This is a genomic window from Mesorhizobium sp. M0243, assembly GCF_040321775.1.
Lineage (GTDB): Bacteria > Pseudomonadota > Alphaproteobacteria > Rhizobiales > Rhizobiaceae > Mesorhizobium.
The window spans coordinates 1-55592 of sequence record NZ_JAMYSF010000026.1 but is presented as its reverse complement, the minus strand read 5'-3'; the positions used below and the strand labels follow the sequence as shown (position 1 = coordinate 55592).

The 55592-nt window shown below is 63.2% G+C and carries 55 protein-coding genes, 1 tRNA gene, 1 other RNA gene and 4 pseudogenes (1 of these 61 running past the window's edge); 19 read left to right on the top strand and 42 right to left on the bottom strand.

From position 1 onward, the window contains the following. Nucleotides 1-972: the 3' portion of a nicotinate-nucleotide--dimethylbenzimidazole phosphoribosyltransferase gene (gene cobT, locus NKJ11_RS26655; protein WP_352794681.1), read on the top strand. The gene continues 39 nt to the left of window position 1, outside the view; 972 of the gene's 1011 nt are visible here — the last part of the coding sequence; its start codon lies off the left edge, out of view; it ends in the stop codon at nt 970-972. Between the two features lie 253 nt (nt 973-1225). Here the strand turns inward: cobT and NKJ11_RS26650 are convergent. Both NKJ11_RS26650 and NKJ11_RS26645 read right to left on the bottom strand, forming a co-directional pair. After that, nucleotides 1226-1301: transfer RNA gene (locus tag NKJ11_RS26650), tRNA-Lys, on the bottom strand. Between the two features lie 106 nt (nt 1302-1407). Beyond that, nucleotides 1408-2316 carry a PhzF family phenazine biosynthesis protein gene (locus NKJ11_RS26645; protein ID WP_292141642.1) on the bottom strand — a complete coding sequence of 303 codons (909 nt, stop codon included), beginning with the start codon at nt 2314-2316 and terminating at the stop codon, nt 1408-1410. A gap of 101 nt (nt 2317-2417) precedes the next feature. Here NKJ11_RS26645 and NKJ11_RS26640 point away from each other — a divergent pair, with 101 nt between their 5' ends. The 4 genes from NKJ11_RS26640 to NKJ11_RS26625 all read left to right on the top strand — a co-directional run bounded on the left by NKJ11_RS26640 (nt 2418) and on the right by NKJ11_RS26625 (nt 6018). Then, on the top strand, nt 2418-3710 hold the full coding sequence (locus NKJ11_RS26640) for an efflux RND transporter periplasmic adaptor subunit (RefSeq protein ID WP_352794680.1): 1293 nt from the start codon (nt 2418-2420) through the stop codon (nt 3708-3710). 4 nt (nt 3711-3714) lie between these two features. Then, complete coding sequence (locus NKJ11_RS26635; protein ID WP_128304438.1) at nt 3715-4428, top strand: ABC transporter ATP-binding protein; 714 nt, start codon at nt 3715-3717, stop codon at nt 4426-4428. Then, entirely contained in the window at nt 4425-5642 is a 1218-nt protein-coding gene (locus NKJ11_RS26630) for an ABC transporter permease (RefSeq protein WP_352723173.1), read from the top strand. The genes NKJ11_RS26635 and NKJ11_RS26630 overlap by 4 nt, the downstream gene beginning before the upstream one ends. Nucleotides 5643-5775: 133 nt before the next feature. Further along, nucleotides 5776-6018: a hypothetical protein gene (locus NKJ11_RS26625; protein WP_352794679.1), complete on the top strand. Its 243-nt coding sequence runs from the start codon at nt 5776-5778 to the stop codon at nt 6016-6018. Here the strand turns inward: NKJ11_RS26625 and NKJ11_RS26620 are convergent. Both NKJ11_RS26620 and NKJ11_RS26615 read right to left on the bottom strand, forming a co-directional pair. Next, on the bottom strand, nt 6015-6731 hold the full coding sequence (locus tag NKJ11_RS26620) for a hypothetical protein (protein WP_352612401.1): 717 nt from the start codon (nt 6729-6731) through the stop codon (nt 6015-6017). The two genes, NKJ11_RS26625 and NKJ11_RS26620, sit on opposite strands and share 4 nt — an antisense overlap. Before the next feature lie 5 nt (nt 6732-6736). Beyond that, nucleotides 6737-7864 (bottom strand): endonuclease/exonuclease/phosphatase family protein, encoded by a 1128-nt coding sequence (locus NKJ11_RS26615; protein WP_352794678.1) that lies wholly within the window; start codon nt 7862-7864, stop codon nt 6737-6739. A gap of 188 nt (nt 7865-8052) precedes the next feature. On the opposite strand from NKJ11_RS26615, the gene NKJ11_RS26610 reads away from it, so the two are divergent. Then, entirely contained in the window at nt 8053-8616 is a 564-nt protein-coding gene (locus NKJ11_RS26610) for a BA14K family protein (RefSeq protein ID WP_023812414.1), read from the top strand. Between the two features lie 116 nt (nt 8617-8732). Here the strand turns inward: NKJ11_RS26610 and ilvC are convergent, their stop codons facing one another. From ilvC to NKJ11_RS26595, 3 genes are all read right to left on the bottom strand, one after another. Continuing rightward, nucleotides 8733-9752, bottom strand: coding sequence for a ketol-acid reductoisomerase (gene ilvC, locus NKJ11_RS26605; protein WP_013531065.1), 1020 nt, complete (start codon nt 9750-9752; stop codon nt 8733-8735). Nucleotides 9753-9778: 26 nt separating this feature from the next. Next, nucleotides 9779-10432, bottom strand: coding sequence for a TetR/AcrR family transcriptional regulator (locus NKJ11_RS26600; RefSeq protein ID WP_352632489.1), 654 nt, complete (start codon nt 10430-10432; stop codon nt 9779-9781). 151 nt (nt 10433-10583) lie between these two features. Next, a complete protein-coding gene (locus NKJ11_RS26595; protein ID WP_352794677.1) occupies nt 10584-11042 on the bottom strand; it encodes a MarR family winged helix-turn-helix transcriptional regulator in 459 nt (152 codons plus the stop codon). 100 nt (nt 11043-11142) lie between these two features. On the opposite strand from NKJ11_RS26595, the gene NKJ11_RS26590 reads away from it, so the two are divergent. Next, on the top strand, nt 11143-11889 hold the full coding sequence (locus NKJ11_RS26590; RefSeq protein WP_352439805.1) for a glutathione S-transferase family protein: 747 nt from the start codon (nt 11143-11145) through the stop codon (nt 11887-11889). Here NKJ11_RS26590 and NKJ11_RS26585 read toward each other — a convergent pair. Continuing rightward, nucleotides 11837-13099: an FAD-dependent oxidoreductase gene (locus NKJ11_RS26585; RefSeq protein ID WP_352439804.1), complete on the bottom strand. Its 1263-nt coding sequence runs from the start codon at nt 13097-13099 to the stop codon at nt 11837-11839. The two genes, NKJ11_RS26590 and NKJ11_RS26585, sit on opposite strands and share 53 nt — an antisense overlap. 46 nt (nt 13100-13145) lie before the next feature. Continuing rightward, nucleotides 13146-13556 carry a winged helix-turn-helix transcriptional regulator gene (locus tag NKJ11_RS26580; protein ID WP_127293162.1) on the bottom strand — a complete coding sequence of 137 codons (411 nt, stop codon included), beginning with the start codon at nt 13554-13556 and terminating at the stop codon, nt 13146-13148. A 135-nt stretch (nt 13557-13691) separates the two neighbouring features. Between NKJ11_RS26580 and NKJ11_RS26575 the strand changes: the two genes are divergently transcribed. Then, nucleotides 13692-14585, top strand: a complete 894-nt coding sequence (locus NKJ11_RS26575) for an SDR family oxidoreductase (RefSeq protein ID WP_128304440.1) — start codon at nt 13692-13694, stop codon at nt 14583-14585. A gap of 62 nt (nt 14586-14647) precedes the next feature. On the opposite strand, the gene NKJ11_RS26570 is transcribed toward NKJ11_RS26575, so the two are convergent. Both NKJ11_RS26570 and NKJ11_RS26565 read right to left on the bottom strand, forming a co-directional pair. Next, nucleotides 14648-16567, bottom strand: a complete 1920-nt coding sequence (locus NKJ11_RS26570) for a potassium transporter Kup (RefSeq protein WP_127293158.1) — start codon at nt 16565-16567, stop codon at nt 14648-14650. A 103-nt stretch (nt 16568-16670) separates the two neighbouring features. Continuing rightward, a complete protein-coding gene (locus NKJ11_RS26565) occupies nt 16671-17411 on the bottom strand; it encodes a pyridoxine 5'-phosphate synthase (RefSeq protein ID WP_023813048.1) in 741 nt (246 codons plus the stop codon). A 135-nt stretch (nt 17412-17546) separates the two neighbouring features. Here NKJ11_RS26565 and NKJ11_RS26560 point away from each other — a divergent pair, with 135 nt between their 5' ends. After that, entirely contained in the window at nt 17547-17969 is a 423-nt protein-coding gene (locus NKJ11_RS26560) for a SpoIIAA family protein (protein ID WP_352442857.1), read from the top strand. On the opposite strand, the gene NKJ11_RS26555 is transcribed toward NKJ11_RS26560, so the two are convergent. The 10 genes from NKJ11_RS26555 to NKJ11_RS26510 form a co-directional block, all read right to left on the bottom strand. Then, nucleotides 17962-19089 carry an ATP-dependent DNA helicase gene (locus NKJ11_RS26555; protein ID WP_027034850.1) on the bottom strand — a complete coding sequence of 376 codons (1128 nt, stop codon included), beginning with the start codon at nt 19087-19089 and terminating at the stop codon, nt 17962-17964. The genes NKJ11_RS26560 and NKJ11_RS26555 overlap by 8 nt on opposite strands. A 144-nt stretch (nt 19090-19233) precedes the next feature. Then, nucleotides 19234-19572 carry a nitrile hydratase accessory protein gene (locus tag NKJ11_RS26550; protein WP_502905819.1) on the bottom strand — a complete coding sequence of 113 codons (339 nt, stop codon included), beginning with the start codon at nt 19570-19572 and terminating at the stop codon, nt 19234-19236. A gap of 7 nt (nt 19573-19579) precedes the next feature. Further along, nucleotides 19580-20239: a nitrile hydratase subunit beta gene (nthB, locus tag NKJ11_RS26545; RefSeq protein WP_352794675.1), complete on the bottom strand. Its 660-nt coding sequence runs from the start codon at nt 20237-20239 to the stop codon at nt 19580-19582. Continuing rightward, nucleotides 20236-20859 carry a nitrile hydratase subunit alpha gene (gene nthA, locus NKJ11_RS26540; RefSeq protein WP_352551888.1) on the bottom strand — a complete coding sequence of 208 codons (624 nt, stop codon included), beginning with the start codon at nt 20857-20859 and terminating at the stop codon, nt 20236-20238. The genes nthB and nthA overlap by 4 nt, the downstream gene beginning before the upstream one ends. 80 nt (nt 20860-20939) lie before the next feature. After that, the gene (locus tag NKJ11_RS26535; protein ID WP_352612391.1) at nt 20940-24101 is read right to left on the bottom strand and encodes an efflux RND transporter permease subunit; all 3162 of its coding nucleotides are present in this window, start codon (nt 24099-24101) and stop codon (nt 20940-20942) included. Continuing rightward, a complete protein-coding gene (locus NKJ11_RS26530) occupies nt 24098-25369 on the bottom strand; it encodes an efflux RND transporter periplasmic adaptor subunit (protein WP_352612456.1) in 1272 nt (423 codons plus the stop codon). The genes NKJ11_RS26535 and NKJ11_RS26530 overlap by 4 nt, the downstream gene beginning before the upstream one ends. 250 nt (nt 25370-25619) lie before the next feature. Next, nucleotides 25620-26216 (bottom strand): LysE family translocator, encoded by a 597-nt coding sequence (locus tag NKJ11_RS26525; RefSeq protein ID WP_352794674.1) that lies wholly within the window; start codon nt 26214-26216, stop codon nt 25620-25622. A gap of 115 nt (nt 26217-26331) precedes the next feature. Further along, nucleotides 26332-26904, bottom strand: coding sequence for an acetolactate synthase small subunit (gene ilvN / locus NKJ11_RS26520; RefSeq protein ID WP_023757090.1), 573 nt, complete (start codon nt 26902-26904; stop codon nt 26332-26334). Between the two features lie 86 nt (nt 26905-26990). Continuing rightward, nucleotides 26991-28772, bottom strand: a complete 1782-nt coding sequence (locus tag NKJ11_RS26515) for an acetolactate synthase 3 large subunit (protein ID WP_352632315.1) — start codon at nt 28770-28772, stop codon at nt 26991-26993. A 257-nt stretch (nt 28773-29029) separates the two neighbouring features. Next, nucleotides 29030-30226 carry a DUF6600 domain-containing protein gene (locus NKJ11_RS26510; RefSeq protein WP_352794673.1) on the bottom strand — a complete coding sequence of 399 codons (1197 nt, stop codon included), beginning with the start codon at nt 30224-30226 and terminating at the stop codon, nt 29030-29032. A gap of 58 nt (nt 30227-30284) precedes the next feature. Between NKJ11_RS26510 and NKJ11_RS26505 the strand changes: the two genes are divergently transcribed. After that, nucleotides 30285-30524, top strand: a complete 240-nt coding sequence (locus tag NKJ11_RS26505; RefSeq protein WP_352794671.1) for a hypothetical protein — start codon at nt 30285-30287, stop codon at nt 30522-30524. Between the two features lie 122 nt (nt 30525-30646). Beyond that, nucleotides 30647-32466, top strand: a pseudogene (locus NKJ11_RS26500) (NAD(P)-binding domain-containing protein). Between the two features lie 73 nt (nt 32467-32539). Here NKJ11_RS26500 and tmpB read toward each other — a convergent pair. Further along, complete coding sequence (gene tmpB / locus NKJ11_RS26495) at nt 32540-33130, bottom strand: (R)-1-hydroxy-2-trimethylaminoethylphosphonate oxygenase (RefSeq protein WP_352794669.1); 591 nt, start codon at nt 33128-33130, stop codon at nt 32540-32542. Then, nucleotides 33127-34278, bottom strand: coding sequence for a 2-trimethylaminoethylphosphonate dioxygenase (gene tmpA / locus NKJ11_RS26490; protein ID WP_352794667.1), 1152 nt, complete (start codon nt 34276-34278; stop codon nt 33127-33129). Before tmpA ends, tmpB begins: the two co-directional genes overlap by 4 nt. Nucleotides 34279-34400: 122 nt before the next feature. Between tmpA and NKJ11_RS26485 the strand changes: the two genes are divergently transcribed. Beyond that, nucleotides 34401-35285 carry a LysR family transcriptional regulator gene (locus NKJ11_RS26485; RefSeq protein ID WP_352794665.1) on the top strand — a complete coding sequence of 295 codons (885 nt, stop codon included), beginning with the start codon at nt 34401-34403 and terminating at the stop codon, nt 35283-35285. Between the two features lie 4 nt (nt 35286-35289). On the opposite strand, the gene NKJ11_RS26480 is transcribed toward NKJ11_RS26485, so the two are convergent. Genes NKJ11_RS26480 through NKJ11_RS26470 form a run of 3 tightly spaced genes read right to left on the bottom strand, consistent with a single transcriptional unit; the run spans nt 35290 to nt 36738 of the window. Then, the gene (locus tag NKJ11_RS26480; protein WP_352794664.1) at nt 35290-35817 is read right to left on the bottom strand and encodes a GNAT family N-acetyltransferase; all 528 of its coding nucleotides are present in this window, start codon (nt 35815-35817) and stop codon (nt 35290-35292) included. 44 nt (nt 35818-35861) lie between these two features. Then, nucleotides 35862-36170: a hypothetical protein gene (locus tag NKJ11_RS26475; RefSeq protein ID WP_352794662.1), complete on the bottom strand. Its 309-nt coding sequence runs from the start codon at nt 36168-36170 to the stop codon at nt 35862-35864. Nucleotides 36171-36174: 4 nt separating this feature from the next. Next, complete coding sequence (locus NKJ11_RS26470; protein ID WP_352794660.1) at nt 36175-36738, bottom strand: helix-turn-helix domain-containing protein; 564 nt, start codon at nt 36736-36738, stop codon at nt 36175-36177. 154 nt (nt 36739-36892) lie between these two features. Between NKJ11_RS26470 and NKJ11_RS26465 the strand changes: the two genes are divergently transcribed. Then, a complete protein-coding gene (locus tag NKJ11_RS26465; RefSeq protein ID WP_352794658.1) occupies nt 36893-38725 on the top strand; it encodes an ATP-binding protein in 1833 nt (610 codons plus the stop codon). 224 nt (nt 38726-38949) lie between these two features. Here the strand turns inward: NKJ11_RS26465 and NKJ11_RS26460 are convergent, their stop codons facing one another. Then, nucleotides 38950-39741 (bottom strand): GGDEF domain-containing protein, encoded by a 792-nt coding sequence (locus NKJ11_RS26460; RefSeq protein WP_128305783.1) that lies wholly within the window; start codon nt 39739-39741, stop codon nt 38950-38952. 105 nt (nt 39742-39846) lie between these two features. After that, a complete protein-coding gene (gene miaA / locus NKJ11_RS26455; RefSeq protein ID WP_352794698.1) occupies nt 39847-40806 on the bottom strand; it encodes a tRNA (adenosine(37)-N6)-dimethylallyltransferase MiaA in 960 nt (319 codons plus the stop codon). On the opposite strand from miaA, the gene serB reads away from it, so the two are divergent. Both serB and NKJ11_RS26445 read left to right on the top strand, forming a co-directional pair. After that, nucleotides 40805-41692: a phosphoserine phosphatase SerB gene (gene serB, locus NKJ11_RS26450; protein ID WP_023813068.1), complete on the top strand. Its 888-nt coding sequence runs from the start codon at nt 40805-40807 to the stop codon at nt 41690-41692. The genes miaA and serB overlap by 2 nt on opposite strands. Continuing rightward, a pseudogene (locus NKJ11_RS26445) lies at nt 41689-42251 on the top strand (GNAT family N-acetyltransferase). The gene serB and the pseudogene NKJ11_RS26445 overlap by 4 nt, the downstream one beginning before the upstream one ends. Here the strand turns inward: NKJ11_RS26445 and NKJ11_RS26440 are convergent. The 8 genes from NKJ11_RS26440 to NKJ11_RS26405 all read right to left on the bottom strand — a co-directional run bounded on the left by NKJ11_RS26440 (nt 42252) and on the right by NKJ11_RS26405 (nt 48607). Continuing rightward, nucleotides 42252-42512 carry a hypothetical protein gene (locus NKJ11_RS26440; protein ID WP_023813069.1) on the bottom strand — a complete coding sequence of 87 codons (261 nt, stop codon included), beginning with the start codon at nt 42510-42512 and terminating at the stop codon, nt 42252-42254. Then, entirely contained in the window at nt 42509-42934 is a 426-nt protein-coding gene (locus tag NKJ11_RS26435; RefSeq protein ID WP_023813070.1) for a putative toxin-antitoxin system toxin component, PIN family, read from the bottom strand. Before NKJ11_RS26435 ends, NKJ11_RS26440 begins: the two co-directional genes overlap by 4 nt. Before the next feature lie 55 nt (nt 42935-42989). Further along, nucleotides 42990-44507, bottom strand: a complete 1518-nt coding sequence (locus NKJ11_RS26430; RefSeq protein WP_023813071.1) for a DegQ family serine endoprotease — start codon at nt 44505-44507, stop codon at nt 42990-42992. A 127-nt stretch (nt 44508-44634) separates the two neighbouring features. Then, nucleotides 44635-44823: a DUF2065 domain-containing protein gene (locus NKJ11_RS26425; RefSeq protein WP_023813072.1), complete on the bottom strand. Its 189-nt coding sequence runs from the start codon at nt 44821-44823 to the stop codon at nt 44635-44637. Between the two features lie 6 nt (nt 44824-44829). Further along, complete coding sequence (gene hflC, locus NKJ11_RS26420; protein ID WP_128305778.1) at nt 44830-45795, bottom strand: protease modulator HflC; 966 nt, start codon at nt 45793-45795, stop codon at nt 44830-44832. Further along, nucleotides 45795-46919, bottom strand: a complete 1125-nt coding sequence (gene hflK, locus NKJ11_RS26415; protein ID WP_023813074.1) for an FtsH protease activity modulator HflK — start codon at nt 46917-46919, stop codon at nt 45795-45797. The genes hflC and hflK overlap by 1 nt, the downstream gene beginning before the upstream one ends. A gap of 168 nt (nt 46920-47087) precedes the next feature. Then, nucleotides 47088-47606, bottom strand: coding sequence for a dihydrofolate reductase (locus NKJ11_RS26410; protein WP_128306066.1), 519 nt, complete (start codon nt 47604-47606; stop codon nt 47088-47090). Continuing rightward, nucleotides 47606-48607, bottom strand: a complete 1002-nt coding sequence (locus NKJ11_RS26405; RefSeq protein ID WP_128306067.1) for a DUF4424 domain-containing protein — start codon at nt 48605-48607, stop codon at nt 47606-47608. The genes NKJ11_RS26410 and NKJ11_RS26405 overlap by 1 nt, the downstream gene beginning before the upstream one ends. 206 nt (nt 48608-48813) lie before the next feature. Here NKJ11_RS26405 and cobF point away from each other — a divergent pair, with 206 nt between their 5' ends. After that, the gene (gene cobF / locus NKJ11_RS26400; RefSeq protein ID WP_128306068.1) at nt 48814-49614 is read left to right on the top strand and encodes a precorrin-6A synthase (deacetylating); all 801 of its coding nucleotides are present in this window, start codon (nt 48814-48816) and stop codon (nt 49612-49614) included. A 34-nt stretch (nt 49615-49648) separates the two neighbouring features. Here cobF and NKJ11_RS26395 read toward each other — a convergent pair whose 3' ends face one another. The 4 genes from NKJ11_RS26395 to modA form a co-directional block, all read right to left on the bottom strand. Next, nucleotides 49649-49990: a winged helix-turn-helix domain-containing protein gene (locus NKJ11_RS26395; RefSeq protein ID WP_127293106.1), complete on the bottom strand. Its 342-nt coding sequence runs from the start codon at nt 49988-49990 to the stop codon at nt 49649-49651. A 74-nt stretch (nt 49991-50064) separates the two neighbouring features. Further along, nucleotides 50065-51177: a molybdenum ABC transporter ATP-binding protein gene (gene modC, locus NKJ11_RS26390; protein ID WP_128306069.1), complete on the bottom strand. Its 1113-nt coding sequence runs from the start codon at nt 51175-51177 to the stop codon at nt 50065-50067. Next, complete coding sequence (gene modB / locus NKJ11_RS26385; RefSeq protein ID WP_024501415.1) at nt 51174-51878, bottom strand: molybdate ABC transporter permease subunit; 705 nt, start codon at nt 51876-51878, stop codon at nt 51174-51176. The genes modC and modB overlap by 4 nt, the downstream gene beginning before the upstream one ends. Nucleotides 51879-51893: 15 nt before the next feature. After that, complete coding sequence (gene modA, locus NKJ11_RS26380; RefSeq protein WP_128306070.1) at nt 51894-52688, bottom strand: molybdate ABC transporter substrate-binding protein; 795 nt, start codon at nt 52686-52688, stop codon at nt 51894-51896. Between the two features lie 113 nt (nt 52689-52801). On the opposite strand from modA, the pseudogene NKJ11_RS26375 reads away from it, so the two are divergent. Further along, nucleotides 52802-53041: pseudogene (locus tag NKJ11_RS26375) on the top strand (TOBE domain-containing protein). Nucleotides 53042-53052: 11 nt separating this feature from the next. On the opposite strand, the gene NKJ11_RS26370 reads toward NKJ11_RS26375, so the two are convergent. Beyond that, nucleotides 53053-53847: a thymidylate synthase gene (locus NKJ11_RS26370; protein ID WP_128306071.1), complete on the bottom strand. Its 795-nt coding sequence runs from the start codon at nt 53845-53847 to the stop codon at nt 53053-53055. Between the two features lie 157 nt (nt 53848-54004). Continuing rightward, nucleotides 54005-54316 carry a DUF2853 family protein gene (locus tag NKJ11_RS26365; RefSeq protein WP_023813086.1) on the bottom strand — a complete coding sequence of 104 codons (312 nt, stop codon included), beginning with the start codon at nt 54314-54316 and terminating at the stop codon, nt 54005-54007. A 170-nt stretch (nt 54317-54486) separates the two neighbouring features. On the opposite strand from NKJ11_RS26365, the gene ssrA reads away from it, so the two are divergent. Further along, nucleotides 54487-54846, top strand: a transfer-messenger RNA (tmRNA) gene (ssrA, locus tag NKJ11_RS26360). 83 nt (nt 54847-54929) lie between these two features. Continuing rightward, a pseudogene (locus tag NKJ11_RS26355) lies at nt 54930-55483 on the top strand (AAA family ATPase). Nucleotides 55484-55592: the final 109 nt, after the last annotated feature.

The following is a 55592-nucleotide window of genomic DNA, read 5'->3' as shown; positions in this document are numbered from 1 at the left end:
CTCGACCTGCCGGCCGGCAGCGATGCCGCGGCCAATGCGGTCGCCCGCCGCCAGGACACGCTGACCAAGCCGCAAGGCAGCCTTGGCCGGCTGGAGACGATCGCCGCCTGGCTGGCGCGCTGGCAGGGCCGCGACATGCCGAAACTCGACCGCGTAAAAGTCTTCGTCTTCGCCGGCAACCACGGCGTCACCGCGCAAGGCGTGTCGGCCTATCCCTCGGAAGTCACCGTGCAGATGGTGGCGAACTTCGCCGGCGGCGGTGCCGCCATTAACCAGCTTGCCCGCATGGCCGGCGCCGAACTCGACGTCATCCCGCTCGGTCTCGACCATCCGACCGGCGACTTCACGCAAGGGCCAGCGATGGATGAGGAGGCCTTTCTGACGGCAGTTTCGGCCGGCTACGACGCGGTGACGAAAGACCTCGATCTGATCTGCTTCGGCGAGATGGGCATCGGCAACACCACGCCGGCGGCCGCCATTTCAGCCGCCCTGTTCGGCGGTGGCGCGGAAAAATGGACCGGGCGCGGCACCGGTGTCGACGACGCCGGTCTGAAACGCAAGGTCGTCGCCATCGAAGCCGGCCTGAAGCGCCACGCTGCCGCCTTCGCCGATCCGCTAGGGATCGCTGCCGCGCTCGGTGGCCGCGAACTCGCCGCCATCTTCGGCGCGACGCTGGCCGCCCGGCATCTCGGCATACCCGTGCTGCTCGACGGCTTCGTCTGCACCGCCGCCGTAGCTCCGCTGGCCAGGCTGCATCCGACCGGGCTCGCCCACACAATTGCCGCGCACGTTTCGGCAGAATCCGGCCACTGTGGCCTGCTCGAAGCCCTCGGCCTGCCGCCGCTGCTCGATCTCGGCATGCGGCTCGGCGAAGGCTCCGGCGCGTGCCTCGCCGTCAACATCGTCCGCTCGGCGCTGGAATGCCATGCCCGCATGGCAAGTTTTGCAGAAGCGGGTGTTTCGGAGAAGTAGGTATCCAACCCCCGTATCGACCGACAAAGAAGCCGTTGTTACGACAAAGGAAGCATCTTCCGGCATCGGCGATTCTCAACCGGGGAAAAGAGCATTGCTTTTCGATTCGGCCGGTTTCTGAGCCGCATTTTTCAACGCGGCTGAATCGCCACGAGATCCGGATAGCGGTTGAAGAATCACGGCCAGACGCATGCTCGAGACGCGTCAAACGCGTCTCGTTTTCAGGGTCTTTCCACCAACTCTTCTAGAAATTTGGTGGGTGCGCACAGGATTGAACTGTGGACCCGCTGATTAAGAGTCAGCTGCTCTACCAACTGAGCTACGCACCCACTCGGCCGGCAAAAACCGGCGTTGGCGGGCATATAGCCGCCACCATCGGTCCTGTCCAGCCCTGCCGGAATCATTTCCCGACAAATCGACCGAGCATGCGTTCAATCAGATGAACAGCTTGCCCTCCGCCACCTTGATCGCGTTGCCGCCAATGCGCGCCGAGGCCAGTTTTCCGCCTTGCACGGTCAGTTCGAGGCGGATGCGCGACGGCCGGCCCATCTCCAGCCCCTGCTCGATCCACAGCTGCGAAATGCCGTCGGTCGGCGCGTCGAAATGCATGATGGCGCCGGCAAAGGCGGCAGCCGCCGAGCCGGTCGCCGGATCCTCGTAGGAAGGCGTGCCGGGCACGATCATGCGCACATGGAAGGCGCTTTCGTGGTTCACCGTTTCGCGGCAGTAGACATAGGGACTGGCGAAGGCCCACTCGCTCTTGCGCGGCGCCAGTTCCGACCAGGCCTGGTTGTCCAGCCGGATCCGGCCCGCCGCCTCGAGATTGGCAACCGGAATGGTGACGTAGGGTACGCCGGCCGACCAGAACGCGACGCGGTGATTCTCGAAGCCGATTTCGTGCGGCGTCAACCCAAGGGCGGCGCCGATCGCCTCCGGATCGGCCTCGAGCTTCAGCGGTTCCGGCAGCTTCGCCAGGTCGAACTCGGCAAAGGTGTTGCCGTCATGCTTGCTGACGGCGCACCGCACCGGGCCGATGTTTTCTTCCAGCACGAAGATGCCGGCGCCGCCCTCTTCCGCCAGTTCGGCCAGCGCGATCGCGGCGCCGACCGTCGGATGGCCGGCGAACGGCATTTCATAGTCGGGCGTGAAGATGCGGATGCGATTTTTATGCTTGGGATTGTCCGGCGGCAGCACGAAAACCGATTCCGACAGGTTGAATTCGCGCGCGATGGCCTGCATCGCGGCCGTGTCCAATCCCTTGCTGTCCAGCACGACGGCCAAGGGATTGCCGGCCAGTCGCTCGGTCGTAAACACATCGTAAAGCAAGTAATTCCGGGTCTTCATTCCTGCCTCAATCCCAACATGGGCGAAATTTAATTTGATATTTGAACCAGTAAGCCTGATCTGTGCACAGATAGGGACACTACGCATTATAGGGGTCCAGCGTGGACCAGATTGTCAATCTGCCAAAGACGGAATCGGATTCCGCCATCGAGACGGCGCTTGGGCTCGACCAGAGGGGGCGGCGCAAGTCGCGCCGGCGCGGCTGGCTCTATGCGCTGCTGGCGCTGATCGTGCTCGTCGCCGGGCTTGGTGCCTATCAGTGGTATGCCGGCTCGCCGGCCAGGATTGACTACACCACAGTGCCTGCCGCCAAGGCTGATCTCACCGTCGCGGTGTCGGCAACCGGCACGCTGCAGCCGCTCACCCAGGTCGACATTTCAAGCGAACTGTCCGGCATCATCCGCTCGGTCTCGGCCGAGGAGAACCAGCAGGTCAAGAAGGGTGACGTGCTGGCGACACTCGACACCGTGAAACTCGAAGTCCAGATCGAGCGCGCCGAAGCTTCGGCCAAGGCCGCCGCCGCCAATGTCGAGGACGCCACGGTTACGCTGACCGAAAACGAGAAGGCGCTGGTGCGCGCCGCCGAACTGACCAGGCGTGGCATGGCGACCGACCAGTCGCTTGAAGCAGCAACCGCCACGCGCGACCGTTCCAAGGCAGCGCTGGACAGTGCGCAGGCCAACCTCGCCATCGCCCAGGCCGACCTCAAGGCGCAGCAGACCGACCTTGCCAAGAGCACCATCTATGCGCCGATCGACGGCATCGTGCTGACGCGATCGGTCGATCCCGGCCAGACGGTTGCCTCCTCGCTGCAGGCGCCGGTGCTGTTCATCATCGCCGCCGATCTCAGGAACATGGAACTGGTGGCGGCGGTCGACGAAGCCGACATCGGCGCGGTCAAATCCGGCCAGCATGCCCGCTTCACCGTCGATGCCTTCCCCGAGCGGCCGTTCGACGCCGAGATCCGCGACATCTCCTATGCCTCGGTCACCACCGACGGCGTCGTCACCTACAATGCGCGGCTTGAGGTCGACAACAACGAGCTGTTGCTGCGGCCCGGCATGACCGCAACCGTTTCGGTCGTCACCAAACAGGCCAAGGGCGTGCTCACCGTGCCGGCCACCGCCTTCCGCTATCGTCCGGCGCAGCAGGCCGCCCGCGGCTGGAGCCTGAGCGACCTGTTCACCGGCCGCATGGGGCACCCCGGCGGCAACCGCCAGCGCCAGGCCGCCACAGTGCCCACCGACGGCTCGCGCACGCTCTACGTGCTGGAGAATGGGCGTCCGCACCCGGTCAACGTCAAGATCGGCTCCACCGACGGCGAACTGACCGAGATCATTTCGGGCCTGGACGAAGGCGCTCAAATCATCACCGCGTCGCAGCAGCGGAGCTGATGCCGTGGCTGCGGGCGCGACCCTCATCACCTTCGACAAGGTCTGGAAGAGCTACGGCCAGGGCGAGGCCAAGGTGCATGCGCTGGCCGGCGTCGATCTTGCCATCCGGCGTGGCGAATTCGTCGCCATCATGGGTCCGTCCGGCTCCGGCAAGTCGACGGCGATGAACGTCATCGGCTGCCTCGACACGCCGACGGCCGGAACCTATTCCTTCATGGGCATCGACGCCGGCCGCCTCGACCGTAACCGCCGCGCCATGCTGCGCAACCTTTATGTCGGCTTCGTCTTCCAGGGCTACAATCTGCTGGCCCGCACCACGGCGGCCGAAAATGTCGAACTGCCGCTGATCTATCGCGGTGTTGCCGCGCGAGAGCGCCGAGACCTTGCCATGCAGGCCCTGGCGGAGGTCGGCCTTGTCGGCCGCGAGCACCACACGCCGGCCGAACTGTCCGGCGGCCAGCAGCAGCGCGTGGCGATCGCGCGCGCCATCGTCACCCGCCCGACACTCCTCGTCGCCGACGAGCCGACCGGCAATCTCGACACCGCCCGCACGCACGAGATCATGGAACTGCTCACCCGGCTCAACACCGAGCTCGGCCTGACCATCGCCATGGTCACGCATGAGGCCGACGTCGCCGACTATGCCGAACGCACCATCCGCTTCCTCGACGGCCATGTCGCTTCGGATTCCAGGAAGCTGGAGATCGCACAGCCATGATCTGGGAAACCGTCCGCCTCTCGCTGCGCTCGATCCGCCGCAACGTGCTGCGCTCGTTCCTGACCTTGCTCGGCATCGTCATCGGCGTTGCCGCCGTCATTGCCATGCTCACCATCGGCTCCGGCACCACGCAAAAGGTCAAGGCCGACATCTCCAAGCTCGGCAGCAATCTGCTGGTGGTCCGCTCCGGCCGCCCGGCCGGCCCCGGCGGACCGGGCGGGCTCGACCAGGTGGTGCGTCCGCTGGCCGAAAAGGATCTGACGGCGCTGGTGGCGCATCTAACTGGCGCCCGCGCGATTTCACCGGCCTCGCAAAAGCAGGTTCGGGTCATCTTCGGCACCGAGAGCCTGACCTCGGGCGTCACCGGCACCGACAGCGCCTATCTCGATGCGCGCGACTGGAAGCTGGTGTCGGGCCGCCCGTTCAGCGATTCCGAAACCCGCTCGGGCACCGGCGTGTGCCTGATCGGCGAAACGGTGCGCCAGCAGTTCTTCGGCGCCGGCGATCCGGAGGGCGAGATCATCCGCGTCAACCGCACCTCCTGCAAGATCATCGGCCTGCTCGAGCCCAAGGGCTATACCGGCTTCGGCCAGGACCAGGACAATGTCGTACTGATGCCGCTGCACGCCTACCAGCGCCGCATCGCCGGCAACCGCGACATCGACAACATATACATCGCCGCCGATGACCGTACGCCGACCAGCGAGTTGCAGCCGCGCGTCGAGGACATTTTGCGCGATGCACGCCGCCTCACACCTGACCGCGAGAGCGATTTCGCTATCCGCGACATGACCCAGATCGCCGACGCCATGGCCAGCGCCACCACCACCATGACCGGCATGCTGGGCGCTGTCGCCGGCGTCAGCCTGCTGGTCGGCGGCATCGGCATCATGAACATCATGCTGGTGTCGGTCACCGAACGCACACGCGAGATCGGCATCAGGCTCGCCATCGGCGCGCATGAAAAGCACATCCTCATCCAGTTCCTGGTCGAGGCGACGGTGCTGTCGCTGCTCGGCGGCATCATCGGCATCCTGCTCGGCCTGGCACTGGCCGGCCTCGCCGCGGTGACGCTGACCATCCCGTTCGCGCCAAGCCCGGCGGTCATCCTGCTCGCCGTCGGCTTTTCCGCGCTCATCGGCATGGTGTTCGGCTTCTTCCCTGCGCTGCGCGGCGCCAGGCTCGATCCGATCGACGCACTTAGGCACGAATAGGGCAACCCGGCCAGAACGCGGCCGGCGCTCCGACCCGGTTTTGCACAGTCTTCGACGTTTCCACCCGGCCCGCCACTGTCCCCACACTGTTCGCGATGCTAGGGCAATTGACCTTGGGTGGAGGAATAGCGGGATGAGCAAGAAGGCGCGACTGGTCCTGGCGATGGTGGGCATCGAGGCAGGTCTTGCAGGCATCTGGTGGTATCTCGCCCGCTTCGGCATGGCCAATCCCGATCGCGTCACATCGGATTTCCAGGCAGTCGTCGGCCAGACCATGGGAATGGCGATGGGCGGCTTGCTCGGCATCGGCTTCATCCTGTTCCTCGTCGCCGCCCGCAACGATCGCAACGCGGCACAGAACAAGACGCGCCCTTAATTCCTGTTTGCGAAATGCCACTCGATCAGCGGCTTCATGTGCGGCGAGAGCCCATCCGGCAGGTCGGCCGCATGGCGGATGATCACCGGCCCCTGGATCTCCGGCTCGGTCTCGGTGGCGACGAAGGCTGAGATGCGCCTGGCGATCTCGTCTGCGGGCGCCGTCTCGTGATAGCGGCGGAAGATCACCGTGCCGCTGCTGGTCGACATGGCGTGGTAGCGCTTGCCGCGTTCAGCACCTGACAGGTCGAGACCGGTTTCCTCGCGCACCTCGCGGATCATGTTGAAATCGACATCGACCAGCCCATCGCGAAAATCGATCGGCTCGAACGAGCCGGCAGCGAAATAGACGCGGCCGGCATTGACTGTGTGCGGCCCCATGCGGATCGCCACCAGCGCATTGTCGCCGGCCACCAGCATGGCATGGGCATAGGCATGCTCGGCGCCCGAATTCTCGCGCCGCTTCCGCCACAGCATGAACGTCGAGTAATTGACCGCATGGCAGCGGCCGACGAGACGGCTGTCGCGGTAGGCAAGTTGCGACAGCAGCACCACCATGCCGTCGAACAGCGCCGGATTGGCGGCGATTTCGTGCTGCCAGTTCTCGGCGATCGCCTCTGCATTGTCCCTTGCGAAAGGGTGCGGACCGGGATCGAGCCAGACGTCGATGTCGTCGACCGGGAGGATAACATTGCGCGGCAGGTCAAAACTCATGCGTATCAGGTCATGTCCAGCGTGATGGCCACCGGACAGTGGTCCGATGCCTTCGGCCGGTCCCAGCCGGCGCGCGGAAACCGCTCGACCTCCTGGCCGGGCGGAAAAATGGTGCGCCAGGGCTGGCCGTTGCGGATGATGTCGGGAACGGCCGTCGCGTTGCTGGCGGCGAGCCCCTTCGACAACAGGATGTAGTCGAGCTGGCACAGATGCCGCTCTTCCGGTCCGCGCGTGTGGTAAAAACTCCAGCGGTTCATCTCCGGCCGCCGCTCGACGACATTTTCGCAAAAGCCGCCTGCCGTCAGCACGTTGATGCAGGACAGGGCTTCGTCGACCACCTCGAAGCGATAACCGTCGATCGCATCGCCTGCTACCTTCACGCGCTGGCGATAGTCATTCATGTCGCCGCAGATCGCCCAGCGTTTGTCGGCGGCCCCACTTTTGTCAGCGGTGGCCCCACCGAAGCGCTCCTCGATGATGCGGCGCACGGCCTGCGCCTCTGCGATGCGCACCGGCATCGTCGCCTCGCGCCCGTCGAGCCCGTTGCGCGGCGAGCCCATCGACTTGAAATGCACGAGATAGAGCGTCAGCGGCACGCCACCCACGGTGACGTCGATCTCCAGGCAGTCGCGCCGGAAAATGCGCTCATTGGCCTGATTGCCCAGTACCTCGAGTTCCGGCGTGTGCAGCCCGAACTGCTCGTAGGTGACGTAGGCGTGGCTGGTCATGCGCACGAATTCGATCGGCTGGCCCTGCGCGGTCTCGTTGCGCATCATCACGGCAACGTCGATACCGCGCGAATCATTGCCCGATGTGGTGTATTTCTGCCGGTAGCCCTGCCCCACCATCTTGAACAAATAGCCGTATTCGAAGGCCTTCAGCGCTTCGATGTTGTCGACCTCCTGCATGCAGATGATGTCGGCCCGGGTGGCAGCGATTGCCAGCGCCGTCAGTTGGCGCGTGTCGTCGGACTGGGCGATGGCGCGGGCCTGCTCCAGGATCCTGTATTCCGCCTCGCTCTGGATATCGAACAGCGCCAGCGTTCGATCCTCGTTGAGCTGGTTGCGATAGCCGGAAAAATCGAACCTGTTCATCAGGTTCTCGACATTGAAGGTGGCAAGGCGCAGCGACATGCCATGACCTTTGCCCGCAAGTGCTTCGGAAAACAAGCGCGCAAAACCACCATCTGAGATCGATTGGTCCTGGGCGCGTTCGCGTCATGGTTGACGGAACCTTTCCGTTCATCCGCCGTTCAGATGCAAACATCCATTGTTGCCCATTCCTCGGGTGGGCGTGGGGCCTGTAACTCTTGGAGAGTGCAATGAGTTCGCTCTTTTCTTCCACGGTCAAATCGGGGCTGATAGCCCTCGGTATCCTGTCCGGCGTCACGGCACCGTCCGCCGCCGGACCGATCATGCAGCCGGATCTGTCGATACCAACCAGCACGGCGGCGCCGAATGTCACGCCGGTTCGCGACAGTTGGGCCGGCGGCAACAACCGTCAGTTCAACAACGACGATTGGAGATGGCGCCGGTCGGGCAATTGGGACGGCGGCCGTCGACACTGGCAGGGCGGCGGCGGTAACTGGAATGGTGGAGACAACTGGCGTTGGCGCCATGGTCGCCATCACTATCGCGGCGGCCGTTACTACGATGATGGCGCGAGTGCCGCGATCCTGGGCCTTGGCCTGGGGCTTGGCCTCGGCAGCATGTACAACAATTACGACTACTATGACCGGCCGGCGCCGCGCCGCTACTACCGCGCGGGACGGCTTTCGAGCGCCCATGTCCAATGGTGCTACAACCGCTACCGGTCGTACCGGGCCTACGACAACACCTTCCAGCCCTATAACGGCCCGCGCCAGCAGTGCTACTCACCCTATTGAGCTGACCTGTAGCTGAGCCGACCGACAGAATGAAAAAACGGCGCCACTTGGCGCAGCCACTTGGCGCCGTTTTTTGTTCATGGAAGCCGCTGTTTTCGAGCGCTTGTGGATTTCGCTCAGTTCTTGGCCTTGTCGACCAGCTTGTTCTTGGAAATCCAGGGCATCATCGCGCGCAGCTTGGCGCCGACTTCCTCGATCTGGTGGCTGTCATTGTTGCGGCGGATGCCTTTGAAGCGGGACATGCCGGCGCGATATTCCTGCATCCACTCCGAGGTGAATTTTCCCGTCTGGATGTCCTTCAGCACGCGCTTCATCTCGGCCTTGGTCTCGGCGGTGATGATGCGCGGACCCGAGACATATTCGCCCCATTCGGCGGTGTTCGAGATCGAGTAGTTCATGTTGGCGATGCCGCCTTCATAGATCAGGTCGACGATCAGCTTGACCTCGTGCAGGCACTCGAAATAGGCCATCTCAGGCGCGTAGCCGGCTTCCACCAGCGTCTCGAAACCGGCCCGGATCAACTCGACCAGACCGCCGCACAGCACGACCTGCTCGCCGAACAGGTCGGTCTCGCATTCCTCGCGGAAATTGGTCTCGATGATGCCCGAACGGCCGCCGCCGACGCCGCAGGCGTAGGACAGCGCCAGGTCGAGCGCATTGCCCGAAGCGTCCTGGTTGACGGCGACCAGGCACGGCACGCCGCCGCCCTTCTGGTATTCGCCGCGCACCGTGTGGCCGGGACCCTTCGGCGCGATCATGACGACGTCGACCGTCGACTTCGGCTCGATCAGGCCGAAATGCACGTTGAGGCCGTGTGCGAAGGCGATTGCGGCACCGTCGCGGATGTTCGGCGCGATCTCGTTTTTGTAGATGTCGGCCTGCAGTTCGTCCGGCGTTGCCATCATCATCAGGTCGGCCCATTTGGCGGCGTCCGCCACGCTCATCACCTTGAGCCCGTCGGCCTCGACCTTCTTGGCGGTCGCCGAGCCGGCCTTGAGGCCGATGGCGATCTCCTTGGCGCCGGAATCCTTGAGGTTGAGCGCATGCGCCCTGCCTTGGCTGCCATAGCCGATGATGGCGACCTTCTTGCCCTTGATCAGATTGAGATCGGCATCACGATCGTAATAGACGCGCATTTTGTCTTCCTTCCCGTTTTTACAAATCAGAGGGCCTTGCGGCCGGTTGTTGCTCCATGAAGAGCGAGAAACTGCTGCGTCGCGCGCGCGGCATCGCCGCCGATCGCCGCCTCAGTCAATTCCAGCCGGTCGCCAAGCAGCAGACGGATCTGCACGTCGCGGGCGACCAGCCCGAAAAAGGTGCGGAACGCCGTCTCGGCATCCGCGAAATCCAAAAGCCCGGTCCGTCGGCCGGCCTCAAGCACCGGCTTCAACCGTTTGGCCAATGCGAAGCGGCCGTTCTCAAGCACGACGGCGCCGAGATTGTCCTTACCCGAGCCCGCATGGCTGACCGCCACCCGGTTGAGGGCGATCGAGGTGTCGCTGGAGATCACCTTAAGCCAGTCCGAGGCAAAGCGTTCGAGGCTTGCGGTCAGCGAGGCAAGATCGAGCCCCTTGCCGTCAACCGGCGCCACCCGCACTTTCGAGGCCTGCCACTGCACCGTCGCCGTCAGCAGCCCGTCACGGTCGCCGAACCATTTGTAGAGCGTTTCCTTGGAGCAGCTAGCGCGGCGCGCCACGGCGGTCATGGTCAGATGATCGCCCTCCTCGACCAGCAGCCGCAACGCCGCGTCGAGGACGGCCTTCTGCCGTTCTGTCAGCGCTTCGCTGGTGTCCATATCGGGCAAGATGTGCAACACGCTCTTCTCTCGAAAGGCAGGCCACCGATCACTCGGCAATCCGTACCGTACGTTACGGTTCGGCATATTGCGCATTCCAAGGCCGCACGCAAGAGGACGAGAGCAAAATATCTGCAAGTGGATGAGCGTTGCCGCGCGCGACAAGCCTCGCCTAGTCGCCGGCCGGCGGTTGACGCAGCCGTCCAAGCAATGGCGAGACCATGGTCAGCTCATCCGCCGACAATTTGGCGCCTACCAGTTCCGCAATCGAGCGTCCGTAGACAGCCCACATCTGGCGGCGTGTCTCTCGCCCGCTGGCGGTGATGCGGATGGTCTGGCCACGGCCGTCATCGGCCACCGGCAGTTTCTCGACGAGCCCATCGGCCTCGAGCCGGGCCAGAAGCCGAGAGATGTTGTATTGCGCGAACAGCGTGCGCTCGATGAGCTGGAACGGCCGCAGCCCGCCCTCACCCGCCTCGGCGAGCTCATGCAGCACGTCGTACCAGGCAAGCGGCGGCAGGCCGGCGGCCTTCAACGCCTCTTCGGCGCTTTCCATCAGCTGGCGCGAAACGCGCATCAGGCGAGCCCAGGCCTTGATGGCTTCGGGCGAAGGCGTGGCTTTCTCGGTCATGGCGCATTCCTAGACGATAGATGCAATTGCATCAAGCTTGACGGTCGATGCATGTGCATCTATATAGATGCAATTGCATTAACCCTGGAAAGCCGATCCGATGAAACACGAAACCTGCACACGCGCCGACAAGCTCATTCTCGTCAGCCATCACCTCTGCCCCTATGTGCAGCGCGCCGCGATTTCGCTGGCCGAAAAGGGCGTGCCGTTCGAGCGCATCGATATCGACCTCGCCAACAAGCCGGACTGGTTCAAGGCGATCTCGCCGCTCGGCAAGGTGCCGCTGCTGCGCGTGCAGCGAAATGGCGAGGAAACGGTGGTCTTCGAGTCAGCGGTCATCCTGGAATTCCTCGAAGAGACGCAGGCCAATCCCCTCCACCCTGTCGATCCCTATGCCCGCGCCCGTCATCGCGCCTGGATCGAGTTCGGTTCGGCAACCCTCAACGCCATCGGCCGGTTCTATTCAGCCTCGATCGAGGCTGGCTTCCTTGCCGAATCCAGCGCGCTGTCCGCCATGTTCGATCGCCTCGAAGCCGAGCTGGCGGACGAGCCCGGCGGACCCTGGTTCGCCAGCAACCACTTTTCGCTGGTCGACGCCGTTTACGGTCCGGTCTTCCGCTATCTCGATGTCTTCGACCACATCGGTGATTTCGGCATTCTGGACGGCAAACCGCTCGTCCGAGCCTGGCGCAAGGCGTTGAGTGAACGCCCGTCGATCAGGCAAGCCGTGGCGCCGGACTATCCGCAGCGCCTGCATGCTTTCCTGCAAGCGAAGGGATCGCACCTTTCAGGCCTCATCCGGCAAAACGATCCAGCCACCGCGCCTCGGTCAGCCCAATCCGCTTGAACGGATCGATCATCGTACCGGCCACCATCGAGGCGAGAAACTGCGGCGCCGGCGGGATTTTTGCCACCGTCGCCACCAGCCTGTCGCGGATGAAGGGCAGCGCCACCGAATCCGACTGGTAGAACGGCGTGAATGCCAGCGACAGCGCCTGGAAGATGCGGACATGCCAGCGCCGCGCCTTCGCATAGGCCTCCAGTGCTGCGTCGACACTCGTTGTCCGCACCAGCGCATGGCTGAGCGCCGCCGCGTCGAGCAGCGCCATGTTCGCCCCTTGCCCGAGTTGCGGACTGGTGGAATGCGCCGCGTCGCCGATGACGGCCAATCGCCTACCGGCCGGGAGCTTCATCGTGTGGTGGCCGTAGCGGGCCAGCGAGAGCTGGTCGAAACTGTCGATCTGGCTGGTGAACGCCTCGCTCTGTGGCCACAGCCGGACCACCCTTTCCTTCCAGGCGTTCAGGCCGCGGACGCGCACCTCATCGGCATCCGACGGCTTCAGGCTCCAGAAGAAGGCCGCCATCTTTTCAGCGCCCGGCTGCGGCCGGCCGACCGGCAGCACGCCGATCATCACGCTCGCTTTGTCGTAGCGTTGCAGCAGCGCATGCTCATCGAAACCGTCGCCGCGCCAACCAAGCGAGGCCCAGAACGCGCCATAGGTGAGTGCTCTTGGCTCGCCTGGAGCGCTCGCGCGGCGCAGTTTCGAGCGCGAACCGCTGGCGTCGATGACGAGGTCGAACGGCCCTGCCCTTCGTCGGTTGCCGCATATCAGCGTCGCCCGTTCGCCGGTCTCCAGAGCCTCGATCTCGACGCCGGTCTCGATGGCGATCGCCTCGCGCTGCGCGGCGCGGAAAAGCACGCCGAACAAGGCCGCCCGGTGCACCGCCAGCCCGAAGCGGCCACCGCGTTGCGCATCGTAGCGGACATCGAGCACCGTACGGCCCGTGGAAGCATCGGCGCCATGCAGGCGGTCGATACGGCTGCCCAGCGCGAGTATGTCGTCAAGCAGGCCAAGATCGGCCAGGACCGTCAGCCCTGTCGGCTGCAGAATCAGCCCGGAGCCGACCGGCTTCGGCTCATCGAAGCGCTCGAAGACCGTGACCCGATGCCCGGCACGCTTGAGATAGAGCGCCATGGCCAATCCCGCCGGCCCGGCGCCGGCAATTGCTATGTCGTAGGAAATGCCAATGCCCCCAAGCCGAACTGGCCGGGACAATCCTTCAGCCGCCCGACGAAATCAAGCCGCGGGTTTTAACTGCCGTTCAAGCCTGCATGGCATCAAAGCCGGAACGCGCGTCGCGCACCGCGTCATGATTGAGTTCGGCCCATAGGATCAGCTGATGCAAGGCGCCGAACATCGAATGCCCGAGATCGGTCAGGCTGTATTCGACGCTCGGCGGCTTGGTCGGGAACACTTCGCGATGCACATAGCCGTCACGCTGCAAATCATGGAGCGTCTGCGTCAGCATGCGCTGTGAGATATCGGGCACCAGCCGCCGCAATTCGCCAAACCGATAGGGCTTTTCGGCCAGCGCCATCATCAGCAGCGAGCTCCATTTGCCGCTCACCCCCTGGATGACATCGCGGACTGGACAATTTGCAAAATTGCCGCCGCCGGAGATCGCCTTGTAGACCTCCATCTTCGATCTCAGATTGACGATCTTGCTGTCCACCGCTGGTTCCCTGCGCCTGCCTACCTCCCGAAAAACTGCCTTCTTTACGGCCCAGGGTCAATTCCTATTTTAGTGCTGGTCTCTTTTTGAGACTGCCACTCGAGCCGCCTTAGCGGCGCAATGTCAGGATCTTCCATGACCGAAACCCTTCTCGTCACCGGCGCTTCCGGCCAGCTCGGCCGCGGCGTCATCAACCATCTGCTGGACACGTTCAAGGTTCCAGCGGCACGGATCATCGCCACCACCCGCAATCCGGAAAACCTCGCCGGCCTGGCGGCCCGAGGCGTCATCACAAGGGCGGCTGACTTCGACGACACACTATCGTTGGAGTCTGCGTTCAAGGGCGCCGACAGGGTGCTGATCATCTCGACCGGCGAGATCGACCTGCTTCACGGCAAGCGCCTGAGGCAACACGAGAACGCGGTTGCCGCCGGGAAGAAGGCCGGCGTTTCCCACCTTCTCTACACCTCGATGCCTAATCCAGAACCGGTTTCGCCGGTGCTGTTTGCCAATGATCACTACGGCACCGAGCAGGCGATCAAGGCGAGCGGCATCCCTTACACGATCTTCCGCAACGGCTGGTACCAGGAGAACCTGTTCATGGCCCTGCCGCAGGCCATTGCCTCGGGACACTGGTATACGTCCGCCGGCGACGGCCGCATGGCGCACGGTGCGCGCGACGACATGGCGGCAGCGATTGCCGCCGGCCTCGTTACCGTTTCGAACGAAAGCAAGACTTACACCTTGACCGGCCCGCAGGCCTACACCACCGCGGAGATTGCGGCCCTGGTAAGCGAGGTCACCGGCAAGCCGCTAGATGTCGTGCAGGTTCCGGATGAAGCCCTGACCGAGGGCGTGAAGGCGGCTGGCGTTCCCGAGGACTTTGCCCGCATCATCGTGTCGTTCGACGCCAACACGCGTTCCGGCCGCATCGCCATGGTGACGGACGCGGTCGAGACGCTTTCCGGCCGGAAGTCGAAGACGCTGAAGCAGTTCCTCGAGGCAAACAAGGCCGCGCTGGCCGGTTGAAGCGGAGTGACATGGACTGTGCCGTGAAGCACAGTCCATTCGCCGATCCGCCAGGACATGTCCTAGATCGCCACCTGCGTGCCGATCTCGACCACGCGCCCGGTCGGGATTTGGAAATACTCCGTCGCATCGGCCGCCGTGCGCGCCAGGCCGATGAACAGCCGATCCTGCCACACCGGCATGCCGGAATTGGGCGAGGCCTTGAGCGAACGCCGTGACAGGAAGAACGAGGTCGTCATGATGTCGAACTTCCAGCCCTGCTTGCGGCAGATCGCCAGCGCGCGCGGGATGTTCGGCTGCTCCATGTAGCCGAAGGTCAGCGTCACCCGCATGAACAGCTCGTTGACCGTCTCCATCTTGACCCGGTCGCTGTCGGGCACCACCGGTTGCGGCGCGGTCACCACCGAAAGGATGACGTTCTGCTCGTGCAGCACCTTGTAGTGCTTCAGGCTGTGCATCAGCGCGGTTGGCGCGCTGAGTGGATCGCTCGTCAGGAACACCGCGGTGCCGGACACCAGCTGCGGCTTTTTCTTCAGGAGATTGCCGGCGAGGAAATCGAGCGGGATTTCGTTGCGGCGGGTCTTGTCGAACAGATAGCGGCTGCCGCGCACCCAGGTCCACATGGCCAGCACGATGGTGAAGGCCACGGCCAGCGAGGCCCAGCCGCCCTCGAACACTTTGACGATGTTGGAGGCAAAAAAGCCGACGTCGATGAAGCCGAACAGCGCCGTCATGGCGACCGCCACCCACAGCCGCCATTTCCAAATCCGCGTCATGACCACAAACAAGAGCACTGTGGTCACCAGCATGTTGCCGGTCACCGAGATGCCGTATGCCGACGCCAGCCTGCTGGATTCGCCGAAGCCGACGACCAGCATCATCACCACCAGCGCCAGCAGCAGGTTGACGCGCGGCATGTAGATCTGGCCGGACTGTTTCTCCGAGGTGTGCAGGATTTCAAGGCGCGGCAGCATGTTGAGCTGCACCGCCTGCCTGGTCAGCGAGAAGGCGCCCGAGATCACCGCCTGGCTGGCGATGACCGTCGCGGCGGTCGCCAGCACGACCATCGGGATCAGCGTCCAGCCTTCGTTCATCTCAAAGAAAGGATGGCCGACGACGCCGTTCTTGGCCAGCACGAAGGCACCCTGCCCGGCATAGTTCAGCAGCAGGCACGGGAACACGACCCACAGCCAGGCGAGCACGATCGGCTTGCGGCCGAAATGCCCGAGATCGGCATAGAGTGCTTCCGCACCGGTGACGGCGAGGAAGATGGCGCCGATGGTCACGAAAGCGACGTCGGGCGAATTGATCAGAAACGCGACGATGTAGTGCGGGCTGATCGCCCACAGGATTTCCGGATCGGCGATGATGTGGTTGAGGCCGGAAAGGCCGATCGCCAGGAACCACACCGCCGTCACGGGACCGAAGACCAGCCCCACACCCCCCGTGCCGAAACGTTGCACCGCAAACACCATGGCAAGGATGACCAATGTCAGCGGCACGACATAGGGCTGGAAGGTCGGCGTGACGACATTCATGCCCTCAACCGCCGACAGCACCGATATCGCCGGCGTGATGACGGCATCACCGAAGAAAAGCGATGCCCCGACAATGCCGATGCCGAGCATCAGCGCCGAGCGCTTGGGGAAACTGCCGCGCGCCAGCGCCATCAGCGACAGCACGCCGCCCTCGCCGCGGTTGTTCGCCCGCAGCACGAACATGATGTATTTGATGGTGACGATGATCGTCAGCGACCAGATGATCAGCGACAAAACGCCCAGAATATCGCCGCGCTGGGCGACTTGTCCGCCCGACGACGCCACCAGCGCCTCGCGAAAGGCGTAGATCGGGCTGGTGCCGATATCCCCATAGACGACACCGAGCGCGCCCAGCATCAGAACCTTGGTGCTGTGCTGCTCGACTTCCGAATGGCTCGATTGTTCGACGGGTTCTGCCTCACTACCAGTATTGGTAAGGGCCATGGACGACACTCCGATAAGCGCGCGGTGCTCTACGCTTGCTGCAATGCAATATCAAGTGCCGTCGCGTAATGGCTGCCATGCCTGCCACGCGAGGCTGCCATCGCTACCATCCGCAGGCCTTGAGGAACCGACCCACCGTGCCGGCCATGCCATACTCCAACGCGTCGGCTGTCAACCCATGTCCGATCGACACTTCGGCCAATGCCGGAATGCGCTTGGCAAGTGCGGGCAGATTGCTGACCACCAGATCGTGCCCGGCATTGACCTGAAGCCCGGCAGCAAGCGCGGCGTCGGCGGTTTTTCCCAGTCTTTCCAGCTCCTTGGCCGCTTTGGCGGAATCTGTGTGATAGCTACCATATGGACCCGTATAGAGTTCGATACGGTCGGCGCCGACATCGCGGGCGGCCGCCACCCAATCGGGGTCCGGATCGGAAAACAGCGACACGCGAAAGCCCCCCTTTTTCAGACGCTTGACGATCGGTGTGAGGAACGCGGCCCGGGTGGCGAAGTTCCAGCCATGGTCCGATGTCGCCTGGGCCGGATCGTCCGGCACCAAAGTCACCTGTTCGGGCTGGTGCTTTTCCACAAGCACCAGGAAATCCTCGGTCGGATAGCCCTCGATGTTGAATTCCGCGCGCGGAAACTCGTCGTCGATCAGCGACCGAATCTCAGGCAGATCGGAGTGTCTTGTGTGCCGCTCGTCGGGGCGTGGATGCACCGTCAGCCCATGCGCTCCGGCCGCCAGCGCAATGCGGCCGAGGCCGGTCACGCTTGGCCACGGCAGGTCGCGCCGGTTGCGCAGCATGGCGATGGCATTGAGGTTGACGGAGAGCTTTGCAGGCATGCGGGTGGCCTCGGAAATCATTCAACGCGCCCACCTATAATGCCTTTGACGGGAACAGTAATGCCTTTGGTGGGAACAGACTGGGGGTTTCGCGTGTTCCAAGCCTGATGAGCGAACCCGGGAAAGGACGCACCGATGAATTTTCTCGATGAGGTTCCGGCAATCCGCCGTATCGAGACCAGCCGCGACGACCTTTTCGCCATCGATGTCGTCGGGCACGTTTCCGCGGCCGACGGTGAAAATCTTTTCGGGCTGCTGGAGGCAGCCTATGCCCTGCACCCGCGCATCGATGTGCTGGTGCGCCTCGTCGACCACGATGGCGTCGACTGGGCCGACATCGCGGACGAGACCCTGAAGCAGGGTGCCATTCATGCATTGGAACATGTCGGCCGTTGCGCAACCATCGGCGAACCGGACTGGATAGCGGACGCACAACGCTTTCTGCCGTCCTCACCGCCCATCGAAATCAGGCATTTCAGGGCGGAGGACGAGGCTGCCGCCTGGCAATGGCTTGCCGCACAGCCTATCGGGGCAACAGCATCCGGAGCCCCTACCTGACGATCGTCAGCCGTTCGGCCGCCCGCGTGATGGCGGTGTAGAGCCAGCGCTGGCGGGTTTCCTTGAAGGCCCAGCTTTCATCGAACAGCACAATCTCGTTCCACTGCGAGCCCTGCGCCTTGTGCACGGTCAGGGCGTAGCCATAGTCGAAATCGTCGAAGCGCTTCTTCTGCTGCCAGGGGATATCGGCATCGGGATCCTCGAACGCCGCCTTGAGCAGCTTGATCTTGGCGACGCCACGATCCGGATCGTCCTCTTCCGGCGACACCAGAAGGTTGATGCCGGGCTTCACCGTCTCGCGCGACGAGGTCATCACCTTCCACAGCGAGCCGTTGAGCAGGCCCTTGGCCGGATCGTTGCGCAGGCAGACCAGCTTGTCGCCGGCTTGCGGATAATCGGCGTTGAAGCCCTTGAGCTCGCGCAGCCGCTGATTGTAGCGGCGACGCGTGCGGTTGGTGCCGACCAGCACCTGGTCCGCCTTCAGCACCAGCTCCTGGGTGACGTCTTCCTTGCCGATCACCTGCGCCGTGCCATAGTCGCCACGCATGAATTCACGGCCCTCGCGCACATCGAGCGCCAGCCGCAGGATCGGGTTGTCGCGCGCCTGCCGGTGGATTTCGGTCAGCAAAAAATCCGGCTCGTGGTCGGTGAAGAAGCCGCCGCCCGAGATCGGCGGCAGCTGGCCGGGGTCGCCCAGCACCAGGATCGGCGTGCCGAAACTCATCAGGTCGCGGCCGAGCTGCTCGTCGACCATCGAGCATTCGTCGATGACGACCAGTTTCGCCCGCGTAATCGGGCTCTGGCGGTTGAGCGAGAAGGTCGGCGACATCGACGTCTTGCCGGTGACCTCGTCCGATACCGATTCCTCGCCCTTCGGCCGATAGATCAGCGAATGGATGGTGCGCGCATTGACTGCACCCTTGGAGCGCAGCACCTGCGCCGCCTTGCCGGTAAAGGCGGCGAACTGCACCTGGCCGTCGACATGTTCGGCGAAATACCGCGCCAAGGTCGTCTTGCCGGTGCCGGCATAGCCGAACAGCCGGAACAGCTGCGGCTGGCCGGTCTTCAGCCATTGGGCGACCGCCTTCAGCGCGTCGTCCTGTTGGGGAGAGAATTCCATCAGCGCGAGAGACCGGATTCGCAAGGGAAAGACAAGACAGCGGCCACCATCATCGATGCGCCGGGACGCTTCAATGCCGCCGACGGGTCAGGCTATCAGGCGCAGACAAGAACGTAAAGGGAACATACAAGCTCGCCCCACACCTTATCGAATCGGCTGGGGATCGTTTTCCAGCAGGATCGGCTTGCCGTGCGGCGTGGCATGCGCGGCGCGCTCCCAGGCTTCAGCCATAGCGTCGACATCCGACTTCGCGGCCAGCCCTTTGGTGGCAAGCAGGCTTTCCAGCGCCGCCAGCCAATGTTCGTAATAATCATGGCCGTCCACTGCGGCGCCCGGTCTCTTCACCTCTTCCGACAGTGCCTGCGCCCACTCGCCCCACGAAAACAGGCCCTTGTCGTGCAACGCCACCGTCATAGCGAACGCCTCGGCTTGCCATGGCTCGGCAAACACCGGCGCATCGACGCCCGGCGGCAGCTCGGCCATGTCCGAGTCACGCCGGCTCAAGATAACTCTCCCAGGCATCGATCGACACAACAAGCATCGGGTCGGCGCCCTCGCCCCAGATTTCCGATCCTTCGAAAAACACGGTGTAGACCCATTGCGGGTTTTCGCCGTGGCCATGCGCGTTGCTGTCGGGGAACACGAACCCATCGCGCACGGCCTCGATTGTACCCTGCTTGCCGCGCGCGTAGCGCGGCAGCCGCGTGTGGCCGGTCGGGTTGAAGTTCTTGGTCCGTACAGGATCGCCGGCCTTGAACCGCGCTGGCTGTGCCACAGGCCGGTCGCAAGGCCCGCCCTTGGCCAGCACGGCAGGCACGTTTTCCGCCTTCAGCACCCTTTTCGGTGTCGCAGCCGGATCAATCGCTCGGCCCTCAGCCAAGTCGCGCTCGCTGACAAACCCATGGCGCTTGAGCAGCACCTCCAGCGCCTTGATCCAGATCTCGTAGTAGCTGGAGGCATAATAGTCGGCCGGATGCAGTGATTCCCGCGCATGCCGGCTCTCGTCGATGTTCCAGGCTCCCATGGCGCCGGCAGTCAGCGTCACGCCGAGCGCCCGCCTCTCCCATGCGGCATGAAAATACGGCTCGTCCTGTTCGGGCGCGACGGGACCGAACCCCATTTGTCCGCCGAGATCCTGCGGCCCGTTCATGCCGGCTGCCCCTCTATTTCAGGTCTTTGGGCCAAGCCGGTCCCGATCATCGCATCACGGCTGACCAACTCCGCCAGCCGCTCCTCGCTCCAGCCTTCGGTATTTTCGGGCCGCATCGGCACGACGAGATAGCGCAGCTCGGCGGTCGAATCCCAGACGCGGATTTTCTTGTCCGCCGGCAGCGTCAGCCCGAACTCCTCCAGCACGCCGCGCGGATCGATGACGGCACGCGAACGATAGGGCGGCGCCTTGTACCAGACCGGCGGCAGGCCGAGCACCGACCACGGATAGCAGGAGCACAGCGTGCAGACGACGAGATTGTGCGTCTCCTCGGTGTTGAACACCGCCTGCATGTGCTCGCCCTGCCGCCCGGTATAGCTCAGCGATTCGATCGCCGCCGTCGCATCGCGTTTCAGCCATTCGGCATAGGCGGGATCGCTCCAGGCCTTCGCCACCACCCTGGCGCCGTTGCGCGGGCCGATTTTCGTCTCGTAGGTATCGACGATGACGTCGATCGCCGCCGGATCGATCAGCCCCTTTTGGGTGAGGATGGTTTCCAGCGCGCGGACGCGGGCGGCAAACGGATCGAGTTCGTTGTCGTGGTCATGATCGTGTGACATGGCCGCAAACTACGTTTCCAGTGATGCCGCCGCAAGCGCAACGGCTTGGGCCAACGGCACATGGCGCTGGCCCTGTCACATCATTCGGCCGCCGCCCGCTGCGGTTCGGGCAGCATGTCTTCCCTGGCTTCGAATAGCGACGGCTGATCCCCCGCTTCGACCGGGCCTGGCTCGCCCTTGCGCTTCGACCAAAGCCCGACCAGCCAGCCAGAGAAATTCTCCATGTAGACATAGATCACCGGCGTCACGAACAGGGTCAGCGCCTGCGAGGCAAGCAGACCACCGACAACGGCAACGCCCAGCGGCTGGCGCAGTTCGGCGCTGGCGCCGGTGCCGAGCGCAATCGGGAATGTGCCCATCAGTGCCGCCAGCGTCGTCATCATGATCGGCCTGAACCGCATCAGGCAGGCCTTGTGGATCGACTCGGTCGCGGACATGCCGTCTCGTCGCAGTTCAAGCGCGACGTCGACCATCATGATGCCGTTCTTCTTGACGATGCCGATCAGCATCAGGATGCCGATCACCGCGATGACAGACAGATCCATACCGGCGAAGCGCAAGGCAACAACCGCCCCGAGCACAGCCGACGGCAGGCCGGTGAGGATTGTCAGCGGGTGGATGAAGCTCTCGTAGAGGATGCCGAGCACGATGTAGATGGTCAGGATTGCGCCGCCGACCAGAAAACCCTGGTTGGCAAGAGAATCCTGGAAGGTCTTGGCCGTCCCGGCGAAGGTGGTCGAGATCACCGTCGGCATGCCGATCTGCTCCTTCAGCGCATTGATGCGCGTCACGCTGTCGCCCAGCGCCACGCCCTGCGGCAGATTGTAGGAGATGGTCACGGCTGGAAGCTGGCCGAGCTGGTTGACAGTCAGGGCGCCGGCCGTGCGATCGACCCGGGCGAAGGCGCCGAGCGGAACCAGACTGCCGCTCGCCGTCCTCATCTGGATGGCCAGCATCCGCTCGGGCGACCACTCGATCTTTGGATCGAGCTCGGTGATGACTTCGTAGCTGTCGGCCGAACCGAAGATTGTCGAAACCTGGTCGGTGCCGAACCCGCCATAGAGGGCGGAGCGCAACGTGTCGGTATCGATACCGAGCTGGGCGGCCTTGTCGCGATCCACCACCAGCGTCGCCTGCAACGCATTGTTCTGCAGGTCGCTGGTGACGTCGGTGAAGTTCGCATGGTCGGCCGCCATCGCGTCGTTCAGTTTCTGCGCCCAAATATCGGTCAGGCCGGTATCAAGGCCCTGAACCACGAGCTGGTAGGCGCTTGCCGACGACCGCGAGCCCAGCCTCAAATTCTGCACCGGCTGCATGTAGGTCTCGATGCCCGCCACGCCGGCCAGTTGCTTGCGCAGATCCGAAAGCACCTTCTCGATATCGGGGCGCTGGTCCTTGCCCTTGAGCTGGACGAAAAGCTGCCCCTGATTGAGCGCATTGTTGCCGCTGCCCGCCGACCACGCCACATGGGCGACATAGGGCGAATGCGAGAAGACGCTGGCGACCTGTCCTTGCAGCCTGGACATGGCATCGAAAGAGATGTCCTGACGTGCGATGGTGGTCACCGATATCTGGCCGATGTCCTCCTGCGGGAAGAAACCCTTCGGCGAAGTCTGGATCAGCCACACCGACGCTGCCGCGGTGCCGACGAAGACGAGGAACACCAGGAAGGTGTGGCGCAGGCAGAAGCTCAAGACCCTGTCGTAGCCGCGGGTGACGAGGTCCTGCTTATGACCGGGGCCATGCTTGTCACGGTCGGCTTTGGTCACCGACAGCAGCCGCGAGCACAGCATCGGCGTCAGCGTCAGCGACACGAACATCGACGCCAGGATGGCGACCGTCACCACGACGGCGAACTCGTTGAAGATGCGCCCGATGACGCCACCCATCAGCAGCACGGGGATGAACACCGCCACCAGCGAGATCGAGATCGAGATGATGGTGAAGCCGATTTCGCGCGCGCCCTTCAGCGATGCGTCGAAGGCCGACAGCCCGTCCTCCTCCATATGGCGGAAGATGTTTTCAAGCATCACGATGGCGTCGTCGACGACGAGGCCGACCGCCAGCGTCAGGCCCATCAGCGATATGTTGTCGATGGAAAAGCCGAACAGGAACATCGCGCCGAGCGTGGCGATCAGCGAGATCGGCACAGCCACGGCCGGGATGATGGTCGCCGTCACCCGGCGTAGGAACACGAAGATCACCATGATCACCAGGGCAATGGTGAGCAACAGCGTGAACTGCACGTCGCTGACCGCCTGCCGGATCGAACTGGAGCGGTCGTTAAGCAGCTTGATGTCGGCGGCGGCCGGCATCTGGTCCTTGAAGGACGGCAGCATCGCCTTGACCTTGTCGACGACGTCGACAGTGTTGGCATCGGGCTGGCGCTGCACGGCCATGATGATCGCGCGGGTGCCATCGTACCAACTTGCGGTGGTGGTGGTCTGCACCGAATCGACCACGCGGGTCACCTCGCCCAGCCGCACGGGATGACCGTTTTTGGTGGCGATGATGATGTTGGAGAAGCCGGCGGCGTCGGTCAGCTGCGTGTTGGCGGTGATGGTGAGCTGCTGCTTGTCGTTCTGCAGCACGCCCAGCGGCGTGTTGCTGTTGGCCGAGGCGACCGCCGCCTGCAGCTGATCGATCGAGATGCCGCGCGCGGCAAGCGCGGTCGGGTCGATCTGGATGCGCACCGCGTATTTCTGTTGGCCGAAGATCGAGACCTGCGCCACGCCGTCGATGGTCGACAGCGACGGCGAGATGACATTTTCCGCGAAAGCATCGAGATCGGTCAGCGGAACCGTGTCGCTGACCAGCGACATCAAAAGGATCGGCGCGTCGGCCGGATTGACCTTGCGATAGCTCGGCGGCGCCGTCATCTGCGGCGGCAATGATTTCTGCGTGCGCGCGATCGCCGCCTGCACATCGGCCGCCGCCGCATCGATGTCGCGGTTGAGCACGAACTGGATGGCGATCGAGGTCTGGCCAAGCGAGTTCGTGGTCGAGATCGAATCGATGCCGGCGATGGTGGCAAACTGCTTGATCAGCGGCGTCGCCACCGATGTCGCCATGGTTTCCGGCGAGGCGCCGGGCAGCGAAGCCGAGACATTGACCACCGGGAATTCGGCGCTGGGCAGTGCGGCCACCGGGAGGAACTTGTAGGCGAACAGCCCGCCCAGCACAAGGGCGAACGACATCAGAAGGGTGGCGACGGGTCGGCGTATGCAGAATTCGGAGATCATTGGGCCGCCTCGCCGGCGTTGGTCGCCTCGGCCACCTTGGGAGCAGCATTCGCCGTGGCCTTGCCCTCATGCACCGCCGCGCCGTCCTTCAGCCTCGTCTGGCCTTCGGTGACGACCTTCTCACCGCTTTTCAGCCCCTGGCTGATGGCGCTGTTGTCGCCTTCGGTCAGCGCCACCTGCACCGGCCGCATCTCGACCGTGTTGTCCGGCTTGACCACATAGACGAACTGCCCCTTCTGGCTTGGCTGCACCGCGACGGTCGGAACCGATGTCATCTGCGGCATGATGCCGGCGTCGAGCACGACATTCACATACTGGCCGGGCCATAGCGAAAGGTCCGCATTGGGAATGCTTGCCCGCGTGGCAATCGTGCCCGACGCGGTGTCGACGCTGGAGTCGACGAAATCGAGCGTGCCCTTGCCGATCGGCGTCGGGTCGCCGTCCTTGGTCAGTGTCACCGCGCCCTGCTGCGGGTTGGCAAGCGCCTTGTGCAGCAAAGCCAGGTTGCTCTCGGGAAGATTGAAGTTGACCTGCAGCGGGTCCATCTGGGTGATGGTCACCAGCGGAGTGGCCGTGCTGCTGTTGCCATTGCTGACGGTGACGAGATCGCCGACGGCGACGCTGACTGCGCCCAGCCTGCCGGAAATCGGCGCCGTGATCGTGGCGAAGCCAAGCTGGACATTGTCGGCGTCGATTGTCGCCTTGTCGGCATCGACAGTCGCTGCGGCAGCCTTCTGCGCGGCGACGGCCTGGTCGTAGGTCTGCTGCGTGCCGGCCTGCTTGGCGACCAGATCCTTCGCGCGCTGAAGATCCGACTGCGAGCTGGCGAGCATCGCCTGATCCTTGGCGAGCGCCGCCTGATCCTTGGCAAGCTGCGCCTTCAGCGCCCGGTCATCGAGCGAAAACAGAACGTCGCCGACCCTGACCATCTGCCCGTCCTTGACATCGATGGAGACGATCTGGCTGGACACCCGCGCGTTGATGTTGACGACGGCTGGAGAGGAGACGAAGCCGATGGCGTAGCGCCGGATCGGGAAATCGGCTGTCGAAGCGACGGCCGAGAGGATGGAGGCCGAGCGGGCGCCGCTGCCGCCACCTGCCGACTTGCCCCCCGTTGCCGGCTTGTCGGTGGTCGGTTTGTCCGCGGCCGCGACCTGCTTTGCGCCGATAAGCTGCTGAACTCTGCTCAGCGTGTCCGGAGACAGATAGAGCCAGGCCGCGCCGACACAGGCGACCGCAAGCAATGAAAGAATGACTTTTCCACGCATCGACAAAAGGCCCTCTCTGTCCGACACGCCATAACCAGGTGGTCGTATTCTAGCGCAACTCACGGCTCACTGCCGCGATTTCGCCGAATAGATAGGACACGCCTTTGTCGGAAAAGGGCCAAAAGGCGGCATTACGAAGATTTAATGTGCACTGCACAACGGATGTGCAACACGGGCTCAATCCCGATCTGGGCGGTACGCCCGAGACTCCGGATCCTGTCCCTCAAAGATCAGATGATGCGCCCCGGGCCTACCTCAGCATCGGCCAAAGCGTCGCCGCCAGCAGCACGCCCATGGCGATGTTGAACCATTTCAGCCGCACCGGGTCCGACAGGAAACCGCGCAGTGCGGTGCCGAACCCAGCCCACACCGAGACGCTCGGCAAATTGACGATGGTGAAAGCCACGGCGATCAACACCACCGACAGGAACGGGTGCTCGGCATTGGCATAGACGGCCATGGCGGTGATCGCCATCACCCACGCCTTGGGATTGACCCACTGGAATGCGGCTGCCTCGATGAAGCGCATGGGCCGCGCTTTCGTCTCGCCCTTGCCGGTCAGCGTGCGCGACATGGCGATCTTCCAGGCGAGGTACAAAAGATAGGCGCCGCCGGCGATCTTGAGCACGGTATGCAGCGCCGGAAACGCCGTCAACACAGCGCCGAGGCCAAGACCGACGGCAAGCAGCAGCACGAGGAAACCCATGCTGATGCCCAGCATGTGCGGAACGGTTCTGACGAGGCCGAAATTCACGCCCGATGCCAGAAGCATGAGATTGTTCGGCCCCGGCGTGATCGACGTCACGAAGGCGTAGACAAGCAGGGCAAGGAATGCGTCGAGCGACATGGATATCTTCCCTGACAAGTCAGCATCTTGTCTCTTCTCGGCGACCCCGCAAAGGCTACGGATGGCCTCACTGTGGAAGCTGGCTGACGCGTTCGGCGCCAGCCCCGCCGAAGTCCTACATCGCCTGCGGGCCGCGGTTCAACGCTGCCACGCCGGTGCGGCAGATTTCGACCAGGCCGAGCGGTTTCATGATGGCGATGAACTGGTCGATCTTGGAGCCTTTGCCGGTGATCTCGAAGATGAAATGCTCGGTGTTGGCGTCGATGACGCTGGCGCGGAACGCATCGGCCAGCCGCAACGCCTCGACGCGGGCCTCGCCGGTGCCGGCGACCTTGACCAGCGCCAGTTCGCGCTCAAGCGGCCGTTCCTGGCCGGATTCATGCGAACGCACGGTCAGGTCGACGACGCGGTGCACCGGCACGATGCGCTCGAGCTGGTGCTTGATCTGCTCCAGCACATGCGGCGTGCCGCGCGTCACGATGGTGATGCGCGACAGGTGTTTTTCATGCTCGGTCTCGGAGACGGTCAGGCTCTCGATGTTGTAGCCGCGCCCGGAAAACAGGCCGATGACCCTGGCAAGCACGCCCGGCTCATTGTCGACCAGCACGGAAAGCGTGTGGTTTTCCGGCTTTTCCGTCTCCTTGGCGATGAAATAGGCGGAGCCGGTCGGTTGTAGCTGTGCGTTCATGACATGAATCTCGTTTTTCAAGCTCTTGAGCTAATTCTCTGTTTGCGCAGGGCTTTCTCGCGACAGCCCTGCCTTGGTTCTGCCGGCTACACCAGTTCCCTGCCCTTGGCGTCGATGGCGTTGGCCACCGCCTCGTCGGTCGCCTCGTCGGGCAACAGCATCTCGTTGTGCGCCTTGCCTGACGGGATCATCGGGAAGCAGTTGGCGAGCGTCGCCACGCGGCAGTCGAACAGCACCGGCTTCCTGACCGAGATCATCTCCTTGATCGCGTCGTCCAGCTCGTCCGGCTTCTCGCAGCGAATGCCGTGGCCGCCATAGGCCTCGGCCAGCTTGACGAAGTCCGGCATCGCCTCGGTGTACGAATGCGACAGCCGGTTGCCGTGCAGCAACTGCTGCCACTGCCGCACCATGCCCATATACTGGTTGTTCAGGATGAAGATCTTGATCGGCGCGTCGTGCTGCACGGCCGCGCTCATCTCCTGCATCGTCATCTGCACGGAGGCGTCGCCGGCAATGTCGATGACCAGCGCGTCGGGATGCGCGATCTGCACGCCGAGCGCCGCCGGCAGGCCGTAGCCCATCGTGCCCAGCCCGCCCGACGTCATCCAGCGGTTCGGCTTCTCGAAATGATAGTGCTGCGCCGCCCACATCTGGTGCTGGCCGACCTCGGTGGTGATGTAAGTGTCCAGACCCTTGGTCAGTTCGTAGAGCCGCTCGATGGCGTATTGCGGCATGATCACGTCATTGTTCATCTTGTAGGCGAGCGAGTCGCGCGCACGCCATTTGGCGATCTGCTCCCACCAGGGGTAGAGCGCCTTCTTGTCGGCCTTGGCGCTCGCACGCCACAGCCGCACCATATCCTCCAGCACCCGGCCGACATCGCCGATGATCGGGACCTCGGTGTGGACGTTCTTGTTGATCGACGACGGATCGATGTCGATGTGGATCTTCTTCGAGTTCGGCGAGAAGGCGGTCAGCCGCCCGGTGATGCGGTCGTCGAAACGCGCGCCGATGCAGATCATCACGTCGCAGTCATGCATGGCCATGTTGGCTTCATAGGTGCCGTGCATGCCGAGCATGCCCATCCAGTTCTTGCCCGATGCTGGATAGGCGCCGAGGCCCATCAGCGTCGAGGTGATCGGGAAACCGGTGAGATCGACCAGTTCGCGCAGCAGATGGCTCGCTTCCGGGCCGGAATTGATGACGCCGCCGCCGCTGTAGATGATCGGCTTCTTGGCACCGGCCATCAGCTCGACCGCCGCCTTGATCTTTTCCAGGTCGCCCTGGACCTTTGGCTGGTAGCTGGTGCGCGGCGCGATCTGCGGCGGGACGTAGAATCCCCTGGCGAACTGCACGTCCTTCGGGATATCGACGACGACCGGACCGGGGCGGCCGGTGGTCGCGACATGGAAAGCCTCGTGGATGGTCGCAGCGAGCTCGTTCACGTCCTTCACCAGCCAGTTGTGCTTGGTGCAGGGGCGGGTAATGCCAACCGTATCGCATTCCTGAAAAGCGTCGGAGCCGATCAGCGAGGTCGGCACCTGCCCCGTCAGGCAGACCAGCGGGATCGAATCCATCAGCGCGTCCTGCAGCGGCGTCACGGCATTGGTGGCACCGGGGCCGGAGGTCACCAGCATGACGCCGGCCTTGCCGGTCGAGCGCGCATAGCCTTCGGCTGCATGGCCGGCGCCCTGCTCGTGGCGCACCAGTATGTGCTCGACATCGTCCTGCTGGAAGATCTCGTCATAGATCGGAAGGACAGCGCCGCCGGGATAGCCGAAGACATGCTTGACGCCATTGTCCTTCAGCGCCTGCACCACCATTTCGGCACCTGTCATCTCGCGCCGCTCGTTCTGTCCGTTGCTCATCGGTCTGGTCCCGTACTGTCGCCATTGGGCGTTTGCTGGTCGTTTAGTCGTGTTTCAGGCAATAAAAAAGGCCCCCGAGGGAGCCTGTGTCTTGCGCATGGGGGGTTTTCGCCCGGCGGTTACACCGCCTTGCCCACGCGCTTTCCTACGAGAATGAGTGCCGTTTTCATGGTGGCGGACACTAAGGGCGGGCAAGGCAGCCTGTCAACGGGAAAAATCGCGCCGGCGCGCACAGCGTGCCGGCACGATCGAGGTGGTCAGCCCGGCGCCTTGCAGCGGGAAACGCGTGGATCGCATCTGGACGCCTTCCTGGCCTCCATCTTCGCTGGCGGATGGTGGGGTGCCACCCTTGCCGGGCCATGGTGCTGGGGCATGTGCATTGCCAACGCTTGCTGATGCGGCTTTTGTTGCCCGCCACCGAGTGCTGGACGCTGCCCCGAAACCGGCTTGGGCGAAACCGGTTTGGGCGAACCCCGTTTGGGCGACGATTTGACAACGATGCGTCCGTCGCCCGCGGTCCTGTCGGCATGCAGCTTGAGCGCATCGGCCTTCGCGCCGTTGCCGGCGGCCATCCGCTTGCGCACGGCGTCGCCAGGCTTCACGACGGCCGGATTGCTGGCAGCCACCGCGCCGCGGGAAATGGCCTTGCCGCCGGTCAGCGTCTTGACGCCATGACCCGCCACGGTTTGCCCATTTCCATTGGCCGCCCTGGCGGCGGGCGTTCCATTGCCGGCCAGCCTCTTGATCTCGGCGCCCCTGGAAGCATCGAGCCGTGCACTGGCAAACACCCCTTTGCGCGGTGGAACCACTCTTGCTGCCTTGATCGATTCGATGACGGGCTTCGGGAACTGCTGCAGCCGGGGTCCGGCATTGATCGCAACGACCTGGTTGCCGAGCCGCACATGCGGCGCATTGTTGACCACGACCGTCTGGTTGATGATCGTCGTGTTGCGCGCGATGACGACGTTCTCAGTGGCAGGCCGTACCACTCTGACCAGATCGACCGCGCCGATCGCCGCCACCGGCACGAAACACCACCAGGCGTCGTCGAAGGCGACGTCGACATCGGGGGGTGCCGGAGCCCAGCCGACATCGTTGCCACCCTGGCGCCAGACCACCCAGGCCGGCGCCCATTGATCGCCGGCGATCCACACCCAGCCGAAATCGGGATCATAGGCCCAGCGGCCATAGTGATAGACGACATCGCCGAATGGCTCGGTGGACTGCCAGTACCAGCCATCGTCGGTCCAGACCCACCTGCCGTCGGTGTAGGGTCGCCATTCGGTACGGACCGAGGGAACCCAGACATCGCCGAAGCGGCTGGAGGTTCGCCATCCGCCATAGTTCGAAAGCCTTTCGCGGACGGTAACGGCAATTTCCGCCGCATGCGCCTGCGTTCCGGGCAGCACCAGCGGGCCGGTCAGGGTCGCGCTCAAGGCCATGACCGCGGCCATTGCTGCTGCGCGTCCACGCCGGCCAAGGGAGCGACATGAAGACGCTTGGATAAAAGGTATGATGATCATAACGGGCTCCAGAGTTCCGCATCCAGAAAATCCCGGGAACCGTCCTGTTGCCCGCCACCGCTTCCCGGCTTCTCACCGATCGGTTGTCATCGGCCTCGGTGACCGCATTGCGGCATTTGACCATCAATTTTGCGCGACCGGCGCGGCATTCACAAATGGAACGTTCGTTTCCGGCGCCCGAGCGATTCCGAAACTGTCCGGCGATCTCACTTATAGGATAGACCATTGAAATCGCTGGAAACTATGGTGGGGCGTGACGAGGGCCGCCATCTCTGACGATACTTGATCGTCCGGCGGCGAGCCCGGCGGAGCCACCACCATGACGATCTGGATTTCACGGGAGGAAACCTGATGCTCGACAAGCCCTCTAGCAAGAACACGGCCCCTAGCAAGAAACTGTCCGACCTGCTCGATCAATTCGGCGCCGCGCTTGCTGCCAATGACATCGAGAAGGCGGTCGATTGCTTTCAGGAGGATTGCTACTGGCGCGACCTTGTTACCTTCACCTGGAACATCAAGACCATGGAAGGCCGCGACCAGGTCCGCGACATGCTGAAAAGCCAGTTGTCGAAACCAGGCCATCGCATTTTTCAATCGCCAAGGGCGAGGACGCGACCGAGAGCGGCGGGCTGATCGAGGGCTGGATCAGCTTCGAGACGGAAGTGGCACGCGGCTTCGGCCATATCAGGCTGAAGAACGGCAAGATCTGGACGCTGCTGACCACCATGGCCGGACTGAAAGGCCACGAGGAGCCGGCAGGCTTTGCGCGGCCGATGGGCGCCAGGCACGGCTCGGGCAAGAACCGTCCGACATGGAAAGAAGAACGCGAGAGGGAAGCCGCCGAACTCGGCTTCAAGACGCAGCCCTATACGGTGATCATCGGTGGCGGCCAGGGCGGTATCGCGCTCGGCGCGCGGCTGCGGCAGCTTGGCGTGCCGACCATCATCATCGAGAAGAACGAGCGCGCCGGCGACAGCTGGCGCAAGCGCTACAAGTCGCTCTGCCTGCATGACCCGGTCTGGTACGACCATCTGCCCTATATCGATTTCCCGAAGAACTGGCCGGTTTTCTCGCCCAAGGACAAGATCGGCGACTGGCTGGAAATGTATACCAAGGTGATGGAGCTGAATTACTGGTCCTCGACCGAGGCCAAAAGCGCTTCCTATGACGACAAGAAAAAGGAATGGACCGTCGTCGTCCACCGCGACGGCAAGGACATCACGCTGAGGCCCAAGCAGCTGGTGCTGGCGACCGGACAGTCCGGCAAGGCCAATCTGCCAAAATTCAAGGGCATGGAGACCTTCAAGGGCGACCAGCACCACTCGTCGAAGCATCCGGGTCCCGACGCCTATGCCGGCAAAAAAGCCGTTGTCATCGGATCCAACAATTCCGCCCATGACATCGCTGCGGCACTTTGGGAAGCTGGTGCCGACGTGACCATGGTGCAACGCTCGAGCACCCATATCTCCAGGTCCGACACGTTGATGGAAATCGGACTGGGTTCGCTCTATTCGGAGCAGGCGCTGCAGAATGGCATCACCACCGCCAAGGCCGATCTCATCTTCGCTTCGCTGCCCTACAAGATCCTGCACGAGTTCCAGATCCCGGCCTATGCCGAGATGAAGAAGCGCGACGCGGCATTCTACAAGGGTCTGGAAAAGGCCGGCTTCATGCTCGACTGGGGCGACGACGAATCCGGCCTGTTCATGAAGTATCTCCGGCGCGGCTCCGGCTATTATATCGATGTTGGCGCCTCGCAGCTGGTCATCGACGGTTCGATCAAGCTGAAGAGCGGCGTCGACGTCGAGGAAATCAAGCAGCACTCTGTTCTGCTCAGCGACGGGTCGGAACTGCCTGCGGACCTCATCGTCTACGCCACCGGCTACGGCTCGATGAACGGTTGGGCCGCCGATCTGATATCTCGCGAAACCGCCGACAAGGTCGGCAAATGCTGGGGCCTTGGCTCGGACACCACCAAGGATCCCGGCCCCTGGGAAGGCGAGTTGCGCAACATGTGGAAGCCGACGCAACAGGAAGCGCTGTGGTTCCATGGCGGCAATCTGCACCAGTCACGCCACTATTCGCAGTTCCTGTCGCTGCAATTGAAGGCGCGGCATGCAGGCATCGCGACGCCGGTCTACGGCCTGCAGCAGGTCCACCATAAGGGATAGGCGACCGCCATTCCGGCCGGGCAACATGAAGGAGGCATGGCTTGCACCCTGCCTCCTTGCCAGGATGAACTGACTACGCCGGTCTATCCGCCGCGAACTGCGTCACCACGCGCTGCAGCAGCGGCACGTAATCGCGAAACGTTCGTGTCTTCATGTTGGCGATCTTGCCGCTCTCGTCCCAGATGCGGACCCGGACCGCTTCCTCGTGAAAGGGGTTCTTGCGGAACTCTGCCACCTCATCGGCGTTCATCGGCCCTCCCTGCAGCGACAACGTGTGGACCGACGCCTGCGAGAGCTTGCCGAAATAGGTCGGGTCGGTGGCGCAGAGATAGCGTTTGGCCGCGACATGCAGCCTGACGCATTCGACGATGACAGGTGGAAAGAACGGCGCCAGCACCTCGCCGCCGGCCTCGTCATGATGCTTGTCCTCGACATCCTCGGGCGAATAGGTGCCGAACTCGCTGGTGTAGTGGCCGATGTCGTGCAGCAGGGCCGCCGCGACCAGTTCATCGGGCGCGCCGTCCTTTTCAGCGAACCAGGCGCCCTGCAGCATGTGCTCCGACATGGTGACGGGTTCGCCGAGATAGGATTCCGCGCCCCGGCGTTCAAAAATGTCGGCGATGAATTCGACGATCGTGTCGGCGTTCAAATCCTGGCCGCTCATTCCGCGGCCTCCTTGAACCCGTGCTCGATCGCCGCGAGCGTCGACAGCAGGCCGTCCTTGTCGGCATAGCAACCCTGCAGCCAGCGTTTGCCGGTGCCGGAAAACGCCTTGCGCGCATGCATGACGCGCGTGTTGTCGACGATGAAGGCCTGCCCCGCTTCGAGCTTGAACGTAACTTCGAAGGACGGATCCTCGATCAGCTCGGCGAACCGGCGATAGGCGGCGTAGTAGGCTTCCATGTCGGCGAACGGCACATCGACCGTCGGCGCCAGCGAACGGTTGTTGAAGCGGATGCAGATCAGCTCGCCATCAGGCCCGAGCTCGATCATTGGCCGCTTCGCCTGCAGTCGCACACCCGATGAGCCGGCATATTCGAAGCGCGCCGGGCATGAACTCAACAGCCGGAAGCCTTCGGGGTTCTCAGCCTGCAGCGCGGCCGCGACGGCAAAACCGTCGACGACGCTGGACTCGCCACCCTCAACCGTATTTTCGATGCAGGACAGGATCTGCAGCGTCGGCACAGGGTCGCGATAGGGATTGTCGGTGTGCGCCTGGAGGCCGAGATTCGTGTAGGCGAGATTGTTCGGATTGACCTCGGCGCGCACTTCGAACCAGCGCCCGTAATTGGTTTCCCTGATGTAGCCGAAAAGATCGGACACTTTGCACAGTGCCCCGGATTCGGTCGGCAGATCGTCCATCACCGCGAAGCCATAGGTTTTCACCGCCGACAGCCATTGCCCCAGCACAGCGCGATCGCGGCTGGCCGCAACATAGCCGGCGCGCGGCACCGAATTCTGCATCGAGGCCTTGGTCCATCGCACGGTGGCCTCGCCTGTCCAGCCGGGCTGGCGGCCTGCGTCACGATCATAGGCATTGGCGCTCAGCCATGCCGCGGGAAAGCTGACCGTCTTCTGCTCGGGCACGAAGCTGACTTCCAGGGCGCCGCCTTTGATCGATGCGGCGCCGATCCTGGTGTCGGCGGGAATGTCGAGAATGGTGATGAGCCGTTGACCATTGCCGGCGCTGCGCGTCTTGTCGTCCAGCGCATTGTCGCGCAGCCACATGGCGTGAAAACGGCTGCGCGACCCGTCCTGCCAGCCAAGGTCGATTGTTCTGCCTTCGTCGCCGATCCGCGCCTGGGTGAGCATGGAGATCCGTTCCTGTCCATTGCGTCCCCCGCAGCCTGATCCGCAGGGTTTCGATTGCATGTTGATCGCGCGACAGGCATAATTCAAATTATCATTTTTTGGCCAATGACCGCCGAATACTAATGGCTCGTACAAATACACCCGTGCCGCCTCTGGACTGGCTGCGCAGTTTCGAGGCGGCGGCGCGGCTGTCGAATTTCACCGCGGCGGCAGCCGAGCTCGGTCTCACCCAGGCAGCCGTCAGCCAGCACATCCGGTTTCTCGAGGAGCGGCTCAAGACACGTTTGTTTTCGCGGCTGGCGCGGGGCGTCGCACTGTCGCCGGAGGGAGCAGCCTACCTGCCTCACATCCAGTCGGCCTTCGCCACCATCGGCAACAGCACCGCGGAACTGTTCGAGCCGCGTGCCGTCCAGACCGTGACCATCCGGGCGCCGATCTCCTTTGCCTTGCTCATGCTGGTTCCGGCGCTGCCCGATCTCGCGAAGGCACTGCCGCGCATCCAGCTCGATCTGGTGACGATCCATCGCCCTGCTGACTACGATCTGCCGGGCTCGGTGCTCGACATCCGCTTCGGCAACGGATCCTTCCCCGGCCGCGAAGCCGACAGACTGACCGCCGAGCGGCTCGTGCCGGTGGCCGCACCTGCGCTCGCCGGCAACGCCGACTGGCCTTCCCTGCCGCTGCTTCTGGTCGCCGGCGCGCGCGAGATGTGGGCGGAATGGTTCGCCGCCGCTGGACTGGCTGGCCATCCCAGACGATCGCACCGCTTCGACAGTTTCGTCACCGCCATGGAGGCGGCGAGCGCCGGCGCCGGCGTGCTTTTGGGCTCGCGGCCGCTGGTCGATGCGGCGCTCGACAGCAAGACGCTGGTCAGGCTTTCCGACTATGAACTTTCCAGCACATCGGGGCATTTCCTGACCAAGGCGTCGACAGCACGCCTGACCGGTGCCGAACAGGATTTTCGCCAGTGGCTGCTGTCACGCCTCTCCGCGCCGGCGCCGGCATGACTGGTTACGAGATTGGCCCGATCCGCTTCCAGTAGATCAGCGTGCCGGTCAGCCCGCCATGCGGCTTCAGGGCATAGTCCGGTATCTCGCCGGCCAGCGTGAAGCCCAGCCGCTCATAGAGGCCGGAAGCGCCCTCCTCGGTCGCCGTGTCCAGAACCAGCAGCGTGCGGCCTTTCTCCACCGCAAGGCTCTCGGCGGCCCGCATCAGGCGCGTTCCCACACCCCTGCCCCGGTGGTCGACTGATGTCATCAGTTTGGCGATCTCGGCCCGGTGCGGCTGGTTGGGCGGACAATCGAGCAGCAAGGTCACGGTGCCGACCAGGTTTTTGCCATCCCAGGCGCCAAGCACCGATCTTTCGCCCCTTGCCGCCGCGGCCAGCGATTTTTCCCAGAACGTCCTTGCCGCCTGCGGCGCCAACGGATGCATGAAGCTGACCGAACCGCCGGCCGCCACCGTTGCGACCAGCAATTCGGCCAGCATGTCCTGCGTCTCGGCAGCCGGGTTCAGGGTTGCGATCTCGATCGAGTTCATGTGCAGGATATCCTGTGATTGAGATAGAAGCGGGCGCATTGCTGTCAGTCCAGATGGCGCGCGCGGCGTCGCTTTCGCGCCGCCTTGATGGCGCTGATGCGGTCGGCGTCTTCGTGCCCGAGATGCCGCCCGCGCTCGAGGATCTCGAGCGTGTACTCCTCATAGGTCAGGCCAAGCCGCTCGGCTCTGTCCATGCGCAGCAGCATCACCTCGTGGCTCGGCGCCTTCCACGCCTTGGCATGGGCGGCCTGCCAGGCAAGAAAGATGTAGGGATCGTCCTTGCCCCATGGCGGGCCCTTGTACTCATCGAGAGGCGGCCCCCCATTATGGGAGCGCTTTGGTCTTCTTGCCATTGTGTCAGCCCCTGACCAGCGCGACGAGATAGTCGGCGCCGGGCTCCAGGGCATGGAAGGTGCAGTCCGACGGCGCCCCGAGCGCCAGGCAGTCGCCTGATACAAGCCTGTGCACTGTCTCACCTTCGACGAATTCGAGCCGCCCGGAAATCAGCCATATCTGCTGCTTGATGAAGGCGTATGAAGCAGCCGGAAAGCTGACCTTGGCGCCCGCCGGCAGATGCACCTTGATCAGCTCCAGCGGCATGTCGGAAGCCGGCGAAAGATGCCGCCTGACATAGCCGGTATCGGGATCGCGCCACACCGGCTGGTCGGCCTCGCGCAACAGCCCGCCGCCCTGCAATTCCGCGCGCGCGATCAAGGTCGACAGCGTCATGCCGAAGGCCGACGCGATGCGCACCAGAAGCGCCGCCGTCGGGCTGGTCTTGCCCCGCTCGATCGTGCTGAGCATCGCCTTCGAGACGCCGGAACGCTCCGCGAGTTCGGCCAGGGACCAGTCCCGCACGATCCTTTCGGCGTGTATCCTGCGGCCGATCGTCGAGGAAATGTCGTTCGCTATATCATCCATATGTCTATTATAGCGAAAAATAGACGCCGGAGAAGAGCCGCCTTGCGACAATTTTCACGGGCCCCTTAATGCTCTCTACACCATCCGACCTCATCGGGCCTTAACCCCATTCGGGTAGGATCGATGTTCCAGGGAAATGGGGATTGGCCTGTCCATGTATGTCGAACGCGAAGCCTCCGTTGGAGCACCGACATCGCAGGAGCGCCGCGACGCAGAGCAGAACGACAAGCGCATCCTCGGCAATGTCGTGCAATGCGATGGCGCGCGCGCCACCATCAGCGCCTACGCGAACGACGCCGACGGCGCGGTGACCGGCCTGTGGACGGTCGGCAAGATGATTTCCATCAATCTCGGATCGACGCGAACCGTCGGCCTGGTCTACGCAATCGGTAAGTCGGACCGCGCGTGGAGCAATGAGGGCCAGAACGCCATCGAGGTCAGCATCGAATTGATCGGCGAAGTGCGTGACGGAGCAGAGCCCGGCGCCAAACCGGTCTTCGACCGCGGCATCACCACCTATCCGCATATCGGCGCCGTTGCGCATCGCATCCGCACCCGCGACCTGCAGGCGGTCTATGACCTCGCGGGGCGTCATTCGATCACGATCGGCACGCTAGCGCAGGACGAGACGATCGCCGCCAACATCGCCATCGACGATACGCTGGCGCGTCACTTCGCCATTGTCGGCACGACCGGCGTCGGCAAATCCACCGCCGTCTCGCTGCTGCTGCGCAAGTCGATCGCAGCAAGGCCGGATCTGCGCATCCTGATCCTCGATCCGCACAACGAGTTCGCTGCATCGCTGCCCGAATACTGCGTCAGGGTCGATTCCAAAACCCTGGATCTTCCGTTCTGGATGTTCACGCTGGAGGAATTCGCCGAGGTGCTGTTCCGGGGCCGCGAGACCGAGCCGGAAGAAATCGACGCCTTGCGCGACCTCATTCCGGCCGCCAAGAATCTCTACCGCAACCCGAATTCGGGCTCCTATATCAGGCGCGGCAGCGATGCGCTGACCGCCGATACGCCGGTGCCTTACCGCATCGCCGACCTGCTCAAGCAGATCGATGAGCGCATGGGCATGCTCGAAAGCAAGACCGATCGCCCGACGCTCAAATCGCTGAAGACGCGCATCGAATCGGCGGCGGCCGATCCACGTTATCGCTTCATGTTCAACTCGCGCCTGATCGAGGACACCATCCACGAGACGATCGGCAACATCTTCCGCGTGCCGCATCATGGCCGCCCGGTAACCTGCTTCGAAATGGCCGGCATGCCTTCCGAAGTGGTCAATTCCGTCTGCTCGGTGCTGGCGCGCCTGGCCTTCGATCTCGCTCTGTGGAGCGAGGGCAAGCTGCAGCTTCTGTTTTTGTGCGAAGAGGCGCACCGCTATATGCCGGCCGACCCGCGTCTCGGCTTCGCGCCGACCAGGCACGCGCTGTCGCGCATCGCCAAGGAAGGCCGCAAATATGGCTGCTATCTCGGCGTCGTCACCCAGCGCCCTGGCGAGCTCGACCCGACCATCCTGTCGCAATGCTCGACTTTTTTCGCCATGCGGCTTGCCAATGAGCAGGACCAGGCGATCATCCGCTCGGCGATTGCCGATTCTTCCGCCTCGACGCTTGCCTTCCTGTCCTCCATGGGCCAGCGCGAAGCCATCGCCTTCGGCGAAGGCGTGGCGACGACCATGCGGCTGAAGTTCGAAAAACTGCCGAGCCACCTGCTTCCTGGCACCGCCAAGCGCGAAGAGGCCGCCTCGTCGAAAGCCGGCGACGATGTCGATCTGGTGGCGATAGTGGAACGACTGCGCAACGTGCCTAAATCAACGCAGCAGGCGATGGCCTTCGCCGAGGTCGTCGATTCAGGCCGCCAGGCCGGCGATCCCGACTACCGCAAGCCACCCGCCGCGCGCGCGCCATCGGACGACGATTTCGACATGCGCTACGGCCTCAAGCCCGCAACCTTCGGCCTGCGCCCGCAAAACGATTGAGTTTGGGCGTCACGCACATCGGCGGATGGGTCTGTGCACCCAAGTCAGGGCTTCCGAGATCCGTTTGGAAAAGCCTGGGTTAATCCCGTCAGGGAATTCGTCAGGCTGAGTCGGGTGGTGCTGTTTTCGAGAACCGAAGCGGAGCGGACATTTGAGTCCGTGAGCATCGGAAGCGCAGAAAACGGCGCCAGACGGCCAGCCTCACGAATTCAGTGATGGGATTTTCAGGCGCAGACGCGGTTGCGGCCTTGCCTCTTCGCTTCGTAAAGCTGGCGGTCGGCGCGGCGATAGAACTCTTCCGCTGTTTCCTTGCGGTCCCAGACGGCGAGCCCGACGCTGGTGGTGATCTTGAGGCGGACATTGCCTGACAGCACCGACATGTTGGCGATCGCCTTGCGGATGCGCTCGGCAAACTTGCCCAGAAGCTCGGCGTCCATATTGGGCGTGACCACGGCGAACTCCTCGCCGCCCAATCGCGCTACCACATCGTGGTAGCGCGTCATGTCCTTGAGACAGTTCGCGACGGCCTTGAGCACTTCGTCGCCGACGTCATGGCCGTGGGTGTCGTTGACCTGCTTGAAATGGTCGAGATCGAGGATCATCAGACCGACGGGCTTTTCGATGCGCCGGAACTCCTCGAGATACTCCTTCAGCGCATCATCGAAATAGCGCCGGTTCTGCATGCCGGTCAGGCCGTCGGTCAACGCCGCATGCTCGAGTGTTTCCGAGCGCGCGCTGAGCGAGACCGTCATGGCGCGCAGCTTGCCTTCCTCCGTCGCCTGTTTGCGGATCAGCGGATAGATGAAGAAAATGCCGAAGAACAGCGCGGTGGCCAGGAGCACGCCGGTCGCGAACAAGAGCTTGTTGAGATAGATGACCTTGTCCAGACCCGAAGCCGTATGCAACTCGTCGGCGAAGGACTGCAGAAGTCCGTAAGCATGCAGCGTCACCAGGCCGGCGGCCAGGATCACGAATATAAAGACGAAAAATGCTGATTCCGCCTTGTGGAAACGCATCTGCTCCCCGTTGGAAAAGTGCCCACTGATCTTATGGCATGGGCGGGCTTACGGAGGGTTAATTTGGACAACCACAACGGGAACCTTTCCTTGCAGGTAAACTTTTCAGGTTGCATCGGAAGCAAGCGCTGAGATCGTGGTTTCCAGATCATCACCGGGGCGCAACCTCAGCCATTCCGGCCCCAATTGATGCCTGAACCAGGTGGTTTGCCGCTTGGAATATTGCCTGGTCGCGATCTTGGCGCGTTCGATTGCCTCGGGAAAGCCAATCTCTCCGGCCATCGCTGCCTGCAGTTCGCGAACGCCGATCGCTTTCATCGCCGGCAATTCGGGATCGAGACCAAGTGCTGCAAGCCGCTTGACCTCGTCCAGCGCGCCCTTGTCCAGCATCTGGTCGAAGCGTTTGTCGATGCGAGCGACCAACGCCGCCCGATCCGGATCGATCACCAGGAAACGCGCGCTTTCCCGGTCGATGAGCGGCTGGCCGCGTTCCGCCTGCCATTCCAGGATCGAACGGCCAGACGCATCGAGAACCTCCAATGCCCGCACGACGCGCTGGCTGTCGGTTGGCTTGAGCATCATGGCGGCCGCCGAATCCTCGCGCAGCAGCAGGCTGTGCAGCTTGACGGCGCCCTGCTCCTTCAACTCATAGCGCCAACGGTCGCGGACCCGCTGCGGAATGTCGGGCATTTCCGAAATGCCCTCGGCCAGCGCGCGGAAGTAGAGCCCGGTGCCGCCGACGAAAATCACTGGCCGTTCGAAGAATGTGCCGTCGTCGATCAGCTTCATCACGTCGCGCAGCCAGGCGCCGGTGGAATAGGCGGTGGCCGGTTGGACATGGCCATAAAGATAATGCGGTGCGCGGGCGAGGTCGGCCGCCTCCGGCCGGGCGGTCAGCACGTCGAGCACCGAATAGCCCTGCATGGAATCGGTGTTGACGATCACGCCACCCCTGTGCTCCGCCAGATCGAGCGCAAGCGCCGACTTGCCGCTGGCGGTCGGCCCGGCTATCAGGATCGCGTTCTTCACGCGGCCCTTGCCCGCCTGCCCGCCGGAATGTTCCATGCCGCTCGTCGCCACGCTTGTTTCCCGTCCCACTGAGCGCGCTTTGTCGCTGTCGCTTGCGAATATGGCCTCACGGTCGGTCGGCGCAAGCGCTGTTGTCTGGCTGGCTGAAGCTATTGCCTGCGATCTCGTCCTGCCTGAGGCAGCCGACGCCGCCGTTACGAGTGCCGTCTTGCGCAAGGCACTCGCCGGCGAGGCGGTCGACGTGATCGTCCAAGAGGCAGAAACCCGCCGCAAGAAAATCCTGATCGCCGACATGGATTCGACCATGATCGACCAGGAATGCATCGACGAGCTGGCCGACGAGATCGGCGTCAAGGATCATGTCGCGGCCATCACCGCGCGATCCATGAATGGTGAGATCGCCTTCGAACCGGCTTTGCGCGAGCGGGTGGCGTTGCTCAAGGGCCTCGACGCCGCCGTGGTCGATCGCATCGTCGCCAATCGCCTGACGCTGGCCGCGGGCGGCCGTGTTCTGGTCCGGACCATGCGCGCCAACGGCGCCTGGACGGCACTCGTGTCTGGCGGGTTCGAGGTCTTCACGACGCGCATCGCCGCCATGCTCGGCTTCCAGGAGAACCGTGCCAATCGCCTGCTCGAGCAGGATGGCCGCTTCACCGGCCTTGTCGGCGAGCCGATCCTCGGCCGCGCCGCCAAGGCGGACGCGCTGATCGAAATTTCAGCGCGCCTCGGCCTGACGCCCGCCGACGCCATCGCCGTCGGCGACGGCGCCAATGATCTCGACATGATCCGCCTGGCCGGTACCGGTGTCGCGCTCCACGCCAAGCCGACGGTGGCGGCACAGGCCAAGGTCCGCATCAATCATGGCGACCTGACCGCGCTGCTTTATGTGCAAGGCTACAGGCAGGAGGAGTTTGTGCAATGAAACCAATGCGTACCGAGCGCCTGATCCTGCGCAACTGGGAAGATCGCGACCGCGACCTGTTCCACCGCATCAACTCCGACGAACAGGTGATGGAGTTCTTTCCGTTCCGCCGCGACCGCGCCCAGGCGGATGCCAAGATGGACGAGTTGCGAGGCGTGACCGACCGCGACGGCTATGGCTTTGCCGCCGCCGAGATCATCGCCACCGGTGAATGCATCGGCTTTGTCGGCATCACCGGAACCGAGCATATGCCGTTCCTGCCGGCCGGCACCGTCGAGATCGGCTGGCGGCTGGCGCCTGAATTCTGGGGCAAAGGCTATGTCACTGAAGCCTCGGAAGCCTGGCTGGCCCACGACTTCGAAACCCTCGGCCTTGGCGAGATCGTGTCTTTCGCGGTCTATGACAACCACCGCTCCACGCCGTCATGCAACGCCTCGCCATGACCGCCGATCCGTCCGCCGACTTCGACCACCCCGGCATTCCCGACAGCCATCCCGCGCTCAAGCGACATGTGTTCTACCGGCTGACTGCCAAGAATTGGCGAAAGAAATGTCGCTGATCAATGTCGATCAGGCGGAAGCTCATCGCCAGGTTGCGGAGGTCCGGCAGCAACCCGCTCAAGCAGCTTTCCAAAATCGTCAGCGGACGCATCGCCTGTCCGACGACGCAGGAACTCGGCCGCTGTTTCCATTGCCCCAACTTTCTGCGCCACGGCCGAAGCGATCCACTGATTGAGCGACACGCCATCGGCCTTTGCCAAGCGCATGGCCGCCTCCTTGACCGAAAGCGGGAGTTTCAACGGATAAGTCGCTTTGCTCATGTTCGAAATCCTTCCAGGAACTCAGCCGGGCTTACGACTTGGACATCGAAACGGCCTGCCCCAGCCACAAAATCCCGGCGATTGTGAGTCACCAACGCATCCGCCCGACCGTTGATCGCCGCTTCCAGCACCATCTCATCCTTCGGATCGCTCAATTGCGGACGCCAGAGAAAGTGCAGTTCGACCGGCTCGGCCAAGGCCGCAAAGCCGGCCAACAGTCCATCTAAATCCGTAGTGGACAACCCGTGAATCGCCATTTGCTCGGGTCGGGACAGAACGGTTTCGTATTCAAGAAACAGCGCTGTCGTCACCAATGGGCAAACCCGCCGGTCCGCAACCAGTTGCAAGATAGCGAACGATGCACCATTCCTGCTTCGCAAACCTGCCGTCAGAACGTTTGTGTCCAGTACGATCCGCTTCACAAGGCAAAATAGTACATCCCATAGGATGTTACAATATGCCTGCGGGCTGCTGACTTCAGTCCATCCGGATCGTCACGAACCTGAGCTCACCGGTCTTCGATGCCAGCATCAAGAGCGCATTCTTGCGTCCCTGTTCCTTCAAGGCGCCGATCCGGTCCATGACATCCTTGGGCGTCGCGACCGATTCCTGTGCGATCTCGGTGATCACCTCGCCCGGCTGGATGCCGCGCTCGGCGGCGGCAGAGTCCTTGGTGACATCGGTGATGACGACGCCCGAAACATCGGCGGCAATGCTGAACTTCTTGCGTGTTTCGTCGTTCAGTTCACCGACCGTCATGCCGAGCACCGAAGCCGTCGAAACGGCCGGAGCCTTGTCACTCTTGTCCTGGTCGGTATTGCCACCCTCCTCGCCGCTGGCGAGTTTTTCGCCATCCTCGAGCCGGCCGAGCGTCACTTTCACGGTCTGCTCGACGCCCTTGCGCACGATGAGCACATCGACCGCCTTGCCGACCGGGCTTTCGGCGACAACGCGCGGCAGGTCGCGCATCTCATGGATGTCCTTGCCGTCGAACTTGATGACGACATCGCCCGCCTGGATGGTGCCATTGTCGACCGGGCCACCCTTGATCACGCCGGCGACCAGCGCGCCCTTGGCGGTCGCCATGCCGAGGCTTTCGGCGATGTCGTCGGTCACCGGCTGGATGCGCACGCCCAGCCAGCCGCGCCGCGTCTCGCCGAACTGGCGCAACTGGTCGACGACGCCGGACGCGAGCTGCGAGGGGATGGAGAAGCCGATGCCGATCGAACCGCCGGAAGGCGAAATGATCGCCGTGTTGATGCCGATGACTTCGCCGGCGCTGTTGAACAGCGGTCCGCCGGAATTGCCACGGTTGATCGCGGCATCGGTCTGGATGAAGTCGTCATAGGGGCCGGAATTGATGTCGCGGTTGCGGGCAGAGACGATGCCGACCGTCACCGTGCCGCCGAGGCCGAACGGATTGCCGATCGCCATCACCCAGTCGCCGACGCGCATCTTGGTGGAATCGCCGAACTTCACCGCCGTCAGCTTGTGGCCTTTCGGATCGACCTTGAGCACGGCGACATCGGTCTTGGTGTCGGTGCCGACCAGCGTCGCCTTCAAGGTGACACCATCGGAGAAATTGACCTCGATGTCGTCGGCATCGGCAATGACATGGTTGTTGGTGACGACGATGCCTTGCTCGGCATCGATGACGAAGCCGGAGCCCAGCGACTGCACCTTCTGCGAGCCGTTGTCCTTGTCACCGCCGCGGTTCTTGAAGAAATCGTCGAAGAAATCCTGGAAGGGCGACCCCTCGGGCAATTGCGGCATCGGCACGGCGCCCGGGCCTTCGGTGCCCTTGACCGTCTGCGAGGTGGATATGTTGACCACCGCGCCGAGCAGGCCTTGCGCCAGATCGGCGACCGAAGCGGGTCCATCGGCGGCAAATGTCGGCGTCACGAAGGACGGGACAGCGACGGCGCTGACAAGAAGTGCCGCCGCGCCAGCGATGAATGTCCGCCGAGCCGCGCACAGAATTGTATTGGATGTCATCGAGAAGCCTCCCGGTATCCTTGAAAAGAAAAGCGCTTCGACGAAAACGCCGCGTCACGCCATGTTGGCAAAAAATACGGCACGTTTGCGGCTATGACTATCGGCAGAGGATAAATCATCGCAGCCGTCATGCGCCTCGTACCAGCCAGACGATGCCGACGCCGATCACGATCGCCGCCAGCCCGGCGATCCGCAGCGCGTTCTCGGGCAGCGACAGCACTTCGGTGGCAAGTTTCCTGGCCAGGCCGGGAAAACCGCCATAGACCAGACCCTCTATGACAAGGACCAGGCCCATGGCGGCAAGAAAATCCTGCACCGGCCGCTACTGGCCGGTGCTGGGCTGTGCCGGCGCGGCGGGTGCCGTCGCCGGAGCGTTTGGCGCAGGCGAAGCCGGCTTTGCCGGCCCCTCGCCGCCGTCGGGATTGCGGAAGAAACGGAAGAACTCCGAGTTCGGCGAAAGCACCATCGTCGTTCCGGTGTTGTCCAGCGCCGTGCCATAGGCGTTCATCGACCGGTAGAAGTCGAAGAAGGCCGGATCGCGCTGATAGGCTCCCGCGAAGGTGGCGCTGCGCTGGGCTTCGCCCTCGCCGCGCAGGATTTCCGACTCTTTTTGCGCTTCGGCGACAATCTCGACCACTTCGCGATCGGCGCGGGCCGTGATGCGCTGTGCCGCTTCATTGCCGCGCGCCCTCAGCCGGGCAGCCTCCGCCAGGCGTTCCGCCTTCATGCGGTCGAAGGTCTGCTGCGAGACTTCGGCCGTGAGATCGGTGCGGCGAATGCGGACATCCTCGATCTGCAGGCCGAGCGATGTGGCATCGGGCCTGAGCTGGTCGCGGACTTCGCGCATCATCACGCCGCGCTCTTCGGAGAGTGCTGCCTCGAAATCACGCAGACCATAGACACGGCGCAAGGCAGCGTCGAGACGCGTCCTGAGCCGGGCCTCGGCCAATTCGATCTGACCGGACACGGCGGAGCGGAAGACCCGCGGATCCGAGATGCGGTAGGCGATGAAGGCATCGACCTCATAGAACTTGCCGCCCGAGACCTGGACGCGGATGTTGTCGAGGTCGAAGCGCAGCACCCGGTTCTCGATCAGTTGCACCGTATCGGCGTCGAAGAACGAGAACGGCGCCTTGAAGTAGATGCCGGGTTCGCTCTTGACGTCGACGATCTCGCCGAACCTGAGCACCAGCGCCTGCTGACGCGCATTGACCACGAAGACCGACGAATAGAGCAGGAACAGGATAACCGCTGCCGCGACGACGATGATGGGAAGACGGTTGGCCATCACTGGTTACCTCCCGTAACGCCACTGGGCGCAGCGGGTGCCGGCGCTTTCGGCTGCAATGCCGGCAGCGGCAGATAGGGAACGACCCCTTGCCCGTTGCCCTGCTCGACGATGACCTTGCTCGAATCCTTCAGAACCTTCTCCATGGTTTCCAGGTAGAGGCGCTTGCGCGTTACATCGGGCGCCTTGGCATATTCGTCATAGACCGAGATGAAGCGCTGCGCCTCACCCTCGGCTTCCTGCACGACCCGGTTCTTGTAGGCGGCCGCGTCTTCGCGGATCTGTGCGGCCTCGCCGCGCGCCTGCCCGAGCTTCTGGTTGGAGTACTGGTTGGCCTGCTCGACGAACTTGTCCTCGTCCTGCTCGGCGCGCTGCACTTCGTCGAACGCATCGGCCACTTCACGTGGCGGTGCCGCATCCTCGATCGAGACGGCGTTGACGTTGAGACCGGCCTTGTAGCCGTCCAGCGTCGTCTGGATGATTTCACGCACCGAGGCGGCAATGCCCTGGCGGTCGTCGCGGAAGATGTCCTGCGCCGGCCGGCGGCCGACGGCTTCACGCATGGCGCTTTCGGCAACCTGCCGCAGCATGCCGTCGGGATCGGACACATCGAAGAGATACGCGCTCGGGTCGGAGACCTGATAGGCCACCGAGAACTGGACGTTGACGATGTTCTGGTCGCCGGTAAGCATCAGCCCGGACGTGTTGCCACTTGTCGCGCCGCCGCCGCCGATATCGACGAGCTGCTCGGAAATCTTGGCCGTCTCGACGGTTTCGAGCGGCCACCAATGGAAATGCAGGCCAGGCTGCGACAGTTCGGTCTTCGGCTTGCCGAAGCGCAGTTCGACCGCGACCTCGTCGGGCTGCACGGTATAAACCGCCTTGAACGCCCACAGCACCACAAGTGCAGCCGCGATCAGCGCGAAGATGGCCGGGCTCGCGCCGCCGCCACCCGGAAGAGCGCGCCGCAGCCGGTCCTGGCCGCGGCGGATAATGTCTTCGAGATCGGGAGGCGAGCCTTGTGGCCCGCTCGGTCCCTTTGGTCCCTGCCCCCAGGGCCCCTGATTGTTGCCGCCGCCGCCCCATGGGCCGCCGCCACCGCCGCTTTTATCGTTCCAGGGCATGAATGTCCTTTCGCTTGGAATTCCCTCAAGCGCCGGTATTACGGCGCAAAATCCAGTATTGTTCTTCTATAGGGACGCCACGAGGCGCTTTCAACGCGATGCGCTGCCGACTTCGTCCGATTTGTCCGGTCGCGACCCTTTGTCTTCCTTCAATGCCCCTTTTTTCAGTCAATGTCTCTCTCGACGCCGCTCGTAAACCGAATAGCGCGTCGGGTGGCTGTCCTTTTCCCCGGCCGGGACGTCGTGCGAGCTGACAATACGCCAGGAATCAGGATCGATCGGCGGGAAATGCGCGTCGCCTTCGACCGCTGCCAGCACATGGGTGACATGCAGCCGATCGGCCAGAAGCATGGCCTGGGCATAGATTTCGCCGCCGCCGATGACGCACACCTCGTCCACACCGACCATGCGGCGCCCGCGCACCGTCGCCAGTTGGACCGCGGCTTCGAGCGAATGTGCCACCTCCACGCCCTCGGCGCGCCAGGTCTTGTCGCGGGTGACGACGATGTTCAACCTGCCCGGCAGCGGCCGGCCGATGCCCTCATAGGTCTTGCGGCCCATGATGATGGGCTTGCCCATCGTATCGGCCTTGAAGCGCTTGAGATCGGTGGAGAGCCGCCACGGGAGCCCGCCGTCCCGCCCGATCACGCCGTTCTCGGCGATGGCAACGTAGATTGCGACATGCATCAATTGTCGTCCGTTGGCTCGAGGATCAGGATGTCGATGTCGCGCTCGGGGTAGAAATTATCCGCCGTCATCTCGAATGTCGTCGGTCCGGTCTTTCTGACATTGTCGCCGCAGAACGAGACCAGGGCTTTCGGATTGCCCTTGTCGATCGTCAGCTTGAACTTTCCGATTGTGCCGGTGGCCCAGTTGCCGCCGGTGGTCAGGATATAGGCGATGCGGTTCTCGACATATTTGGGGTAGCCGTCAGGGTCGTTCTTCGCCGCCTTGCGCACCGCACTCTCGAATGTATCGTCCATGCAATAGCGGGCCTTGTAGGCCGCATACTGACCCTGGAATTTGCCGTCGTAAAAGAAGCTGACTGAAGACGTGCCGCCGACGCTCGGCTTGTAATGGTGGGAAACATGAACGTCCTTGTTGGCTGGAAAGGTCGAGCGCCACCAGTAGGTCGAACGCAATTGCCAGAACGGCGTGTAGACCTTGGTCGTCTCGGTGCCGTCGCTGCCGGTGTCCTCGATGATGATGCCGCGGTTGACCCAGTCATCGACAACCGCTTGCGGCAACTTGGCCAGCGCCGCCTTCGCCGCATCGCCGAATGGATAGAACGGCACGTTTTGCGCCTTCATCTCTGCGCTGATGTCGATGCCTAGCGCCAACACCTTCTGCTCGAGCTGCGGCTTGACGGCGGCACCGTCGATCGTCACCTCGAAGCCGAGGAAATTGTCGCTCTGGTTTTCGGGAATCGCCGGGATTTCTTCGGGATTGCCCGATATTTCGGGCATCGGGAAGGCGACGATGGCCTCGACATCGCGATCGGTGTTGTTGTGGAAGACATAGTCGACAGTGACCTTTTCCGGCGAGATGAAAAGATCCTCGCTTTGCATCGCCACGGCATCGCTGCGCGACAGGATCAGGCCGCCAGTGCCAAGTTCGGCAACCGAATCGTTGGCGAAGGCGGGCGCGGGCGACAGGGCCAGCACGGCGGTCAGAACATATCGCAACATGGAAGCCCCCTCGGCTAGAATGCCTGCAGGACCCTAGCCGTTTCAATGTGGCGTTTCAAAGCCCTTCCGCATCCGCGGACGCGCCAAAAAGGGTCTGGAGCAAGCGGTCTGGACACCCAGCAGCGGTCTGGACACGCGCCAGCGCGGTCTGGACACGCGCCAGCGCGGTCTGGACTAACGGGTTCCGATCGGGCAGGAGTTCGCCCATGCGCAAGCTTCTCGTCATCGGCATCGGCGCCGGCAATCCCGACCACATGACCGTTCAGGCCATATCAGGCCTGAACCAGGCGGATGTGCTGTTCATTCCCGACAAGGGCGCGAAAAAAAATGAACTGGCCGAACTGCGCCGCCGGATATGCGACCGCTTCGTCACCAACCCGAAATCACGCCGTGTCGAATTCGACGTGCCGTTGCGCGACCTGCCAATGGAAGATGGGCCAGTAGAAGATGGGCCGGCCCCCTCCTACCGCTCGACCGTCGATGACTGGCATGAAGCCATCGCCACCATTTACGAAAGCCTGATCCGCGACGAGATCGCAGGGGATGGCTGCGGCGCCTTCCTGATCTGGGGCGACCCTTCGCTCTACGACAGCGCGTTGCGCATCCTCGAGCGCGTGCGCCTGCGGGGCAATGTCGCGTTCGAGCTTGAGGTGATACCCGGCATCACCGCTGTCCAGGCGCTGGCCGCCAGCCACAAGATGGCACTGAACCGCATCGGCGATTCCGTCCTCATCACCACCGGCCGCCGCCTGACTGAGGAAGGCATGCCGGACAATGCCGGAAGCGCGGTCGTCCTGCTCGACGGCAAATGCGCCTTCAACACGCTGGCCGACAAGGATGTCGTCATCCATTGGGGCGCCTATCTCGGAACGGAAGACGAGATCACTCTCTCCGGCAGGATCGGTGACATCGGCGCAAAGATCGAAAAGGTTCGAGAGGAAGCTCGTCGGCAGAAGGGCTGGATCATGGACAGCTATTTGCTGCGCAAGCCCGGTGAAGAGCAATAAGTCCTACTCCCCTACTCCCCTACTCCCTTCCCCCTCACCCAGCATCAATCTCCGCCTGCAATGCCTCCATATGCGTCGCCGCCGCCGCAGCCGCCGCACGCTCGATGGCGCGAAAACGGCTGACCACCGCCAGCCCCACAGCCGTCAGTTGCGCGCCGCCGCCCTTGCGGCCACCGGTCTGTGCCGCCACCAGCGGCTTGCCGAACACCCGGTTCATGTCCTCGACCAGGTCCCAGGCGTGCTTGTAGGACATCTCCATGCCGCGCGCGGCGGCCGAAATGGAGCCGAAGGCGGCGATCTGTTCCAGGAGTTCGATCTTGCCCGGCCCGACGCGCCCGTCGGGGTCGAGATTTATCCGCAAGCTCAGCGACGGCATCATTACTCTCCGCGGTCCAACCTCATACTAGAAGCTCCCTGGCGAAACCGCTATTCCAAAAAGACATAGCGGGATCACCCATCCACCTCGGCGGGCAGGCCGGCGCCGGTGTTCGCCCGATCGAAGCTCACCGTCTTGATCACCGCGAAAACCTTGCCGCCAAGATGGAGCTTCAGCGCCTGCCGCGACTGTTCGGTGATGCGGGCAAGCACGGTTGCACCATTGCAGTCGATACCGACCTCGACCGCAGGCCCTTCGCCGGGGCTCATCGCGGTAATGGTTCCCGGCAGAATGTTGAGCGCGCTGAGACCCCTCGGCTTTTCGGTGGCGATCATCACATCGCGGGCGCGGATACGGATGCGCACCGGCGTACCTGTTTTCATCGCCAGCTGTGGCACCCGGAGCTCGCCCGCGGCCGAGCCGAGCACGGTCATACCGAAAGTCTCGTCGTGACGCAGCACCTTGGTGTCCAGCACGGCGCCCCCCTCGCCGCGCTCCTCCGCCGGCAACAGGTCGAGCCTTTGCATCACCGCCTCGGTCGGCCCGCTGGCAACGACATTGCCCTGCGCCAGCATCACCACGTCGCTGGCCAGCCTCGCCACTTCGGCGACCGAATGACTGACATAGACGATCGGGATTTTCGTCTCGTCGCGCAGCCTTTCGACATAGGGCAGGATTTCGGCCTTGCGCGCTTCGTCGAGCGAGGCCAGCGGTTCGTCCATGAGCAGCAGTCTGGGGCTGGCAAGCAATGCCCGGCCGATCGCCACGCGCTGTTTCTCGCCGCCCGAGAGCTTTGCCGGCCGCCTGTTCATGAGCGGCCCGATGCCGAGCAGGTCGACGACGGCATCGATATCGGCGTAGCGCTCCGCCGGCGGCGTGAACCAGCGGCCGTAGCGCAGATTGCCGGCAACGCTCATATGCGGAAACAGCCGTGCGTCCTGGAACACCATGCCGATGCGGCGCTTGTGCTTCGGCACGAAAATGCCGGCACCGGTATCGACCAGCACACGGCCGTCGACCTCGATGCGTCCCTTGTCGGGCCGGATCAGCCCGGCAATCATGTCGATCAGCGTCGTCTTGCCCGACCCCGACGCTCCGAACAGCGCCGTCAGCCGCCCGGCGCTTTCGAAGCGGGCGTCGATGGCGAAACCGCCGAGCCGATGACTGATGTCGACGAGAACGCTCATTCGATGTCCAGTCGCCGGCCGACACGCCGCGCCAGCACCTCCGAAGCCACCAGCGCGGCCATGGAGATGACGATGGAGATCAGCGTCAGGCGGAGCGCCCCTTCATCGCCCCCCGGCACCTGCGTGAATGTGTAGATCGCCGACGGCAATGTCTGCGTCTCATTGGGAATGTTGGAGACGAAGGTGATGGTGGCGCCGAACTCGCCCATCGCCTTGGCGAAGGCGAGGATGGCGCCGGCGATCAGCCCGGGCAGGATCAGAGGCAGCGTGATGGTGGCAAAAACCCAGAGCGAATTGGCGCCGAGCGTTCCCGCCGCCGCTTCCATCTTGCGGTCCACCGCCTCGATCGACAACCGGATCGCCCGCACCATCAGCGGAAAGCCCATGACGCCGCAGGCCAGCGCCGCGCCTGTCCAGCGGAAGGAGAAGACAATGCCGAAATGCTCTGCCAGGAAGGCGCCGGCCGGGCCGCGCCGGCCGAAGGTGAGCAGCAGCAGGTAGCCGGTCACCACGGGCGGCAGGATCAGCGGCAGATGCACCAGCCCGTTGAGAACGGTCTTGCCCCAGAACTGTCCCCGGGCAAGCAGCAGCGCAATCAAGATGCCTGGCGGCAGGCTGGCGAGCATCGCCACCGTTGCCACCTTGATGGACAGCCGAACCGCATTCCATTCGTCGGGAGTGAGGTCCAGCAGCCAGTTCATAGTGCCCCTTGGAACTCAGTTGCTCGGCGCGAGCACGGTAAATCCCTGATCCTTGAACAGCGCGGCCGCCTTGGCCGACTGCAGGCATTTCAGGAAAGCCGGCGTATCCTTGTCCTTCGAATCGGCGGTCTGGGCAACCGGATAAATGATCGGCGGATGCGAATCCTCCGGGAAGGTGCCGACCACCTTGACGCCCTTTTCGGCATGCGCATCAGTGGCGTAGACGATGCCAAGGGCTGCTTCACCCGTCGAAACCAGCTTCAGCGCCGCGCGCACGTTTTCGGCCTGCGCCACCTTGCCTTCGACCGAAGACCAGACGCCGAGCGATTCAAGTGCGGCCTTGCCGTATTTGCCGGCCGGCACCGCCTTGAAATCGCCCATGGCGAGCTTGCCGTCGCCGATCAGCTTGGCGAGGTCAAAGCCCTTCTCGATCCTGGTGTCGACCGCCGAGTCCTTCGGCGCCACCAGCACGATCTCATTGCCGAGCAGCTTCACTTCGGTGTCCGGCTTGGTCAGCTTCTTGTCGGAGAGATATCTCATCCAGTCGAGATCGGCCGAGATAAAGACGTCGGCAGGCGCCCCGCCCTCGATCTGTTTGGCCAGCGCCGAACTCGCGGCATAGGAGACAGTCGCCGCCTCGCCGACATCGGCCTCGCAGGCTTTGTTCACGGCGTCGAGCGCGTCCTTGAGGCTGGCCGCGGCAAACACCACCACCTTGTCTTCCGCATGTGCTGCCGGCACGACTGCCATCAGCGCCGCAGCGAAGCCACCAATGGCGATCGCCCTCGATCCAAAACCTTTGCGCAGCATGGGAACTCTCCTCGGTTTGAAAGCTAGTCAGCCCTAAGTCTCCGACCGATATATCCGCATGAATATAACAAGGGAAGGCCCGGCGCCCCATGAAAGCGTCCGTACGACACCAATTGTCCTGGAAAGACCGGCAAAGAAACCCTGGAAAGATCAGTGCCCGCAACATCCCCTCCGGGGAACGATCGCCGAGATCGTCAAGGAGCCACCACCTCGCATGTCACGATCGACATCGGTGGCGGCGCCATCGTCACCGCCTCGATCACCAACAAGGCCGTCGCCGATCTCAAGCTCAAAAGGGCAAGCAGGCCTATGCCGTGGTCAAGGCCTCGGACGTGATGGTCGGCATCGACTGAAATTTGCGGCCTTAGACCGCGATCGGCGCTTTGATCGACGCGTCTGCGACGTAGTTTTCCAGCCGGAAATCCTCGAAGCGGAAGGCGAACAGGTCCTTCACCTCGGGGTTGATCCACATCGTCGGCAGCGCCCTCGGCGTGCGCCGCAGCTGTTCGCGCGCCTGCTCGAAATGGTTCGAGTAGAGATGCGCATCGCCAAGTGTGTGGACGAAATCGCCGGGTTTCAGCCCGGTGACCTGCGCCACCATCACGGTCAGCAGGGCATAGGACGCGATGTTGAACGGCACGCCGAGAAAGATATCGGCCGACCGCTGGTAAAGCTGACAGGAGAGCCGCCCTTCCGAAACATAGAACTGGAAAAGGCAGTGGCAGGGTGGCAGCGCCATCGCTTCCACCTCGGCTGGATTCCATGCCGAAACGATCAGCCGCCGCGATTGAGGGTTTTTGCGTATCTCCTTGAGGAGATTCGCGATCTGATCGATCGAGCCGCCATGGCCATCCGGCCAGGAACGCCACTGCTTGCCGTAGACCGGGCCGAGATCGCCATTCTCGTCGGCCCATTCGTCCCAGATCGAAACGCCATGGTCGGTGAGGTATTTGATGTTGGTATCGCCGGCCAGGAACCACAGAAGCTCATGGATGATCGACTTGAGATGCAACTTCTTGGTCGTGGTGACGGGAAAGCCGCGCGCCAGGTCGAAACGCATCTGGTAGCCGAAGACGGAGCGGGTTCCGGTGCCGGTGCGGTCGCCGCGATCGGCGCCGTTGTCCAGCACGTGCTGCAGGAGGTCGAGATACTGGCGCATCGGTTCCGGCTCGATTCGGTTGTCCAGCCATCATAGCTTACGGACAGGCAATCGAACACCACAAAGCAGCGCAAGCCCTGCCCGAAGCCCGCCAGTCCCCAACAACATCAGGGCTGGCGCATGGACCGCGCCAGCCCTGCGAATTGAAGCGCGGTCGTCAGAGGGAGCCGAGCTTGCCCAGGTCCTTCGCGACGAGGTAGTAGAAAGTCACCCGGCTCTTGGTGTTGTCGGCAGCCATTGCCTTGCAAGTCTTCTCGATGGATGCATCGGCCTTCGCTGCATCGCTGATGCCGAGCTTCTTGGCGACCCAGTTGTCCCTGACACGCCCGAGTTCCTTCGGGTCGGTGCAGGATACCAGCGAGGAATCGCGGTTCCTGAGCGCGATGCCTAGGTGCTTGACGATCTTTTCAACCGCATCAGCACTGGCGCCGGCATCGTATTTCTTCACGTCTGCAAGATAGTCGGCCATCAAAATTCCCCTCGTCGGCGCCACGGATCCGATCGATGAGGGCTGTGGCGCGCTGCTGCAACATGTGCGCTAGGTCGGTAACTCCTCACCGGGGCAAAGCTTCGGTTGAGACCGCGCCCAAGTCAACCCTTTGGACTTGCGGTTTTGTCAGGGGGACAAAGTGCCATTGCGGCCTTCCATTTCTTGCGATGGCCCCCTATATTCGGTTTGTCGGCTTGACCGACTATGGCGATAAATGGGCGATGAAATAAGCCGTTCGGACCCGGGGGCGGTACCCGGCGCCTCCACCAAAAGCCGCTGCTGATGACAGAGCGGTTTTTGCTGGGGGCGAAATAGGATCGACGAAGGTGTAAAGATCGTACTTTTGCCCGGCATGGTACCACCGTCATCGGGCTAAACCTGTAGTTGCAAATGACAACTATGCGGAAGCACGTCTCGCCGCGTAAGCGGTGCGATAGCTTCAAATCAAGCCCTAGAGGTTCGCACTTCTAGGCGGGGTTCGGAGGTACCTGGCAACAGAAACCTCCACTTCTCCCCTCCTCCGATATGCAGCATGCGCAGTGGCAGCTTCGCCGCGAAGGCGCCGGCCGCGTGCTCCCTCCATGGACAAAACATGCAAAACGATTCCGATCGCTTCTTTGTGCTGACTGGCGGTCCTGGTTCCGGCAAGACCACCTTGATCGAAGCCCTGCGCACGCAGGCTTTGCCACCTCGGCGGAAGCCGGGCGCGGCATCATCCGCGACCAGTCCGACATTGGCGGACCCGCTTTGCCCTGGCGTGATCGCGCCCTGTTCGCCGAGTTGATGCTGTCATGGGAGATGCGCTCGTATCAAATTGCGCAAGAACAGACCGGGCGTCCTGTTTTTTTCGATCGTGGCGTTCCGGACACGCTCGGCTATCTCAGGCTGAGCGGCCTGCCGGTATCCGAACACGCCACCGCTGCCGCCGAGCGCTTCCGCTATCATCAGCGTGTCTTCGTCGCCCCGCTATGGCCGGAGATCTTCGCGCAGGATGAAGAGCGCAAGCAGACGCTCGACGAGGCCGAGCGTACCCACCATGCGCTGGTCGGCGTCTACACGGAACTGGGCTATGAAACCGTCCCGCTGCCTTTGGCGACGGTCGAGGAGCGGCTGCGCTTCGTGCTGATCGAGGCAGGATTGGCATGAAAAAGGCCGGGATGAATGAACTGACCCCATAAAGTTGGACGGTTCATTGAGTTGGTAGGTTTAAGGGCTGGTTCCTGTATTGCACAGGGGCCAGCCCTTTCAGTTTCAG

Coding starts and splice junctions, on each gene's coding strand:
- NKJ11_RS26645 (WP_292141642.1), bottom strand. CDS start 2,316: ATGAAGACCCGGAATTACTTGCTTTACGATGTGTTTACGACCGAGCGA.
- NKJ11_RS26630 (WP_352723173.1), top strand. CDS start 4,425: ATGATCTGGGAAACCGTCCGCCTCTCGCTGCGCTCGATCCGCCGCAAC.
- NKJ11_RS26625 (WP_352794679.1), top strand. CDS start 5,776: ATGAGCAAGAAGGCGCGACTGGTCCTGGCGATGGTGGGCATCGAGGCA.
- NKJ11_RS26620 (WP_352612401.1), bottom strand. CDS start 6,731: ATGAGTTTTGACCTGCCGCGCAATGTTATCCTCCCGGTCGACGACATC.
- NKJ11_RS26615 (WP_352794678.1), bottom strand. CDS start 7,864: ATGTCGCTGCGCCTTGCCACCTTCAATGTCGAGAACCTGATGAACAGG.
- NKJ11_RS26610 (WP_023812414.1), top strand. CDS start 8,053: ATGAGTTCGCTCTTTTCTTCCACGGTCAAATCGGGGCTGATAGCCCTC.
- ilvC (WP_013531065.1), bottom strand. CDS start 9,752: ATGCGCGTCTATTACGATCGTGATGCCGATCTCAATCTGATCAAGGGC.
- NKJ11_RS26595 (WP_352794677.1), bottom strand. CDS start 11,042: ATGACCGAGAAAGCCACGCCTTCGCCCGAAGCCATCAAGGCCTGGGCT.
- NKJ11_RS26590 (WP_352439805.1), top strand. CDS start 11,143: ATGAAACACGAAACCTGCACACGCGCCGACAAGCTCATTCTCGTCAGC.
- NKJ11_RS26575 (WP_128304440.1), top strand. CDS start 13,692: ATGACCGAAACCCTTCTCGTCACCGGCGCTTCCGGCCAGCTCGGCCGC.
- NKJ11_RS26570 (WP_127293158.1), bottom strand. CDS start 16,567: ATGGCCCTTACCAATACTGGTAGTGAGGCAGAACCCGTCGAACAATCG.
- NKJ11_RS26565 (WP_023813048.1), bottom strand. CDS start 17,411: ATGCCTGCAAAGCTCTCCGTCAACCTCAATGCCATCGCCATGCTGCGC.
- NKJ11_RS26560 (WP_352442857.1), top strand. CDS start 17,547: ATGAATTTTCTCGATGAGGTTCCGGCAATCCGCCGTATCGAGACCAGC.
- NKJ11_RS26555 (WP_027034850.1), bottom strand. CDS start 19,089: ATGGAATTCTCTCCCCAACAGGACGACGCGCTGAAGGCGGTCGCCCAA.
- NKJ11_RS26550 (WP_502905819.1), bottom strand. CDS start 19,572: ATGGCCGAGCTGCCGCCGGGCGTCGATGCGCCGGTGTTTGCCGAGCCA.
- nthB (WP_352794675.1), bottom strand. CDS start 20,239: ATGAACGGGCCGCAGGATCTCGGCGGACAAATGGGGTTCGGTCCCGTC.
- nthA (WP_352551888.1), bottom strand. CDS start 20,859: ATGTCACACGATCATGACCACGACAACGAACTCGATCCGTTTGCCGCC.
- NKJ11_RS26535 (WP_352612391.1), bottom strand. CDS start 24,101: ATGATCTCCGAATTCTGCATACGCCGACCCGTCGCCACCCTTCTGATG.
- NKJ11_RS26530 (WP_352612456.1), bottom strand. CDS start 25,369: ATGCGTGGAAAAGTCATTCTTTCATTGCTTGCGGTCGCCTGTGTCGGC.
- NKJ11_RS26525 (WP_352794674.1), bottom strand. CDS start 26,216: ATGTCGCTCGACGCATTCCTTGCCCTGCTTGTCTACGCCTTCGTGACG.
- ilvN (WP_023757090.1), bottom strand. CDS start 26,904: ATGAACGCACAGCTACAACCGACCGGCTCCGCCTATTTCATCGCCAAG.
- NKJ11_RS26515 (WP_352632315.1), bottom strand. CDS start 28,772: ATGAGCAACGGACAGAACGAGCGGCGCGAGATGACAGGTGCCGAAATG.
- NKJ11_RS26510 (WP_352794673.1), bottom strand. CDS start 30,226: ATGGCCGCGGTCATGGCCTTGAGCGCGACCCTGACCGGCCCGCTGGTG.
- NKJ11_RS26505 (WP_352794671.1), top strand. CDS start 30,285: ATGATGATCATAACGGGCTCCAGAGTTCCGCATCCAGAAAATCCCGGG.
- tmpB (WP_352794669.1), bottom strand. CDS start 33,130: ATGAGCGGCCAGGATTTGAACGCCGACACGATCGTCGAATTCATCGCC.
- tmpA (WP_352794667.1), bottom strand. CDS start 34,278: ATGCTCACCCAGGCGCGGATCGGCGACGAAGGCAGAACAATCGACCTT.
- NKJ11_RS26485 (WP_352794665.1), top strand. CDS start 34,401: ATGGCTCGTACAAATACACCCGTGCCGCCTCTGGACTGGCTGCGCAGT.
- NKJ11_RS26480 (WP_352794664.1), bottom strand. CDS start 35,817: ATGAACTCGATCGAGATCGCAACCCTGAACCCGGCTGCCGAGACGCAG.
- NKJ11_RS26475 (WP_352794662.1), bottom strand. CDS start 36,170: ATGGCAAGAAGACCAAAGCGCTCCCATAATGGGGGGCCGCCTCTCGAT.
- NKJ11_RS26470 (WP_352794660.1), bottom strand. CDS start 36,738: ATGGATGATATAGCGAACGACATTTCCTCGACGATCGGCCGCAGGATA.
- NKJ11_RS26465 (WP_352794658.1), top strand. CDS start 36,893: ATGTATGTCGAACGCGAAGCCTCCGTTGGAGCACCGACATCGCAGGAG.
- NKJ11_RS26460 (WP_128305783.1), bottom strand. CDS start 39,741: ATGCGTTTCCACAAGGCGGAATCAGCATTTTTCGTCTTTATATTCGTG.
- serB (WP_023813068.1), top strand. CDS start 40,805: ATGCCGCTCGTCGCCACGCTTGTTTCCCGTCCCACTGAGCGCGCTTTG.
- miaA (WP_352794698.1), bottom strand. CDS start 40,806: ATGGAACATTCCGGCGGGCAGGCGGGCAAGGGCCGCGTGAAGAACGCG.
- NKJ11_RS26440 (WP_023813069.1), bottom strand. CDS start 42,512: ATGAGCAAAGCGACTTATCCGTTGAAACTCCCGCTTTCGGTCAAGGAG.
- NKJ11_RS26430 (WP_023813071.1), bottom strand. CDS start 44,507: ATGACATCCAATACAATTCTGTGCGCGGCTCGGCGGACATTCATCGCT.
- hflC (WP_128305778.1), bottom strand. CDS start 45,795: ATGGCCAACCGTCTTCCCATCATCGTCGTCGCGGCAGCGGTTATCCTG.
- hflK (WP_023813074.1), bottom strand. CDS start 46,919: ATGCCCTGGAACGATAAAAGCGGCGGTGGCGGCGGCCCATGGGGCGGC.
- NKJ11_RS26410 (WP_128306066.1), bottom strand. CDS start 47,606: ATGCATGTCGCAATCTACGTTGCCATCGCCGAGAACGGCGTGATCGGG.
- NKJ11_RS26405 (WP_128306067.1), bottom strand. CDS start 48,607: ATGTTGCGATATGTTCTGACCGCCGTGCTGGCCCTGTCGCCCGCGCCC.
- cobF (WP_128306068.1), top strand. CDS start 48,814: ATGCGCAAGCTTCTCGTCATCGGCATCGGCGCCGGCAATCCCGACCAC.
- NKJ11_RS26395 (WP_127293106.1), bottom strand. CDS start 49,990: ATGCCGTCGCTGAGCTTGCGGATAAATCTCGACCCCGACGGGCGCGTC.
- modC (WP_128306069.1), bottom strand. CDS start 51,177: ATGAGCGTTCTCGTCGACATCAGTCATCGGCTCGGCGGTTTCGCCATC.
- modB (WP_024501415.1), bottom strand. CDS start 51,878: ATGAACTGGCTGCTGGACCTCACTCCCGACGAATGGAATGCGGTTCGG.
- modA (WP_128306070.1), bottom strand. CDS start 52,688: ATGCTGCGCAAAGGTTTTGGATCGAGGGCGATCGCCATTGGTGGCTTC.
- NKJ11_RS26370 (WP_128306071.1), bottom strand. CDS start 53,847: ATGCGCCAGTATCTCGACCTCCTGCAGCACGTGCTGGACAACGGCGCC.
- NKJ11_RS26365 (WP_023813086.1), bottom strand. CDS start 54,316: ATGGCCGACTATCTTGCAGACGTGAAGAAATACGATGCCGGCGCCAGT.